The sequence below is a fragment of the Citrobacter sp. MGH106 genome (genome assembly GCF_001037495.1).
GTDB classification, from domain to species: domain Bacteria; phylum Pseudomonadota; class Gammaproteobacteria; order Enterobacterales; family Enterobacteriaceae; genus Citrobacter; species Citrobacter murliniae.
Genome location: NZ_KQ089822.1, coordinates 1,785,922 through 1,843,408, shown reverse-complemented (window position 1 = coordinate 1,843,408; position 57,487 = coordinate 1,785,922). Strand labels below are relative to the sequence as shown.

Annotated in this window: 58 protein-coding genes and 1 riboswitch (1 of these 59 cut by a window edge); of the genes, 35 read left to right on the top strand and 23 right to left on the bottom strand. The window is 51.4% G+C overall.

The genetic code is table 11. From position 1 onward, the window contains the following. The 9 genes from dhaL to SK36_RS08790 all read left to right on the top strand — a co-directional run. Window positions 1-208: the 3' portion of a dihydroxyacetone kinase subunit DhaL gene (gene dhaL / locus SK36_RS08830; RefSeq protein ID WP_048221336.1), read on the top strand. 425 nt of this gene lie to the left of the window's left edge; only the last 208 of its 633 coding nucleotides appear in the window; the start codon falls outside the window, past its left edge; it ends in the stop codon at window positions 206-208. 10 nt (window positions 209-218) lie between these two features. Beyond that, window positions 219-1,649: a dihydroxyacetone kinase phosphoryl donor subunit DhaM gene (gene dhaM / locus SK36_RS08825; protein ID WP_048221335.1), complete on the top strand. Its 1,431-nt coding sequence runs from the start codon at window positions 219-221 to the stop codon at window positions 1,647-1,649. Window positions 1,650-1,819: 170 nt separating this feature from the next. Continuing rightward, window positions 1,820-3,532: an alpha,alpha-trehalase gene (locus SK36_RS08820; RefSeq protein ID WP_048221334.1), complete on the top strand. Its 1,713-nt coding sequence runs from the start codon at window positions 1,820-1,822 to the stop codon at window positions 3,530-3,532. Between the two features lie 198 nt (window positions 3,533-3,730). Continuing rightward, window positions 3,731-4,753 carry an iron ABC transporter substrate-binding protein gene (locus SK36_RS08815; RefSeq protein ID WP_048221333.1) on the top strand — a complete coding sequence of 341 codons (1,023 nt, stop codon included), beginning with the start codon at window positions 3,731-3,733 and terminating at the stop codon, window positions 4,751-4,753. A 26-nt stretch (window positions 4,754-4,779) separates the two neighbouring features. Then, window positions 4,780-5,739 (top strand): FecCD family ABC transporter permease, encoded by a 960-nt coding sequence (locus tag SK36_RS08810; RefSeq protein WP_417642548.1) that lies wholly within the window; start codon window positions 4,780-4,782, stop codon window positions 5,737-5,739. Further along, complete coding sequence (locus SK36_RS08805) at window positions 5,736-6,497, top strand: ABC transporter ATP-binding protein (protein WP_048221331.1); 762 nt, start codon at window positions 5,736-5,738, stop codon at window positions 6,495-6,497. The genes SK36_RS08810 and SK36_RS08805 overlap by 4 nt, the downstream gene beginning before the upstream one ends. A 9-nt stretch (window positions 6,498-6,506) precedes the next feature. After that, window positions 6,507-7,319: a class I SAM-dependent methyltransferase gene (locus SK36_RS08800; RefSeq protein ID WP_048221330.1), complete on the top strand. Its 813-nt coding sequence runs from the start codon at window positions 6,507-6,509 to the stop codon at window positions 7,317-7,319. After that, window positions 7,316-8,173 carry a ModD protein gene (modD, locus tag SK36_RS08795; protein WP_048221329.1) on the top strand — a complete coding sequence of 286 codons (858 nt, stop codon included), beginning with the start codon at window positions 7,316-7,318 and terminating at the stop codon, window positions 8,171-8,173. The genes SK36_RS08800 and modD overlap by 4 nt, the downstream gene beginning before the upstream one ends. 23 nt (window positions 8,174-8,196) lie before the next feature. Further along, window positions 8,197-10,167, top strand: coding sequence for a TonB-dependent receptor plug domain-containing protein (locus tag SK36_RS08790; RefSeq protein ID WP_048221328.1), 1,971 nt, complete (start codon window positions 8,197-8,199; stop codon window positions 10,165-10,167). A gap of 41 nt (window positions 10,168-10,208) precedes the next feature. On the opposite strand, the gene SK36_RS08785 is transcribed toward SK36_RS08790, so the two are convergent. Then, window positions 10,209-10,463 (bottom strand): GlsB/YeaQ/YmgE family stress response membrane protein, encoded by a 255-nt coding sequence (locus tag SK36_RS08785; RefSeq protein ID WP_045449665.1) that lies wholly within the window; start codon window positions 10,461-10,463, stop codon window positions 10,209-10,211. A gap of 188 nt (window positions 10,464-10,651) precedes the next feature. On the opposite strand from SK36_RS08785, the gene ycgR reads away from it, so the two are divergent. Beyond that, window positions 10,652-11,386: a flagellar brake protein YcgR gene (ycgR, locus tag SK36_RS08780; protein WP_048221327.1), complete on the top strand. Its 735-nt coding sequence runs from the start codon at window positions 10,652-10,654 to the stop codon at window positions 11,384-11,386. A gap of 11 nt (window positions 11,387-11,397) precedes the next feature. On the opposite strand, the gene emtA is transcribed toward ycgR, so the two are convergent. After that, a complete protein-coding gene (emtA, locus tag SK36_RS08775) occupies window positions 11,398-12,009 on the bottom strand; it encodes a membrane-bound lytic murein transglycosylase EmtA (protein WP_048221326.1) in 612 nt (203 codons plus the stop codon). 98 nt (window positions 12,010-12,107) lie between these two features. Here emtA and ldcA point away from each other — a divergent pair, with 98 nt between their 5' ends. After that, window positions 12,108-13,022, top strand: coding sequence for a muramoyltetrapeptide carboxypeptidase (ldcA, locus tag SK36_RS08770; RefSeq protein WP_048221325.1), 915 nt, complete (start codon window positions 12,108-12,110; stop codon window positions 13,020-13,022). Between the two features lie 98 nt (window positions 13,023-13,120). Continuing rightward, entirely contained in the window at window positions 13,121-14,854 is a 1,734-nt protein-coding gene (locus SK36_RS08765) for a potassium/proton antiporter (RefSeq protein ID WP_045443861.1), read from the top strand. Between the two features lie 62 nt (window positions 14,855-14,916). Here SK36_RS08765 and dadX read toward each other — a convergent pair whose 3' ends face one another. Both dadX and SK36_RS08755 read right to left on the bottom strand, forming a co-directional pair. Further along, entirely contained in the window at window positions 14,917-15,987 is a 1,071-nt protein-coding gene (gene dadX, locus SK36_RS08760; protein WP_048221324.1) for a catabolic alanine racemase DadX, read from the bottom strand. Window positions 15,988-15,999: 12 nt separating this feature from the next. Then, complete coding sequence (locus SK36_RS08755; protein ID WP_045443866.1) at window positions 16,000-17,298, bottom strand: D-amino acid dehydrogenase; 1,299 nt, start codon at window positions 17,296-17,298, stop codon at window positions 16,000-16,002. Between the two features lie 322 nt (window positions 17,299-17,620). Between SK36_RS08755 and SK36_RS08750 the strand changes: the two genes are divergently transcribed. Then, the gene (locus SK36_RS08750; protein WP_045443867.1) at window positions 17,621-19,153 is read left to right on the top strand and encodes a SpoVR family protein; all 1,533 of its coding nucleotides are present in this window, start codon (window positions 17,621-17,623) and stop codon (window positions 19,151-19,153) included. A 40-nt stretch (window positions 19,154-19,193) separates the two neighbouring features. Here SK36_RS08750 and fadR read toward each other — a convergent pair whose 3' ends face one another. Then, window positions 19,194-19,913 (bottom strand): fatty acid metabolism transcriptional regulator FadR, encoded by a 720-nt coding sequence (fadR, locus tag SK36_RS08745; protein WP_048221323.1) that lies wholly within the window; start codon window positions 19,911-19,913, stop codon window positions 19,194-19,196. Between the two features lie 237 nt (window positions 19,914-20,150). On the opposite strand from fadR, the gene nhaB reads away from it, so the two are divergent. From nhaB to SK36_RS08730, 3 genes are all read left to right on the top strand, one after another. Further along, the gene (nhaB, locus tag SK36_RS08740) at window positions 20,151-21,695 is read left to right on the top strand and encodes a Na(+)/H(+) antiporter NhaB (RefSeq protein ID WP_048221322.1); all 1,545 of its coding nucleotides are present in this window, start codon (window positions 20,151-20,153) and stop codon (window positions 21,693-21,695) included. Between the two features lie 141 nt (window positions 21,696-21,836). Continuing rightward, complete coding sequence (dsbB, locus tag SK36_RS08735; RefSeq protein ID WP_045443875.1) at window positions 21,837-22,367, top strand: disulfide bond formation protein DsbB; 531 nt, start codon at window positions 21,837-21,839, stop codon at window positions 22,365-22,367. 109 nt (window positions 22,368-22,476) lie between these two features. Next, window positions 22,477-22,818: a TehB family protein gene (locus SK36_RS08730; protein ID WP_045443877.1), complete on the top strand. Its 342-nt coding sequence runs from the start codon at window positions 22,477-22,479 to the stop codon at window positions 22,816-22,818. 29 nt (window positions 22,819-22,847) lie between these two features. Here SK36_RS08730 and SK36_RS08725 read toward each other — a convergent pair whose 3' ends face one another. The 3 genes from SK36_RS08725 to SK36_RS08715 form a co-directional block, all read right to left on the bottom strand. After that, window positions 22,848-23,294 (bottom strand): YcgN family cysteine cluster protein, encoded by a 447-nt coding sequence (locus SK36_RS08725; protein WP_048221321.1) that lies wholly within the window; start codon window positions 23,292-23,294, stop codon window positions 22,848-22,850. A 92-nt stretch (window positions 23,295-23,386) separates the two neighbouring features. After that, on the bottom strand, window positions 23,387-24,046 hold the full coding sequence (locus tag SK36_RS08720; RefSeq protein ID WP_048221320.1) for a fumarylacetoacetate hydrolase family protein: 660 nt from the start codon (window positions 24,044-24,046) through the stop codon (window positions 23,387-23,389). Between the two features lie 69 nt (window positions 24,047-24,115). After that, window positions 24,116-24,409: a YcgL domain-containing protein gene (locus SK36_RS08715; protein ID WP_045443883.1), complete on the bottom strand. Its 294-nt coding sequence runs from the start codon at window positions 24,407-24,409 to the stop codon at window positions 24,116-24,118. Window positions 24,410-24,535: 126 nt separating this feature from the next. Between SK36_RS08715 and minC the strand changes: the two genes are divergently transcribed. From minC to minE, 3 genes are read left to right on the top strand one after another with little or no spacing between them, the layout of a single operon-like run. Beyond that, window positions 24,536-25,243 (top strand): septum site-determining protein MinC, encoded by a 708-nt coding sequence (gene minC / locus SK36_RS08710; protein WP_048221319.1) that lies wholly within the window; start codon window positions 24,536-24,538, stop codon window positions 25,241-25,243. 23 nt (window positions 25,244-25,266) lie between these two features. After that, window positions 25,267-26,079, top strand: a complete 813-nt coding sequence (gene minD, locus SK36_RS08705) for a septum site-determining protein MinD (RefSeq protein WP_045443887.1) — start codon at window positions 25,267-25,269, stop codon at window positions 26,077-26,079. 3 nt (window positions 26,080-26,082) lie between these two features. Then, window positions 26,083-26,349: a cell division topological specificity factor MinE gene (minE, locus tag SK36_RS08700; protein WP_003833739.1), complete on the top strand. Its 267-nt coding sequence runs from the start codon at window positions 26,083-26,085 to the stop codon at window positions 26,347-26,349. A gap of 81 nt (window positions 26,350-26,430) precedes the next feature. Here minE and SK36_RS08695 read toward each other — a convergent pair whose 3' ends face one another. Beyond that, entirely contained in the window at window positions 26,431-27,348 is a 918-nt protein-coding gene (locus SK36_RS08695) for a LysR substrate-binding domain-containing protein (RefSeq protein ID WP_045443897.1), read from the bottom strand. Window positions 27,349-27,451: 103 nt separating this feature from the next. Here SK36_RS08695 and SK36_RS08690 point away from each other — a divergent pair, with 103 nt between their 5' ends. From SK36_RS08690 to SK36_RS08670, 5 genes are all read left to right on the top strand, one after another. Continuing rightward, on the top strand, window positions 27,452-28,534 hold the full coding sequence (locus tag SK36_RS08690; protein WP_048221318.1) for a tartrate dehydrogenase: 1,083 nt from the start codon (window positions 27,452-27,454) through the stop codon (window positions 28,532-28,534). Between the two features lie 259 nt (window positions 28,535-28,793). Continuing rightward, window positions 28,794-30,395, top strand: coding sequence for a BCCT family transporter (locus tag SK36_RS08685; protein WP_045443903.1), 1,602 nt, complete (start codon window positions 28,794-28,796; stop codon window positions 30,393-30,395). 47 nt (window positions 30,396-30,442) lie between these two features. Continuing rightward, complete coding sequence (gene yeaW / locus SK36_RS08680) at window positions 30,443-31,567, top strand: carnitine monooxygenase, oxygenase subunit YeaW (RefSeq protein WP_048221317.1); 1,125 nt, start codon at window positions 30,443-30,445, stop codon at window positions 31,565-31,567. Window positions 31,568-31,585: 18 nt separating this feature from the next. Next, complete coding sequence (locus SK36_RS08675; protein WP_048221316.1) at window positions 31,586-33,034, top strand: NAD-dependent succinate-semialdehyde dehydrogenase; 1,449 nt, start codon at window positions 31,586-31,588, stop codon at window positions 33,032-33,034. Window positions 33,035-33,093: 59 nt separating this feature from the next. Beyond that, window positions 33,094-34,059, top strand: coding sequence for a PDR/VanB family oxidoreductase (locus SK36_RS08670; RefSeq protein WP_048221315.1), 966 nt, complete (start codon window positions 33,094-33,096; stop codon window positions 34,057-34,059). Window positions 34,060-34,109: 50 nt separating this feature from the next. Here the strand turns inward: SK36_RS08670 and rnd are convergent, their stop codons facing one another. The 5 genes from rnd to SK36_RS08645 all read right to left on the bottom strand — a co-directional run bounded on the left by rnd (window position 34,110) and on the right by SK36_RS08645 (window position 40,540). Next, window positions 34,110-35,225 (bottom strand): ribonuclease D, encoded by a 1,116-nt coding sequence (gene rnd, locus SK36_RS08665; protein WP_048221314.1) that lies wholly within the window; start codon window positions 35,223-35,225, stop codon window positions 34,110-34,112. An 84-nt stretch (window positions 35,226-35,309) separates the two neighbouring features. After that, on the bottom strand, window positions 35,310-36,995 hold the full coding sequence (gene fadD, locus SK36_RS08660; protein WP_136345473.1) for a long-chain-fatty-acid--CoA ligase FadD: 1,686 nt from the start codon (window positions 36,993-36,995) through the stop codon (window positions 35,310-35,312). A gap of 204 nt (window positions 36,996-37,199) precedes the next feature. Next, the gene (locus tag SK36_RS08655; RefSeq protein ID WP_045443922.1) at window positions 37,200-37,781 is read right to left on the bottom strand and encodes a Slp family lipoprotein; all 582 of its coding nucleotides are present in this window, start codon (window positions 37,779-37,781) and stop codon (window positions 37,200-37,202) included. Between the two features lie 94 nt (window positions 37,782-37,875). Further along, window positions 37,876-38,571: a tRNA (adenosine(37)-N6)-threonylcarbamoyltransferase complex dimerization subunit type 1 TsaB gene (tsaB, locus tag SK36_RS08650; RefSeq protein ID WP_048221313.1), complete on the bottom strand. Its 696-nt coding sequence runs from the start codon at window positions 38,569-38,571 to the stop codon at window positions 37,876-37,878. Between the two features lie 58 nt (window positions 38,572-38,629). Continuing rightward, a complete protein-coding gene (locus tag SK36_RS08645; protein WP_045443927.1) occupies window positions 38,630-40,540 on the bottom strand; it encodes a DNA repair helicase YoaA in 1,911 nt (636 codons plus the stop codon). Between the two features lie 130 nt (window positions 40,541-40,670). Between SK36_RS08645 and SK36_RS08640 the strand changes: the two genes are divergently transcribed. Next, window positions 40,671-41,015: a RidA family protein gene (locus SK36_RS08640; RefSeq protein ID WP_045443929.1), complete on the top strand. Its 345-nt coding sequence runs from the start codon at window positions 40,671-40,673 to the stop codon at window positions 41,013-41,015. Between the two features lie 6 nt (window positions 41,016-41,021). Here the strand turns inward: SK36_RS08640 and SK36_RS08635 are convergent, their stop codons facing one another. Continuing rightward, complete coding sequence (locus SK36_RS08635) at window positions 41,022-41,207, bottom strand: YoaH family protein (RefSeq protein ID WP_045443940.1); 186 nt, start codon at window positions 41,205-41,207, stop codon at window positions 41,022-41,024. Between the two features lie 83 nt (window positions 41,208-41,290). Here SK36_RS08635 and pabB point away from each other — a divergent pair, with 83 nt between their 5' ends. From pabB to SK36_RS08615, 4 genes are all read left to right on the top strand, one after another. After that, window positions 41,291-42,652 carry an aminodeoxychorismate synthase component 1 gene (gene pabB / locus SK36_RS08630; RefSeq protein WP_048221312.1) on the top strand — a complete coding sequence of 454 codons (1,362 nt, stop codon included), beginning with the start codon at window positions 41,291-41,293 and terminating at the stop codon, window positions 42,650-42,652. 3 nt (window positions 42,653-42,655) lie between these two features. Beyond that, entirely contained in the window at window positions 42,656-43,234 is a 579-nt protein-coding gene (locus SK36_RS08625) for a CoA pyrophosphatase (protein ID WP_045443946.1), read from the top strand. A 183-nt stretch (window positions 43,235-43,417) separates the two neighbouring features. Further along, complete coding sequence (sdaA, locus tag SK36_RS08620) at window positions 43,418-44,782, top strand: L-serine ammonia-lyase (RefSeq protein ID WP_045443949.1); 1,365 nt, start codon at window positions 43,418-43,420, stop codon at window positions 44,780-44,782. A 130-nt stretch (window positions 44,783-44,912) separates the two neighbouring features. Next, entirely contained in the window at window positions 44,913-46,511 is a 1,599-nt protein-coding gene (locus SK36_RS08615; protein ID WP_048221311.1) for an EAL domain-containing protein, read from the top strand. Between the two features lie 6 nt (window positions 46,512-46,517). On the opposite strand, the gene yoaE is transcribed toward SK36_RS08615, so the two are convergent. Then, on the bottom strand, window positions 46,518-48,077 hold the full coding sequence (yoaE, locus tag SK36_RS08610) for a CNNM family cation transport protein YoaE (RefSeq protein WP_048221310.1): 1,560 nt from the start codon (window positions 48,075-48,077) through the stop codon (window positions 46,518-46,520). Next, window positions 48,065-48,223, bottom strand: coding sequence for a protein YoaL (locus SK36_RS25225; protein ID WP_404979409.1), 159 nt, complete (start codon window positions 48,221-48,223; stop codon window positions 48,065-48,067). Before SK36_RS25225 ends, yoaE begins: the two co-directional genes overlap by 13 nt. A 313-nt stretch (window positions 48,224-48,536) precedes the next feature. Here SK36_RS25225 and manX point away from each other — a divergent pair, with 313 nt between their 5' ends. From manX to mntP, 5 genes are all read left to right on the top strand, one after another. Further along, window positions 48,537-49,502 (top strand): PTS mannose transporter subunit IIAB, encoded by a 966-nt coding sequence (gene manX, locus SK36_RS08605; protein WP_045443967.1) that lies wholly within the window; start codon window positions 48,537-48,539, stop codon window positions 49,500-49,502. A gap of 58 nt (window positions 49,503-49,560) precedes the next feature. Next, on the top strand, window positions 49,561-50,361 hold the full coding sequence (locus SK36_RS08600; protein ID WP_045443971.1) for a PTS mannose/fructose/sorbose transporter subunit IIC: 801 nt from the start codon (window positions 49,561-49,563) through the stop codon (window positions 50,359-50,361). 12 nt (window positions 50,362-50,373) lie between these two features. Further along, complete coding sequence (locus tag SK36_RS08595) at window positions 50,374-51,225, top strand: PTS mannose transporter subunit IID (protein WP_045443974.1); 852 nt, start codon at window positions 50,374-50,376, stop codon at window positions 51,223-51,225. Between the two features lie 60 nt (window positions 51,226-51,285). Continuing rightward, a complete protein-coding gene (locus tag SK36_RS08590) occupies window positions 51,286-51,744 on the top strand; it encodes a DUF986 family protein (protein ID WP_045443977.1) in 459 nt (152 codons plus the stop codon). A gap of 198 nt (window positions 51,745-51,942) precedes the next feature. Beyond that, a riboswitch (yybP-ykoY riboswitch) is annotated at window positions 51,943-52,043 on the top strand. A 116-nt stretch (window positions 52,044-52,159) separates the two neighbouring features. Beyond that, window positions 52,160-52,726 (top strand): manganese efflux pump MntP, encoded by a 567-nt coding sequence (gene mntP / locus SK36_RS08585; RefSeq protein ID WP_045449666.1) that lies wholly within the window; start codon window positions 52,160-52,162, stop codon window positions 52,724-52,726. Here mntP and rlmA read toward each other — a convergent pair. The 6 genes from rlmA to mgrB all read right to left on the bottom strand — a co-directional run bounded on the left by rlmA (window position 52,723) and on the right by mgrB (window position 57,065). Continuing rightward, window positions 52,723-53,532 (bottom strand): 23S rRNA (guanine(745)-N(1))-methyltransferase, encoded by an 810-nt coding sequence (gene rlmA, locus SK36_RS08580; RefSeq protein WP_045443980.1) that lies wholly within the window; start codon window positions 53,530-53,532, stop codon window positions 52,723-52,725. The genes mntP and rlmA overlap by 4 nt on opposite strands. A 63-nt stretch (window positions 53,533-53,595) precedes the next feature. Further along, window positions 53,596-55,341 (bottom strand): peptidoglycan glycosyltransferase FtsI, encoded by a 1,746-nt coding sequence (ftsI, locus tag SK36_RS08575; RefSeq protein WP_048221309.1) that lies wholly within the window; start codon window positions 55,339-55,341, stop codon window positions 53,596-53,598. A 219-nt stretch (window positions 55,342-55,560) separates the two neighbouring features. Further along, window positions 55,561-55,770 carry a transcription antiterminator/RNA stability regulator CspE gene (cspE, locus tag SK36_RS08570; RefSeq protein ID WP_001062678.1) on the bottom strand — a complete coding sequence of 70 codons (210 nt, stop codon included), beginning with the start codon at window positions 55,768-55,770 and terminating at the stop codon, window positions 55,561-55,563. A gap of 12 nt (window positions 55,771-55,782) precedes the next feature. Next, window positions 55,783-55,926, bottom strand: a complete 144-nt coding sequence (locus SK36_RS23525; RefSeq protein WP_003034983.1) for a DUF2627 domain-containing protein — start codon at window positions 55,924-55,926, stop codon at window positions 55,783-55,785. A gap of 639 nt (window positions 55,927-56,565) precedes the next feature. Further along, the gene (locus SK36_RS08565) at window positions 56,566-56,847 is read right to left on the bottom strand and encodes a YebO family protein (RefSeq protein WP_045443989.1); all 282 of its coding nucleotides are present in this window, start codon (window positions 56,845-56,847) and stop codon (window positions 56,566-56,568) included. Between the two features lie 74 nt (window positions 56,848-56,921). Beyond that, window positions 56,922-57,065, bottom strand: a complete 144-nt coding sequence (gene mgrB / locus SK36_RS08560; RefSeq protein ID WP_045443992.1) for a PhoP/PhoQ regulatory lipoprotein MgrB — start codon at window positions 57,063-57,065, stop codon at window positions 56,922-56,924. 164 nt (window positions 57,066-57,229) lie between these two features. Here mgrB and SK36_RS08555 point away from each other — a divergent pair, with 164 nt between their 5' ends. After that, a complete protein-coding gene (locus tag SK36_RS08555; RefSeq protein WP_045444005.1) occupies window positions 57,230-57,469 on the top strand; it encodes a YobH family protein in 240 nt (79 codons plus the stop codon). Window positions 57,470-57,487 lie beyond the last annotated feature (18 nt).

Here is a 57,487-nt window from a genome sequence, read left to right as displayed (position 1 = left end):
CCAGTCCTGTGAACAGAAGCTAACGGTACAGGCAGCGCTGGAAGCAGCAAGCCAGCAAGCGGAAGCGGCGGCGCAAAGCACTATTACGATGCAGGCACGCAAAGGCCGCGCCAGCTATCTGGGTGAGCGCAGCATTGGGCATCAGGACCCTGGAGCAACGTCCGTTATGTTTATGGTGCAGATGCTGGCTCAGGCATCCAGAGAGTAAGGATAAAGCGATGGTAAACCTGGTTATTGTGTCTCATAGCGCTCAGTTGGGCGAAGGCGTCGGTGCGTTAGCCCGGCAGATGTTAATGGGTGACGGCTGTAAACTGGCGATTGCCGCGGGCATTGACGATCCTGAGAACCCCATCGGCACCGATCCGATTAAGGTAATGGAAGCCATTGAGTCAGTGGCGGATACCGATCATGTTCTGGTAATGATGGATATTGGTAGCGCATTACTGAGTGCGGAAACGGCGCTGGAGTTACTCGATCCGGCGATTGCCGCAAAGGTACGTTTATGCGCCGCCCCTCTGGTTGAAGGCACGCTGGCAGCGACGGTCAGTGCTGCTGCGGGGGCCGATATCGAGCGGGTCATCAAGGATGCCATGAACGCCCTCGACGCTAAATATGAGCAACTGGGTTTACCTTCGTCATCTCCGGAGAAAACCGCACCGGCTGCACTGTCAGCCGACGCGGATGCACGTTCGGTTGCCGTAGTAGTGAAGAATCCCAACGGCATACACGTCCGCCCGGCGTCAAAGCTGGTCTCCACCCTGTCTGTTTTCAACGCTGACATGTTGCTGGAGAAAAACGGTAAGTGCGTAGTCCCTGACAGCCTTAACCAAATCGCCCTGCTTCAGGTGCGTTGTAACGATACGCTGCGACTCATTGCCAAAGGTGAACAGGCGGACGATGCGCTGGCAGCATTCCAGCAGCTTGCAGCAGAGAATTTTGGCGAGACCATAGAAAAACCACATGCTGACAAATTGGCACATTCAACGCCCTCGCAGGTAACCGGTATGGCCTTCTGTTACACACCGTTCTCGCCGGAAATCCCCTGTCATGCAACAGCAAATATGCAGGAAGAACAGCAGCAGTTAAAGGTAGCTATACGCAAGACACTGGACGACCTGAGCTTTCTGACAGCTCTCGCGGAAGAAAAATATTCCGCCGATATCGCCGCAATTTTTTCTGGTCACCACACTCTGTTGGATGATCCTGAGCTGTATGATATGGCCTGCGATCTGATGCGTGAAAAACAGTGTAGCGCCGGGTATGCCTGGCAAAACGTTCTGAACGATCTGCGCCAGCAGTATCTCCAGCTCGACGATCCGTATCTACAGGCACGATATATTGATATTGAAGATTTGCTGTCCCGTTCGCTGAGGCATCTGACTGGGGAACATGCGCAAATCCCCACATTTGTTCGCCCAACAATACTGGTCGCGGATGCCATTTACCCCTCTACCGTGTTGCAGCTCGATCCGCTGACTGTTAAAGGCATCTGCCTGCGAGACGGGAGCGAGACTTCTCATTCGGCGATTATTGCACGTGAAATGGGCATCTGCTGTATTTGCCAGCAAGGCGAAGCACTCGACGCGATTCAAACGGGTAACACCCTGACCCTTGACTGCGTGGCGAATAGACTGTTCTTTGTGAACTGATACTCACCGCACACCCTTACCGTCTGGGTGTGCGGCTTCCCCTGAGTACATCAGGAAATGTCTGTTTGTTCGCAAAATAGGCCCTCAATCACGCGCAACGGCCAATCCTGAACTAAGGTTTTCTCATGGTAAATGCCGCTACTTCGGCACGCCGCTAAGGAGATTAACCGATGATAACGCCAGCAATTCGCCATCCTGGCATGCTCTCTGTCGTAATAAAACTGACACTCGCAAGTACCCTTTTCGCCTTTAGCTCGTTTGCCGTTAATGCCGCGGAACAGCCAACCGACGCACCTCAGCCTCCTGATATCCTGCTCGGCCCCCTGTTTAATGATGTGCAAACAGCGAAACTATTCCCCGATCAGAAGACCTTTGCCGACGCCGTACCCAACAGCGATCCGTTAATGATCCTCGCTGATTACCGGATGCAGAAAAATCAATCCGGTTTCGATTTACGCCATTTTGTGAATGTAAACTTTACACTGCCCAAAGAGGGTGAAAAATACGTGCCGCCTGCAGGACAGTCACTCCGTGAGCATATCGATGGGCTGTGGCCGGTGTTAACGCGTTCAACAACAGATGCCGAGAAATGGGATTCGTTGCTACCACTGCCCGAACCTTATGTCGTACCCGGCGGTCGTTTTCGCGAAATTTATTACTGGGACAGCTATTTCACCATGCTGGGGCTTGCTGAAAGCAATCACTGGGACAAGGTTTCCGACATGGTGGCGAACTTTGCTTACGAAATCGACACATGGGGACACATACCTAACGGTAACCGTACCTACTATCTAAGTCGTTCTCAGCCTCCGTTCTTCGCCTTTATGGTCGAACTGCTGGCACAACATGACGGTGATGATGCTCTGAAAAAATATCTGCCGCAGATGCTCAAAGAGTACACGTACTGGATGGAAGGCGTCGAAACTCTCCAGCCTGGCCAGCAGAACAAGCGTGTCGTCAAACTGGCTGACGGAACCATTTTGAACCGCTACTGGGATGACCGCGATACACCAAGACCGGAGTCTTGGGTTGAGGACATCGCGACCGCCAAAAGCAACCCGAACCGCCCCGCCACAGAAATTTATCGCGACCTGCGATCTGCCGCGGCTTCGGGCTGGGATTTCAGTTCACGCTGGATGGATAATCCCAGCCAGTTGAGCTCCATTCGCACCACCAGCATCGTCCCGGTAGACCTCAATGCGTTGCTTTATAAAATGGAAAAAATGATCGCCCTCGCCAGTAAAGCCGCAGGCGACGACGCGAAGGCTGCGCAATACGAAGGCTTCTCCAACGCCCGGCAAAAAGGGATCGAAACCTGGTTATGGAATGATAAAGAAGGCTGGTACGCCGACTACGATCTGCAAAGTAAGAAAGTACGTAATCAGCTGACTGCCGCCACGCTGTTCCCGCTGTATGTCAATGCGGCAGCGAAGGATCGAGCCAGTAAAGTCGCTACTGCAACCCAGAAGCACCTGCTGCAACCCGGCGGTGTGGCTACCACGTCGGTGAAAAGTGGCCAACAGTGGGATGCCCCTAATGGCTGGGCTCCCCTGCAGTGGGTTGCCGCCTCCGGGCTACAAAACTATGGTCAGGATAACGTCGCCATGGACGTGACCTGGCGCTTCCTCACTAACGTTCAGCACACTTACGACCGTGAGAAAAAGCTGGTTGAAAAATATGACGTGAGCACCACTGGCACCGGCGGTGGTGGTGGCGAGTATCCGTTGCAGGACGGCTTTGGCTGGACCAACGGCGTGACATTAAAAATGCTCGATCTGATTTGTGCCAAAGAAAAACCCTGTGACAACGTTCCATCAACGCGCCCGACGCCTGCCAGCGTTACACAGACCGAAACCCAAAAGCAGACTCAAACAACCCCATAACGTGCATGTGTTGCCCGAAAATCCGCGCATCGTCGCGGATTTTTTATTTCAGTCTCCCTCTCTTTTCACTGTCCCCATTGCACATAACTCTTACGGGTTATCCGAGATTTTCATCAGTGTGAAATTGATTCTGAACATGTTTTTATTCGCTATATATGTAAATATATAGCGAATTTATCACCGTTCAGGATGAATATAATGCCACTGACAAGACGGATGTTTGCCCAGCTCGTGGCCTCTGCGCTGCTTTTACGCCACTTTCCGGCCAGCGCCCGTACGCCGCTCACCGTTGCTATCGGTTCCTCTCCCGGGACTAACGCTATTCAACGCGTGGTGAGCGCCGGAGCTCCCGCTGATGTACTGCTGTTAGCCGTCGCACCGGAAAAGCTGGTGGGATTTTCATCCTTTGATCTCTCCCACCAGGCTGCCATTCCTTTGTCAGATAACATCCGGGCATTACCCAAACTGGGCAGGCTGGCGGGTCGTGCCAGCACATTGTCTCTTGAAGCATTGCTGGCGCTGAAGCCCGATCTGGTCGTTGATTGCGGTAATGCGGACGAGACCTGGCTTTCACAGGCAAAGCAGGTCTACGCGCAAACGCAGATACCGTGGCTGCTGATTAACGGCGAACTTCGACAAACTCCGCAACAACTGCACGCCGCGGGTAAAGCACTGGGCACGGAAACGCGAACAGCAGCCCAGGCAGCACTTGCCCAGAAATTCATTGATGAAGCCGATATTTTTTCGCGCTCTCCAGCCGCCAAACTGCGTTTTTATGCCGCTCGCGGCGCCAGAGGACTTGAAACGGGGTTACAAGGCTCACTGCACACCGAAGCCGCAGAGCTACTGGGATTACACAATGTAGCGCAAATCCCAGGACGGCACGGACTGGCGCAGGTGTCGATGGAAAACCTGCTGAGCTGGCAGCCCGATATCATCCTGGTGCAGGATGCGGTTACAGCACAGTACCTGCGAGAAGATCCGGTCTGGCAAGGGGTAAAGGCCGTCGCCGATAAACGTATTCTTTTTCTCAGCGGTCTGCCGTTTGGTTGGCTCGATGCGCCTCCCGGCATCAACCGTTTACTGGGTTTACGCCGCCTGCACGCCTGGCTTGAGCCACTGGTAAATGCAAGTTTTCAGGATGACATGCAGCGCTATTCACAGCTGTTCTGGCATACCTCTTTAAGCGAATCGCAGTATCAACAACTGGTGGCGGTCTGATGAGAACAACGACACTCAGTCTCCTGATGATTGTGACCATTGCGCTTTGTGTGGTTGTCGCTGTGCTTTCCGGAGCCTATCGGCTGGATATTCAGCATGTGATGGCGCTCATTGTCAGCCAGGAGGGTGTGACGGCGCAGGATAAAATCGTCTTCTGGCAAATTCGTCTGCCGCGTATTGTGGCCGCGCTGCTACTGGGGGCGGCACTGGCCGGAGCAGGCACAACCTATCAGGGAATGTTCCGTAATCCGCTGGTCTCACCGGATATTCTTGGCGTCGCGGCTGGTGCCGGTTTAGGTGCCTGCTCGGCCATCCTGCTGGGTTTGCCGATATTGTTTATTCAGCTTTACGCATTCGTCGGAGGTTTGCTGGTAGTCGCGGGCGTCTGGCTCATTACCCGCCGTGTTTCCCGCCACGATCCGGTATTAACGCTGGTACTGGTTGGGATTGCGCTGGGAACAGTATGTGGCGCGGGAATTTCGCTTATCAAGACGCTGGCTGACCCATATACCCAGCTCCCTTCGATTACCTTCTGGCTACTCGGCGGTTTATCCACCATTACGCTACATGACCTTTGGTTTTCAGCGCCGCTGATCGTGGCAGGTTCGATTCCGCTTTTGCTGCTGCGATGGCGCATGAACCTGCTTACGCTCTCGGATGATGAAGCACGCTCACTGGGAATTAACGTTTCTCGGCTGCGGCTGGGGTTGATCGTCTGCGCCACGCTCATTACCGCCAGTACCGTTGCCATTGCGGGCATTATCGGCTGGATTGGGCTGGTTGTGCCGCATATTGGCAGACTCCTCACCGGTAACAATCACCAGCAGTTACTGCCTGTTTCAATGGGAATTGGTGCCATTTTACTGCTGTTGACCGACACCCTCGCGCGCACGCTTAGCAGCACGGAAATCCCTCTCGGGATCCTGACGGCCTTTATTGGTGCCCCCTTCTTTTTGTTACTGCTCCTGCGGGGTGGTCGCCCATGACGCTGCTAACCGTGTGCAACGCTTCGCTGGGATATTCTGCCCAACACCCGGTGTTACGCAATGTCTCGTTCAACGTCTGCGAGGGGGCAATTTGCTGTCTGCTTGGCGCAAACGGTAGCGGAAAAACCACGCTGATGCGCACGCTCCTTGGCGTTATCCGGCCACTCCACGGCGATATTTTACTGGATGGCGTAGCGGTGAATCTTCTCAGCGAACGTGAGCGCGCGGGTGCCATCGCCTGGGTCCCGCAAGCCCACGACGGCGCTTTTGCCTTCACCGTTCTGGATATGGTGATGATGGGACTGACCCCGCAGATGGCCGCCTTTGCAGTCCCTGGCGTAAAAGAGCGAGAAATTGCATACCAGCAACTGGAGCTGCTGGGGATCCCCCATCTGTCAGACAGACGCTGGAACACGCTGAGTGGCGGTGAACGCCAGTTAGTGCTGATTGCCCGCGCGCTGGCGCAGCACCCACGTTTACTGTTGCTGGATGAACCGGCCTCCAGCCTCGATTTTGGTCATCAGATCCGCCTGCTCGACACGCTGGTTACACTGAAGAAGAGCGGAATGGCCCTGTTGATGTCCACTCACCACCCATTGCATGCGCGAGCAATAGCCGACAGCGTAGTGCGCATCGAACCAGACGGGCTGGTATCGCAAGGTCTTCCCGAACAACAACTCGCCACAGATCGGCTGGCAACGCTGTACCGCGTCGCCCCTTCTCAAATCCACCACCACCTCTTTGGCACCCAACAATAAGGAATCACGATGCTCATTGACGACATTGATTTTGCTGACCTTTACCGTAAACAGTTACTTCTGGCGAACCGAACCGAGAAAAAGCCGGAGCACTGGGATAAACGTGCGGAAAAAATGGCAGAGAATTGCGCCTCATTAACCGACAGCTATCTGCAACAGCTGCTGGGAAAAATTAATCTTGAAGGTGTTGAATCACTGTTCGATATGGGCTGCGGTCCTGGTACGGTCTCACTGGCATTGGCAAAAAAGATCCCGACAATATACGGCGTGGATTATAGCCAGGGAATGCTGAGCGTGGCCGCCCGTCGCGCCGGGCAGATGGGAGGCAGCCATGTCCACTGGGTGCAACGTTCCTGGGAGGAACACTGGGACGATTTGCCCCCATGCGATATCGCCGTAGCGTCCCGCTCCACGCTGGTCGCCGATATGCACCAGGCGATGACAAAACTGAACAATCAGGCGCGACTGCGGGTTTACACCACCCATCTCGTGAGTTCTTCGTTTGTTTCTCCCACCATTCAGCGCGCGCTGGGCCGCGAGGTGATTGAGCTTCCTAACTATATCTACGCGTTAAACGTTTTATACCAGATGGGCATCCACGCCCACGTTGATTTTATCCGGGGGCCAAACTGTCAGCAGGACAACAGCACCTGGTCCCGCTTTCTGGAAAATGTGCGCTGGAGTATGGGCGATCTCAGTGAAGATGAGGTTGATCGTCTGGATACCTGGTATCAGCAACAGGATCCCCGCGCCATTGCTCCCGCCAGTCGCGACTGGGCGCTGATCTGGTGGGACAGCGTCGCCCCGGAGGCGCTGCGATGATTTACTTTTCTCAGGCGCAGACCGACGCCTTGTTACTGGAAGATATTCAGGGGGGCGACCTGACTACCCGGGCACTGGGTATCGGTGCACAACCAGGAGTTATGGAATTCTGCCATCGCCAGGGCGGGTGCGTCAGCGGCATTACCATCGCCAGACAAATGCTTCATTCACTGGGACTGACCGTCACCGAGCAACTGGCGGAGGGTGAACGGGCGACCGCCGGTCAGTTAGTTATTCGCGCACACGGGAATGCGGCCGCGCTACATCAGGGCTGGAAAGCCGTACAAAATGTTCTGGAATGGAGTTGCGGCGTTTCAGACTATCTCGACAATATGTTGACCATTGTTCGTAGCCGCTACCCTGACGCCCAGATAGCCTGTACCCGAAAAGCGATTCCTGGCACCCGAATGCTGGCCACACAAGCGATTCTCGCGGCGGGAGGGATTATCCACCGAGGCGGATGTGCCGAATCCGTACTGCTTTTTGCTAATCATCGCCGTTTTCTTGCTAACGAAAACAACTGGGCTGACGCTATCGCACAGTTGCGACGTCATGCGCCGGAAAAAAAGATTGTGGTCGAAGCGGACAATCCCACAGAGGCGCTGGACGCGCTACGCGCCGCGCCCGATGTTCTGCAGCTCGACAAGTTTAGCCCTGAACAGGCCGCTGAGATTGCACGCATAGCCCCTTCTCTGGCCCCCCATTGCACGCTGGCGCTGACTGGCGGCATTACTCTCGCCACCCTGGCGAGTTACCTCGATTGCGGCATCAGACTCTTTATCACTTCCGCACCTTACTACGCCCCACCAGCGGATATCAAAGTCACCCTGAGTCCGGAAGCTCGCGGTATTTAACATTCATAAATGGACTAAAAATAATGAATTTCAACAAGAGTTTTCTTTACACAGCGCTGTCGTTTGTTTTTGCACAGAATGCTTACGCCGGGCCAGAAAGCGAAACGATGACTGTCTGGTCAAGTCCAGCCTCTGCGGCCAGCACGACGGTACTTGGACAGGAAACAATGCAGGATCTGGACAAGCAAAACGTTGCCCAGGCGTTGAGTGTTATCCCCGGTGTAGTGCTACAAAAATCAGGCAACCGTAACGAACAGCAGGTGAAAGTACGCGGCTTTGATAGCCGTCAGGTGCCGGTATTTTTCGACGGTGTTCCTGTTTATATCCCCTATGATGGCAACCTGGATTTAGGACGTTTTCTCACCTCTGATATCGCCACGGTTGAAGTCTCTAAAGGTTACTCATCCTTGCTTCAGGGACCAAACCAGATGGGTGGCGCTATCAACATCACCACTAAAAAACCGACGAAACCCGTTGAGAGCAGTATCGGATATCGTCAGGGCTGGAGTCGCAGTAAAGACAATGCCCACGATATGCACGCCTCATTTGGTGCCAGTAACGACTTGGGATATATCCAGCTTAGCGGTAGCCAACTGAAGCAAGATTTTCTCGGCTTGCCGCATGGTACGGATAACCCGGTGGCGGGTCGCAATGGTAAAATGATTAACTCATCCGCTGATGATAAACGCGGGATCGTTAAACTGGGTTTCACCCCGCGTGACAATGATGAATATGTCCTCACCTACATCAATCAGGACGGCGAAAAAGATAACCCTCCCTACGCCGGTACCAGCAGCCAGAAATCACGCTACTGGCAGTGGCCACAATATGATAAAGAGAGTTATTACTACCAGGGCACTACACATCTGGGCGATCGCTTTACCCTGAAAAGTCGACTTTATCGCGACACCTTTGAAAATACGCTGATGATGTACAACTCTGTTGCTGATTTAAAAAATAAGAAAGGCAGCTACAGCCACTATTCTGACTATAGCGACGGGGCTGGCCTGCAGCTCGCCGCCGATATGCGTGAAAACGATCTGCTCTCTTTTGCTGTTAACTGGAAAGACGATGTTCACCGCGAAAAAGGCGCGCCGAACGCTGCTTACGATCGTTACGAAGACCGTACCTGGTCTGTCGCCAGTGAATACCAGTGGGCAGCAGCGGACAGTGTCGATGTCGTCGCGGGTATAAGCTACGACTGGCGCGACAGTCTGGAGGGGATGAAGCATGAGAAAAACGGTAGCGTCACCCATTATGATGACAACAATCAGTCGGCATTTAACTGGCAGGTGATGACCAAATATCACTTTGAAAATTCTGACACCCTGGCGCTTTCTTACTCTGACAGAACGCGCTTTCCGACGCTCAAAGAACGTTACACCACGTCGAAACCCGCTTATAACCAGGTGGCACTTGTTAATCCACAGCTAAAACCTGAACGTGCCCGCAGCGTCGACCTGACCTGGAATGGTTCGCTCACACAGGACTGGGGATTTGAAGTCAGCGTGTATTACAACCGCATTACCGATGCGATTCTTTCGCACAATATTGATGCAGACACTATCCAGAATCAGAACAGCGGTCGCGTGGATTACACTGGTCTGGATGCGGGTGTCAAAGGTAACGTCTTTGATATGCTGGACGTCGGGTTAAGCTATGGACTCATCCATGCAGACGCCAAACGCAGTGATATCGGCAAGATTACCGACCTGCCTACGCAAACGCTCACAGCCTGGATGACGCTAAAACCCTGGGATCCGCTCAGCATCACGCTGTCCGAAGAGGCACGTTCCTCGAGCTACAGTAATACGGATGGCTCACAAAAAGCAGCAGGTTTTGCCATCACCCATTTACGTGCCGACTACGCCATCGGTCACGGTTTTAGCGTTAACGCATCGGTCAATAACCTGTTTGATACGCAATATGTGTATAGCGAAGGGTTTATCGAAGAAGGTCGCAATTACTGGGCAGGCGTTGAGTATAAATTCTAGCTATTATTGTTTCAGAAAAACGGCCCCGAGGGGCCGTTCAATTAATTTCTGCGCACAAGGCGGAAAACACCCAGCACGACAATCGCACCAACGACAGCCACCAGGAAACTGTGGAGGTTAAATCCACTGATATCACCACCGAGACCAAACATTGTTGCCAGCCATCCACCAACCACGGCCCCGACGATACCGAGAATACAGGTCAGGATATACCCACCACCATCACGACCCGGCATGATCAGTTTGGCGATCACCCCCGCAATCAGACCAAAAATAATCCAGGCAATAATTCCCATTTTCAGGCCCTCTTTCCAGTGAATGCACGCGCAAGACATTCCTGCGCCACTAGGTTAAGTATAGGCAGTGCGTTTTCATTCAGACGTAATTCCGTGGATTTGATAAAAAATTTCATCCATTTGTATTAAGTTCCGTCACGTGATGCCGATAATCCAACGACAAACCAGGCATCCAGGAGTCATTAGGTGTGAGCAACTACAATGAGCAGTTCCTGAAGCAAAATCCATTAGCGGTGTTAGGCGTGCTCCGGGACTTATATATCAACCAGGTTCCACTGCGTATCTCCTGGTCAGGAGGTCAGTTCATCAGCAAGATCCTCGCTGTTAACCCTGACGAACTGATCATGGATTTTGGCAGTCAGGAATATGAAAACCACGCCGTACAACGCGCGAATCAAATTTCTATAATCGCCGAAACGCAGGGGGCCAAAGTTGAATTCACCCTGCCAGAGCTCAAAAAAGGCGAGTATCAGCGGCTGCCGGCATTTATCTCATCACTGCCGCCTGCACTATGGTTCATCCAGCGTCGGGAGTATTTTCGCATCTGTGCTCCACTGCATCCTCCCTATCACTGCACGGCAAAAATGCCGGACAACAGTATTCTGCGTTTCCGCTTATTCGATCTGTCTCTCGGCGGGATGGGCGCATTGTTAGAAGAGGCAAAACCCGAGGGGTTGACGGAAGGGATGCGCTTCTCGCAAGTTGAACTGAATATGGAACGATGGGGGGTATATCATGTTGACGCCCAGCTCATCTCCATTAGCGAACGCAAAGTTATTGACGGGAAAAATGAGACCATCACCACTCCCCGCCTGAGCTTCCGTTTTCTCAACGTTGGCCCGGCGGTGGAGCGGGAATTACAGCGGATTATTTTTTCACTTGAGCGCGAAGCCCGGGAAAAATCTAATAAGGTGCGCGAATAGCATCGCGCTAACTACATGGCATCCAGCGCTTGCTGAAGCTTCCAGATATAGCGTGGAGCCTGCGGCGCAGGATGGTTATCGGCAACGTGTTCGATAAACTCATCAGCACTAAGATCGTTGATTTTGCTGATAGCCTTTTTCCTGTCGGAGGAGAATGTCCGCAGAAGCGCGCCGGCACCGTTGGCATATGACACCACCAGGGCATATTGCATTACCTGTGGATCTTCGATCCCAGCCAATGGCCCGTTTTCCAGAATACTCAGGTATGCTGCACCCATAGAGATATTTCGCTCAGGGTTTTTCAGCTCACTGGTAGACGGCTCTCCACTCCATCCCATGCGACGATATACATCCCGTCCCGAAGTGGAGGCTTTTAATTGCATCAGTCCAATTGCATTGGATTTGCTGACGGCATTTGGGTTACCACCCGATTCAATCGCGATGATAGCCGTAATCAATTGTGGGCTAACCCCCCAGGCCGCGCCGGCTTTTTCACTAATAGGCATCCATTGCATTGCGCGTTTTACCGGAACTTCAGCATTCCATGGCGGATTTTTGTAATCCTGTTTTGAACTACAGCCCGCAAGTAATACAACCAAAAAAGCAAACCATCTCAATTTCACGTCATCTATCCTTATAGCCGGAACCTGTCGCTGAGGTGACAACGACATACCTACGCGGCATGATATACATTTGGTTTTAGTTGTAGCAAGGAAATGCCATGTCCCGGTTTCACTTAATTGCCCCTTCGGGCTACTGTCTCAACCAGCAAGCGGCGTTACGCGGGCTTCAGCGTCTTACTGAAGCAGGTCATCAGGTCGAAAACTCTGCAGTTATTGCCCGTCGCTACCAGCGTTTTGCCGGTACCGAAGCAGAACGACTGGCGGATGTAAATTCACTCGTTGACCTGAAAACGCCCAATACCATTGTGATGCCGGTACGCGGCGGCTACGGCGCCAGTCGTTTGCTGGAGGATATTGACTGGCAGGCGCTGGCCGCCAGACAGCAACACGATCCGTTGCTTATCTGCGGGCACAGCGACTTTACGGCAATCCAGTGTGGTCTGCTGGCGCAGGGCAATGTCATCACCTTCAGCGGTCCGATGCTGGCAGCAAACTTCGGTGCCGAGGAGATGGATCCGTTTACTGAACAGCATTTCTGGCTGGCGCTGCGCAATGCGCAATTTACAGTCGACTGGCAGGGTAATGGCCCTGAATGCGCGACTGAAGGAACGTTGTGGGGGGGAAATCTGGCGATGCTCATGTCGCTGATAGGTACGCCGTGGATGCCAGCTATCGATAACGGTATTTTGGTGCTGGAAGACATTAACGAGCACCCATTCCGCGTAGAACGTATGCTCCTGCAGTTGTATAACGCGGGTATTTTAGCTCGCCAGAACGCCATCATTCTGGGCAGTTTTAGCGGCAGTACGCCGAATGATTACGACGCCGGTTACGATCTGGATGCAGCCTGTACGTTTCTACGTTCCAGACTGTCTGTGCCATTGATTAGCGGCCTCGATTTTGGCCATGAGCAACGTACCGTCACGCTACCGCTGGGCGCTAATGCAGTGCTGAAAAATGATAAAAACGGCAGTCAGCTCACACTGACCGGACATCCGGTGCTTAAATCGTAAAAAAAGCTTCATCCAGGGCTAAGTAAAACGCTGTTTCTGTCGTTATTATGTTAGGGTGTTATTAATACGAAACAGCGTAATTCAGGAGTAAACGAACGTTGGATGCCGCAGCAATTATCAGCCTTTTTATTTTAGGTTCCGTCCTCGTCACTTGTAGTATTTTACTCAGTTCATTCTCATCACGCCTTGGTATCCCTATTCTGGTGATATTTCTCGCTATCGGTATGTTGGCGGGCGTGGACGGTATTGGCGGTATTCCTTTCGATAACTACCCTTTCGCTTACATGGTGAGTAACCTGGCGCTGGCGATAATCCTGCTCGATGGCGGGATGCGAACCCAGGCCAGCTCCTTTCGCGTTGCGCTAGGTCCGGCGTTATCGCTGGCAACCATCGGGGTGTTGGTTACCTCAGGGTTAACCGGCATGATGGCCGCATGGCTGTTTCATTTGGATCTTATCGAAGGGCTGTTGATTGGTGCGATTGTCGGGTCAACTGATGCCGCGGCAGTCTTCTCTCTGCTCGGTGGTAAGGGACTTAACGAACGTGTCGGTTCCACGCTGGAAATAGAATCAGGTAGCAACGATCCGATGGCGGTATTTCTGACCATCACACTTATCGAAATGATCCAAAACCATGAGACCGGCTTAAGCTGGATGTTCGCGGTGCATATTATCCAGCAATTTGGTCTGGGTATCGCACTCGGTCTCGGCGGTGGTTATCTGCTGTTGCAAATGATTAACCGAATTTCGCTGCCTGCCGGACTCTATCCGCTGCTGGCGTTGAGCGGTGGGATCCTCGTTTTTGCCGTCACTACCGCACTCGAAGGAAGTGGAATTCTGGCGGTCTATCTGTGCGGATTTTTGCTTGGCAATCGCCCTATTCGCAACCGGTTTGGTATTCTGCAAAACTTTGACGGCCTGGCCTGGCTGGCGCAAATCGCGATGTTTCTGGTGTTGGGACTGCTGGTTACGCCGTCCGACCTGCTGCCAATTGCAGTGCCGGCGCTGATTTTATCTGCCTGGATGATTTTCTTTGCCCGCCCGTTGTCAGTGTTCGCCGGGCTGTTGCCGTTTCGGGGCTTCAATCTGCGCGAGAGAATTTTTATCAGTTGGGTTGGCTTACGCGGCGCGGTACCGATTATTCTGGCCGTATTCCCCATGATGGCCGGGCTGGAAAATGCGCGGCTGTTCTTTAACGTCGCGTTCTTCGTGGTGTTGATCTCGCTACTGTTTCAGGGCACGTCACTTTCCTGGGCCGCGAAAAAAGCCAAAGTGGTGGTCCCCCCGGTCGGCTGGCCGGTATCCCGTATTGGCCTGGATATTCATCCTGATAACCCCTGGGAACAGTTCGTTTATCAGCTTAGCGCAGACAAATGGTGCGTTGGTGCAGCATTGCGTGACCTGCATATGCCAGAGGAAACACGAATTGCGGCACTGTTTCGCGACAACGTGCTGTTTCACCCGTCAGGCAGTACCCGTCTGCGTGAGGGCGATGTTTTGTGCGTGATTGGCCGCGAACGCGACCTCCCGGCATTAGGGAAGCTGTTCAGCCAGTCACCTCCGGTGGCATTAGACCAACGGTTTTTTGGTGATTTTATTCTCGAAGCCAGTGCCAAATATGCTGACGTCGCGCTGATTTATGGGCTGGAAGATGGCACCGAGTACCGCGAAAAACAACAAACGTTGGGTGAAATTGTCCAGCAACTGTTAGGTGCAGCACCGGTTGTGGGCGACCAGGTGGAGTTTGCCGGCATGATCTGGACCGTTGCTGAAAAAGAGGATAATGCGGTATTGAAGGTCGGTGTGAGGGTGGCCGAAGAAGAGAGTGAATAACTGAACTGACCGTAACTTTCGTGGGCCGGATTAGCATAAGTGCCATCCGGCCATGTGTAAAGTTACACCGTCACAACAGGCACACGCAGCGCCAGCGAACACATTAACTCATAGCCCACCGTACCTGCCGCTGCTGCCACATCATCGATTTTGATCTCTTTCCCCCACAGCTCTACAGGCGTACCTATTCCTGCTTGTGGACACGGTGTCAGATCAACGGCCAGCATATCCATGGATACCGTTCCTACCGTACTGGTTCGCACACCGTCCACCAGCACTGGCGTACCGCTTGCTGCATGACGCGGATAACCGTCGGCGTAGCCGGTAGCCACAATTCCTATTCGCTGCTCACCGCTGGCAGTGTAACGCCCGCCGTAACCGACCCGGTCCCCCGCTTTCAGCGTCTGCACACCAATGATTTCGCTGCTCAACGTCATGACGGGTTTAAGACCTGTGTTGGCAATATCACGCCATTGCCCGGATGGAGATGCGCCGTACAAAATAATACCAGGACGAACCCAGTCAAAATGCGCTTCCGGGTGCCACAGCGTCGCTGCCGAGTTAGACAGCGAACGTTTGCACTCCAGTCCTTCCGTCGCCAGCCCGATCCGCGTCATCGCCTCCTGAATGCCATCCGGGTGTTCAGCATCCGCAAAATGTGACATCAGCGTCATTTGACCGACGTTAGGCATCGCCCGCAGCTGTTGCCAGACGGTCGATATCCGTTCCGGTAAAAAACCCAGTCGGTTCATGCCACTGTTAACCTTCAGATAAACATCCAGCGGCGCGTTAAGGCGGGCATTCTGCAACGCCTTAAGTTGCCAGTTACTGTGTACACAGGTGGTCAGACGATACGTGTCATACACCGTCAGGTCTTCAGCATGGAAAAAGCCCTCCAGCATGAGGATCGGGCCTTTCCATCCACGCTCGCGCAAGGTTATCGCCTCTTCAAGATTGAGCATGGCGAAACCGTCGGTCGTTCCCAGCGCATTCCAGACACGTTCTATGCCGTGTCCGTACGCATTAGCTTTTACCACTGACCAGACGCGGGCGTCCGGCGCAGCCTGGCGCGCAATTGCCAGATTTTGTTTCAACGCCTGCAGGTCAATGCTGGCCAGTATCGGGCGGGTCATCTCGCGTCCTTATCAGTTATGTGCGCCGTGTAAATGCCGAGGACGTGACGGAGTAAATCCAGGGCTGTAACGTGCCACGCTCAGGTCGTCGTACGGTATCGCGGGAGTGCGCCCGGACAGAATATCGCTCAGGAGCTGGCCTGAGCCACAGGCCATTGTCCACCCCAGTGTGCCGTGACCGGTATTGAGCAACAGATTCTTAAAGCGGGTACGCCCCACGACTGGCGTACCGTCCGGCGTCATCGGGCGCAGTCCGGTCCAGAAGGTCGCCTGTTCCACATGACCACCGCGCGGGAAGAGATCGCGCACCACCATCTCCAGCGTTTCACGACGCGGCTGTAATAACTCCGTATTGAAGCCCACAATCTCTGCCATACCGCCAACGCGAATACGGTTATCAAAACGGGTAATGGCGATTTTGTAGGTTTCATCAAGAATAGTGGAAACCGGTGCACCATTTTCCTCGGCAATTGGGATAGTCAACGAATAGCCCTTAAGCGGATACACAGGGATATCAACAATCCCTTTCAGCATTGCCGTGGAGTAAGAGCCAAACGCCATCACATAGGCATCGGCTTTGATGATTTCATCTCCGCACTGCACGCCGTATATCTGCTCGCCTTCGCTCAGCAGCTTATCAACCGGCGTGTTGTAGCGAAACTTAACGCCCGCCAGCTCCGCCATTTGCGCCAGCCGCTGGGTAAACAACTGGCAGTCTCCGGTTTCGTCATTAGGTAAGCGCAATCCGCCGGTCAGCTTATGCGCGACTTCAGCCAGCGCCGGTTCGACTTCCGCCAGGCGGTTAGCTTCCAGCAACTGATAAGGTACTCCAGCATCTTCCAGGACTGCGATGTCACGCGTGGCGTTCTCATACTGTTGCGCGGTGCGGAAGAGTTGTAACGTCCCACCCTGACGACCTTCATACTCAATGCCCGTCGTCGCGCGCAGTGCCTTCAGGCAATCGCGGCTGTACTCCGCGAGGCGTACCATACGACCCTTGTTTTCCATGTAATGGCTGGTGTCACAGTTACGCAGCATTTGCCACATCCATTTCAGCTGGAACTGCGTACCGTCAAGGCGAACGGCTAACGGAGCATGGCGCTGAAACATCCACTTAATTGCTTTTAGCGGTACACCCGGCGCCGCCCAGGGTGCGGCATAACCTGGAGAGATTTGCCCCGCATTCGCCGCGCTGGTTTCCAGTGCCGGGCCGGGCTCACGATCAATGACGGTGACATCGTGTCCAGCCTGACTTAAATACCAGGCGCTGGTCACGCCAACGACACCACTTCCCAGTATGACAACTCGCATAGCCACTCCGTTAACAGTAAAAGAACAATCTTCTAATTACATCTTGATAACTCAGTTGAAAATATTATTCAACATATGGCTTTTTTATGGTGACCTATCTCACACATAGCGGTGATTGCAGGGAACTCTCTGGTTTGGGATCTCCTGCTACGCGTTATTTTTATCCAGCATAAAATTTTGTGATTATTGCGTTTTTCGACTCCACGCTGATGAGATATCGCAAAGAAAAATTTTCTGCTTGAGCACGCTTTTTAACACCGTGTTCTATGCTTGAAATGAGGTACTCCAGACAGAGAGTGCCGCCAACAATGAGGGTGCGCGAATGGCTACGATTGATTCCATGAACAAGGACACCACGCGGTTGAGCGATGGACCCGACTGGACGTTTGATCTGCTGGATGTCTATCTGGCGGAAATAGACCGCGTGGCGAAACTCTATAAGCTGGATACCTACCCGCACCAAATCGAGGTGATCACCTCCGAGCAGATGATGGACGCCTACTCCAGCGTCGGGATGCCGATCAACTATCCTCACTGGTCGTTTGGTAAAAAGTTTATTGAAACCGAACGTTTGTATAAGCATGGGCAGCAAGGACTGGCCTATGAGATTGTCATTAACTCTAACCCATGTATCGCTTATTTGATGGAGGAGAACACCATTACCATGCAGGCGCTGGTGATGGCGCATGCCTGCTACGGGCACAACTCCTTTTTCAAAAATAATTACCTTTTCCGCAGCTGGACCGACGCCAGCTCGATTGTCGATTATCTGATTTTCGCGCGGAACTACATTACCCAGTGCGAAGAGCGCTACGGGGTTGATGAAGTTGAAAAACTGCTCGACTCCTGTCACGCGCTGATGAATTACGGCGTTGATCGCTATAAACGCCCACAAAAAATTTCATTACAGGAAGAGAAAGCCCGGCAAAAAAGCCGTGAAGAATATCTGCAAAGTCAGGTGAATATGCTGTGGCGTACCTTGCCGAAAAAAGAGGAAGAGAAAACCGTGTTTGAAGCGCGGCGTTATCCCTCTGAGCCACAGGAGAACCTGCTGTACTTCATGGAGAAAAACGCCCCGCTGCTGGAGTCCTGGCAGCGAGAAGTCCTGCGCATCGTGCGTAAGGTGAGTCAGTATTTTTATCCGCAGAAACAGACCCAAGTGATGAACGAAGGCTGGGCGACATTCTGGCATTACACCATCCTTAACCACCTTTATGATGAAGGTAAAGTCACCGAGCGGTTTATGCTGGAGTTTCTTCACAGCCATACCAATGTGGTATTCCAGCCACCGTACAACAGCCCATGGTATAGCGGAATCAACCCCTATGCCCTCGGTTTTGCGATGTTCCAGGATATCAAGCGTATATGTCAGTCGCCTACCGAGGAGGATAAATACTGGTTCCCGGATATTGCCGGTTCCGACTGGCTGGAAACTCTGCATTTCGCGATGCGCGATTTTAAAGACGAGAGCTTTATCAGTCAGTTCCTGTCACCGAAAGTGATGCGTGATTTCCGTCTGTTCACCGTGCTGGATGATGACAGGCATAACTATCTGGAGATTTCAGCAATTCACAACGAAGAGGGTTATCGTGAAATCCGCAACAGATTGTCGTCGCAATATAACCTGAGCAACCTGGAGCCAAATATTCAAATCTGGAATGTTGATCTGCGCGGCGATCGTTCCCTCACCTTACGCTATATCCCGCATAACCGCGCGCCGTTGGATAAAGGACGTAAAGAGGTGCTGAAACATGTACATCGTCTGTGGGGATTTGATGTGACGCTGGAACAACAGAATGAGGATGGGAGCGTTGAACTACTGGAGCGTTGCCCGCCAAGAATGAACGGTCTGTAAAATCTAATGCCGGATGACGCTGTCATCCGGCATTTAGCGATTAGCGGCCCTGAATAGCTAAATCACCCGGCAGATTCTTCTGCATACGATGCCAAATTTCACCACTATCGTGACCATAGCGGCGCACCGTTTCATATACCTGGTCATGAGAACCCTGCTCACACAGCTCTGACAGTTTACGGTAGAAATTCAGCGCCAGACCACGGGCTTCCGGGTTGGCAAAGTAATGCCGGCCAATACGCGTATACAGCCCTTTCATTCCGTTTAGGATCAGACCATAAATCGGGTTACCGGACGCAAATGCCAGGCCGCGGAAAATGTTGTAGTCCAGATCGGCGAATGCGTCAGCATGATCGGCAACCTGATTCGCCGTCGCCAGAACGTCCTGCGCTTTGTCCGGATGCTGGCGGAACGCAGTACGAATAAAGATCGTCGAGATATTGGTTCGCACCGACAGCAAATTATCAATCAACTGCGGGACACTCTCATGATCGAGGCGCGCCAGCGTTTCCAGGATGTTCAGCCCGGACGTTTCCCAGAAATTATTCACTTTTGTCGGTTTACCGTGTTGAATGGTCAACCAGCCGTCCCGCGCCAGGCGTTGCAATACTTCACGCAACGTGGTTCGTGTGACTCCGATGAGTTCAGAGAGTTCACGTTCTGCGGGCAAAATAGAGCCAGGGGGGAAGCGGTTATTCCAGATACTTTCAATGATGTACTCTTCCGCGAACCCCGCCGGGCTTTGCGCCTTAATGACCATAGTAATAATTCCATTACACAGCAAAACATAGTTACAGTTATCATACCAGACGGGTTACATAGCTGATAGCTGACACCATGAAGAAAAAGTGGATCAAGGCTTCATTTTCCGGATAACGCTGAAGTACATCTGCCGCGAGGCGTCACGTGAAGAGCTTGCCTGCAATCCTTCGTCCCGCTAAGCTTTGCGGTCAAACATAAAAACATGATTTCATTTTTATAGGTAAGGGAAACTGCCATGGAGCTCTCCTGGAGTCGCGCGTTGTGGCGCAACTTTTTGGGCCAGTCGCCAGACTGGTACAAACTCGCATTACTTGTCTTCTTAATCATTAATCCGATCATATTTTTCATCAACCCGTTTATCGCTGGCTGGTTACTGGTTGCCGAATTCATTTTTACGCTGGCAATGGCGCTAAAATGCTATCCGCTGCTACCGGGTGGGCTGTTGGCCATTGAAGCCGTGATCATCGGCATGACCAGCGCCGCACATGTTCGCGAAGAGGTTGCCGCCAATCTGGAAGTGTTATTGCTGCTGATGTTTATGGTGGCAGGCATCTACTTTATGAAGCAGTTGCTGCTGTTTATTTTTACCCGACTGCTGCTCAGCATCCGTTCCAAAATGATGCTGTCGCTGGCTTTTTGTGTTGCCGCAGCCTTCCTTTCCGCGTTCCTTGATGCATTGACTGTGGTTGCAGTGGTGATAAGCGTGGCGGTAGGTTTTTATGGCATCTACCATCGCATCGCCTCTTCCCGTGGTGAAGATAATAATATGCTCGATGACAGCCATATCGATCAGCATAATAAAGCCGTGCTTGAGCAGTTCCGCGGTTTTCTGCGCAGCCTGATGATGCACGCGGGGGTCGGTACAGCGCTGGGTGGCGTGATGACCATGGTGGGAGAACCGCAAAACCTGATTATCGCTAAAGCAGCGGGCTGGCATTTCGGTGACTTCTTCCTGCGCATGTCGCCAGTAACCGTTCCGGTATTGATTTGTGGACTGTTAACCTGCGTACTGGTCGAGAAATTACGCTGGTTCGGTTACGGTGAAACGCTGCCAGAGACGGTACGTGAAGTCCTGCAGCAGTTTGACGATCAAAGCCGCCTGCAGCGCACCCGCCAGGATAAAATTAAACTGATCATTCAGGCGATTATCGGCGTCTGGCTGGTGGTCGCCCTGGCTCTGCATCTGGCAGAAGTCGGGTTGATTGGTCTGTCTGTTATCATCCTGGCAACCTCTTTAACCGGTGTAACCGACGAGCATGCCATTGGGAAAGCATTCACCGAATCGCTGCCGTTCACCGCACTGCTCACCGTATTTTTCTCTATTGTTGCCGTGATTATCGATCAGCAACTCTTCGCGCCGATTATTCAGTTTGTTTTACAGTCATCAGAGCACGCACAGCTCACCCTGTTCTATCTCTTCAACGGCCTGCTCTCTTCTATCTCCGATAACGTTTTTGTTGGGACAATTTATATCAACGAAGCGAAAGCGGCGATGGAACACGGAACAATCAGCCTTAATCAGTTTGAGCTGTTAGCCGTAGCGATCAATACCGGCACCAACCTGCCTTCCGTCGCCACGCCTAATGGTCAGGCGGCTTTTCTGTTCCTGCTGACCTCCGCACTGGCACCGTTGATTCGACTTTCCTATGGCCGCATGGTGTGGATGGCTCTGCCTTATACGCTCGTTCTGACACTGGTTGGGCTTCTCTGCGTGGAGTTTACGCTCGTCCCGGTGACCGAGTGGATGACACAAACAGGCTGGTTAGCCACACTTTCATAGCAATTCACCGGGCAAATCACTGCCCGGTTTGACTTTTTGCATGATAATTATCCAATTACACAATATTTCAATTGCCGCTAGTGGCGCTTAAATTGAATTGGTTTAAACTGCGGTCTCTACGCATGTTGCAGGGAAATTATTATGTTGCGATTTTTAAACCAGTGTTCCCGTGGTCGTGGGGCATGGTTATTGTTGGCGCTCACCGCTTTGGCTCTGGAACTGGTCGCGCTGTGGTTCCAGCACGTTATGCTGCTTAAACCTTGCGTGTTGTGTATTTATGAACGTAGTGCATTATTCGGCGTGATGGGTGCTGGAGTGGTGGGGGCAATCGCGCCGAAAACACCGCTGCGCTACGTAGCAATCATTATCTGGATTTACAGTGCATGGCGCGGCCTGCAGTTGGCGTATGAACATACGATGATTCAGCTTCACCCGTCACCCTTTATGACCTGTGATTTTGCCGCGCGTTTCCCGAGCTGGTTACCACTGGATAAATGGCTGCCGCAGGTATTCCTCGCATCCGGTGATTGTGCTGAACGTCAATGGTCCTTTTTAACCCTGGAAATGCCGCAGTGGCTATTGGGGATTTTTGCTGCTTATCTCATTGTCGCCGTGCTGGTGTTGATTGCTCAGCCGTTTAAACCGAAAAAACGCGACCTCTTCGGCCGCTAACAGAACGCTCCTCCGGGAGCGTTTTTTTTACCATAATGTCGTTGCCTGGTAGCATTTATAAGATGTATATTAAATACATCTTATAAATGCCACACCAAGGAGATGTCTTATGTCCCACTTACGCATCCCGGCAAACTGGAAAGTTAAACGCTCTACCCCCTTCTTTACTAAAGACAATGTCCCTGCAGCATTGCTTTCTCACCACAACACGGCAGCAGGTGTCTTTGGACAACTCTGCGTGATGGAAGGAACGGTAACCTATTACGGTTTCGCCAATGAAGAAGCGACAGAACCTGAGGTGAAGGTAGTTATCAATGCCGGTCAGTTCGCAACCAGCCCACCGCAGTACTGGCATCGTGTTGAATTAAGTGACGATGCACAATTCAATATTAATTTCTGGGTTGAAGATGACAACCACGGAGATGAGATGTATCAGGCGAAAAAGTCTTAATCTTCAACGCCTGCTGATCAATGGGCGGTTCATTCCGCCCATGAAGGTTTATTCAAAATATGGTCCTGCCAGTCATACACTTCCGATTCTTTCACTGCAATATGTCGTACCGAAATGCGTTCACCATGCATTGCCGCTTTAGAACCGGTCAGCAACGGGTGCCAGTCTGGCAACTCCTTACCTTCCGCTAACAGACGATAGGCACAGGTCATCGGTAGCCATTCAAAAGTCGGGAGATTATCACGCGTTAACTTAATACAATCAGGCTCATATTCGAATCGGCGTTCATAATTACGGCACTGGCAGGTTTTAATGTTGAGCTGACGACAGGCGACGTTGGTAAAGTAAATTTCGTCGGTGTCCTCATCCATCAGCTTATGCAGACAGCATTGACCACACCCATCACATAATGACTCCCACTCGGCATCGGTCATTTCATCCAGGGTTTTGCTTTGCCAGAAAGGTTTGTCGCTCATCAGGGTATCCGCTATTGCAATAAAGCTGCACCTTATAACCAGTCTGGCACGCTGATGCAAGTTTTGCCGCCCGAAAAGGCGGCAAGAAGAGATTACAGCACTCGGGTCGTGAGAGTCTGACCATGGAAACTAATAGCCAGCTCATCGCCACTGTGCAATGGCCCAACACCTTCCGGCGTCCCCGTCAGCACAACATCACCCGCTTTAAGCGTGAAGAAACGGCTCATATAGGCAATCAACGGGACAATTTGATGGATCATATCCGCTGTGGAACCGTGTTGACGTTTTTCACCGTTTACTGTCAGACCGAGCTGCGTATTTTGCGGATCGCCGTTAAATTCCGAAACAGGAATAAAGCCAGACAACGGACAGGAGTTATCAAATCCCTTCGCTTTCTCCCACGGCTGACCCGCCTTCTTCATTTTGCCCTGAATATCACGCAGGGTCAGATCCAGAGCCACACCATAGCCAGCGATGGCTTTGCGCACGTGCTCTTCCGTCGCCTGGCGCAGAGTCGAACCAATCAGCACCGCCAGCTCAACTTCGTGGTGAACAGATCCCATATCCGCCGGGATCACCAGCGGCTGACGCAGATCGCACAGTGCGGTTTCAGGTTTTATGAACAGGACCGGTTCATCGGGCGTTGCACTACCCATCTCTTTAATATGGTTTGCATAATTGCTGCCTACACAAACCACTTTACTTACCGGGTAATCCAGCAGAGCACCATGCCAGTTGTGATGTTGATACATTACTTTCCCCTAACGTAGTCATTGATTTCATAAACTGCATCGATGGGACACGCTACTGCCGGATACAGTTTAAGGTTTAACGTCTGGTGTATTTTGTTTAACCACAGACAGATGCTGTTTGAGTAAATCTTCTGGCGGTGGCGGTAATTGTAAATAATAGCCCTGCTCAGTTAACGCCTGTTTTACTTTTTCAAGATCGGCGTTGACGAGTTTTTTACGGCCATCAAGCGGTAAAATCATTGCCAGCTTCGGTTGACCAAATCCTTTCATCAGTTCTTCAGGAACGCGTGAGAAATCGTCTTTTTTTTCGACATATAAATAGGTCTGGTCACGTTTGCTGCTTCGGTAGATCACACAAAACATATCTTTTACTCTGAATTCAGGGAATGGTGGCTTGCCTCAATATAATACTGACTATAACATGCCTTATAGTCTTCGGAATATCACCCCGCGCTGGGGATGATAAATAGCAAATTGAGTAAGGCCAGGATGTCAAACACGCCAATCGAGCTTAAAGGCAGTAGCTTCACCTTATCAGTGGTTCACTTGCACGAAGCAGAACCCGAGGTTATTCGTCAGGCGTTGGAAGACAAAATCGCGCAGGCACCTGCTTTTTTAAAACATGCTCCCGTGGTGATCAACGTCAGTGGCCTTGAAAGCCCGGTAAACTGGCCGGCGCTGCAAAAAGTGGTCGCATCTACCGGCCTGCGTATTATTGGCGTCAGCGGCTGTAAAGACGCCAAACTTAAGGCAGAAATAGACGAATTGGGTCTTCCTTTACTCACTGAAGGTAAAGAAAAAACCATCCGTTCCGCGCCAGTTAATACCCCGGCCCCTACCGCGCCACCACAAAACGTTACTCCCATCACAAAAACGCGATTAATAAATGTACCGGTTCGTTCCGGTCAGCGTATTTATGCACCACAATGTGATCTGATTGTTACAAGCCACGTCAGCGCAGGCGCTGAGCTTATCGCTGATGGTAACATTCACGTGTATGGTGTGATGAGAGGCCGTGCACTGGCGGGCGCCAGCGGTGACCGGGAAGCACAAATTTTTTGTACCCATCTGACGGCAGAACTGGTGTCTATCGCAGGTGTATATTGGCTGAGTGATAATATCCCAGCAGAATTTTATGGCAAAGCGGCTCGTCTGCAATTAGCAGAGAACGCTTTGACAGTTCAACCGTTGAATTGATCCCTTTTTAACAAGGAATTTCTATGGCACGCATTATTGTTGTTACTTCGGGTAAAGGGGGCGTTGGCAAAACAACCTCCAGCGCGGCCATCGCTACAGGTTTGGCCCAGAAGGGAAAGAAAACTGTCGTTATTGATTTTGATATCGGCCTGCGTAATCTTGATTTGATTATGGGTTGTGAACGCCGCGTCGTTTACGACTTCGTCAACGTGATCCAGGGCGATGCGTCGTTAAATCAGGCGTTAATCAAAGATAAGCGTACCGAAAATCTCTTTATTCTTCCGGCCTCACAGACTCGCGATAAAGACGCGCTGACGCGCGAAGGCGTCGCAAAAGTTCTGGATGATCTGAAAACGATGGGCTTCGATTTCATCGTCTGCGACTCCCCGGCAGGTATTGAAACCGGCGCGTTGATGGCCCTGTATTTTGCTGATGAAGCTATCATCACCACCAACCCGGAAGTTTCATCCGTACGTGACTCTGACCGTATTCTGGGTATTCTGGCGTCGAAATCTCGTCGCGCTGAAAATGGTGAAGATCCGATTAAAGAGCACCTGTTACTTACGCGCTACAATCCAGGCCGCGTAAACAAAGGCGACATGCTCAGCATGGAAGATGTACTGGAGATTCTGCGAATCAAGCTGGTCGGCGTGATTCCTGAAGATCAGTCAGTCCTGCGCGCGTCTAACCAGGGTGAGCCGGTTATTCTCGACATCAATGCTGATGCCGGCAAAGCCTACGCAGATACCGTAGATCGTCTGTTGGGAGAAGAACGTCCTTTCCGCTTCATTGAAGAAGAGAAGAAAGGTTTCCTCAAACGCCTGTTCGGAGGATAAGTTATGGCATTACTGGATTTTTTTCTCTCGCGGAAAAAGAGCACAGCAAACATCGCTAAAGAGCGACTGCAGATTATTGTTGCGGAACGTCGTCGCAGTGACGCCGAGCCGCATTATTTACCGCAGTTGAGGAAAGATATTCTCGACGTTATCTGTAAGTATGTACAAATTGACCCCGAAATGGTCACCGTACAACTTGAACAAAAAGACGGCGATATTTCTATCCTCGAACTTAACGTGACATTACCTGAAGCAGAAGAGTCTAAATAACGTCTTTTGTAACAGAGTATGGTCAGCAGCAAAAAGGCAGATTATTCTGCCTTTTTTATTTTTCCCCCAGCCAACTCGCATTTATTCCAGAGAAAACCTGGGGTAATTCTCCTCAAAATAGCGGCGCAAAAACTCAACCGTAATACGAATTTTGGCCGATGTCGCCAGGCGAGAAACATATACAGCCCAGATATTAGCTGGCTGATAATACTCTGGTAATATCTGAACCAGATGTCCGCTGGTAATGTTGTCGCATACATCCCACCACGAACGCAGCGCAATACCCTGCCCATCCAGACACCACTGATGAACAACCTCACCGTGATTAGATGATAATGGACCCGTCACTTTAATCGAGTGCTCACCTTCTTTATTACGCAATTGCCAGATGCCAAACGGATGATCACGTTCTTTAATTACCAGGCAGGGAAAGCTTGCCAGTTCATTCAGTTGCTTAGGCGCACCGTATTGCGTCACAAATTCTGGTGAAGCGCACAGGATGCGATAATTAGTCGCCAGCTTTCGTGCTATCAAATTAGGAGCAATATCATCACCAATACGAATATCAAGATCGACACCTTCATTAACCAGATCCACCAACCGATCCTCAACATCGAATCTTAGCTCAAGCTGCGGATACTGTTTCGCCAGTGCAGACAGTGCAGGCGCCACCACCTGGCGACCAAAGCCAAAGCTACTGATAATGCGCAACATACCCTGAGGGATCTGCCGGACATCAGACAACTCATCCATCATCTGATCCACATCCTGCAGGATCCGCTGCGCCCATTCGTAGATCCGCTCTCCCTCTTCCGTGATGGTCACTCGCCGCGTGGTGCGGTGTAACAACACGACATTCAGCGTCTGTTCAAGCAGCGCAACGCGCTTGCTGATAAACGCGGGAGAAACGCCCAACTCCTCAGCAACAGCGGCAAATCCTGCACGACGGGCAACCAGCATAAAGACGCGTAAATCATTTAGCAGCGGCAGATTATTCATGATCTGTGTTTTATGTTTCACCAGTTAGGGGGATTAACTCTTAATCAGTCAATTATAGGATAAGGGGAAAGTCAATTTTGATGGCGTACAAGTGAGAGCTGCTATGAAGAAAACCTGTCGTATTGCCGCTATTCCCGGAGATGGTATTGGTAAAGAAGTCCTGCCTGAAGGCATTAATGTGTTACAGGCGGCTGCGGAGCGTTGGGATTTGTCGCTCAGCTTTAAGCAAATGGAATGGGCCAGCTGCGAATACTATACGCATCACGGAAAAATGATGCCGGATGACTGGCATGAGCAGCTAAAATCATTCGATGCTATCTATTTTGGAGCTGTCGGTTGGCCAGATACCGTGCCGGATCACATCTCATTATGGGGATCATTACTCAAGTTTCGGCGCGAATTCGATCAGTACGTCAACCTGCGTCCGGTTCGCCTGTTCCCCGGCGTTCCCTGTCCACTGGCAGGAAAAAAACCAGGCGACATTGATTTTTATGTCGTGCGCGAGAATACCGAGGGGGAATACTCTTCACTGGGCGGGCGAGTAAACGCAGGAACCGAGCATGAAGTGGTCATTCAGGAATCCGTCTTCACCCGTCGTGGAGTCGACCGTATTTTGCGTTACGCGTTCGAACTGGCCCAGAGCCGTCCACGCAAAACGTTAACCTCTGCAACCAAATCAAACGGTCTTGCCATCAGTATGCCCTACTGGGATGAACGCGTTGAAGCCATGGCAGCTCAATATCCTGAGATTCGCTGGGATAAGCAGCATATCGATATTCTGTGCGCCCGTTTTGTTATGCAGCCTGAACGCTTTGACGTGGTGGTCGCCTCGAACCTGTTTGGCGATATCCTTTCCGATTTAGGCCCTGCTTGCACAGGGACAATTGGTATTGCCCCTTCTGCAAACTTAAACCCGGAACGCACCTTTCCATCGTTGTTCGAACCGGTACACGGTTCGGCACCAGATATCTACGGCAAGAATATCGCCAACCCGATTGCCACAATCTGGGCGGGAGCCATGATGCTGGATTTCCTCGGCAACGGTGATGCAAATTATCAGGCTGCTCACGATGGGATCGTGGCGGCGATTGAACAGGTCATTGCCAGTGGTCCTAAAACACCGGATATGAAAGGGACCGCCACCACATCACAGGTTGGCCAGGCCATCTGTCAGGCCCTTCGTTAAAGGTCAAACCACTTAATTTGAGCCGCGTCACTGACGCGGCTTTTTTATGCGTTCAATTGCTGAAATAACCTGCGCGAATTCACCTTTTATTATTTCCGTTCCGTGTTTTATTGCTTCACGCATCGGGCAATTGTTTAATTCATGTAAAGAACAAATAATTAAAATGTTAAATAACGAAGCGACACATTGTACCCCTACAGCATGATAACAACGACAGGCTAATGCCAAACGCGGGCAACTTATGCCCAGGAGATCACCCATGTTGAGCAACGTAAAGAAAAAAGATGTGCCACTCATAGCCATCAGCCTGGTGGCCATTCTTTTTATCGCAGCCACACTGAGTTTCTTCCCTCAGCAATCCGCACAAGCGGCAAACACCATTTTTAATGGTGTCACCCGCATGCTGGGTTCAGCAGTCCAGATACTGGTCCTCATGGCTATGGGACTGGTCATCTATCTTGCCACCAGCAAGTACGGCAACATTCGTCTGGGAGAAGGCAAAGCGGAATACAGCACTCTTTCCTGGCTGTTTATGTTTATCTGCGCCGGGTTAGGTTCTTCCACGCTCTACTGGGGCGTTGCAGAATGGGCCTATTATTACCAGACACCGGGCCTGAATATCGCCCCCCACTCGCAAAAAGCACTGGAATTCAGCCTGCCCTACTCTTTTTTCCATTGGGGGATCAGCGCGTGGGCAACCTATACGCTGGCCTCATTAACCATGGCTTATCACTTCCATGTGCGTAAAAACAAAGGGTTGAGCCTGTCCGGTATTATTGCTGCAATTACTGGCGTTCATCCGCAAGGCGTCTGGGGGCGCTTAGTCGACCTGATGTTCCTGATTGCCACCGTCGGCGCGTTAACCATCTCCCTGGTCGTCACCGCAGCCACCTTTACTCGTGGCTTATCGGCTCTCACTGGTCTGCCGGATAACTTTACGGTGCAGGCATTTGTGATCCTGTTTTCGGGGGGCATCTTCTGTCTCAGCTCCTGGATTGGCATCAATAACGGCTTACAACGTCTGAGCAAAATGGTTGGCTGGGGCGCATTTTTGCTGCCGCTGCTGGTATTGATCGTCGGCCCAACCGAGTTCATCACTAACAACATCATCAATGCCATCGGCCTGACAACACAAAACTTTTTGCAAATGAGCCTGTTTACCGACCCTCTCGGTAATGGTGAGTTTACCCGCAACTGGACGGTATTTTACTGGCTGTGGTGGATCTCCTATACCCCTGGCGTGGCGATGTTTGTTACCCGCGTTTCCCGTGGACGCAAGATTAAGGAAGTGATCTGGGCATTGATCCTTGGTAGCACCGTCGGTTGCTGGTTCTTCTTCGGGGTGATGGAAAGTTACTCTATCCATCAGTTTGTTAACGGTGTAATTGATGTTCCGCAAATAATGGCAACGCTTGGCGGCGAAACGGCCGTCCAGCAGGTACTGATGTCACTACCCGCCGGGAAACTGTTCCTGGTGGCCTATCTGGCTATCATGATTATTTTCCTCGCCTCACATATGGATGCTGTGGCCTATACCATGGCGGCCACCAGCACGCGCAATCTTCAGGAAGGTGAAGATCCCGAGCGCGGCTTACGCCTGTTCTGGTGCGTGGTCATTACCTTGATTCCATTATCGATTCTGTTTACCGGTGCTTCACTGGAAACCATGAAGACTACCGTGGTACTGACCGCACTCCCCTTCCTCGCCATTTTGCTGGTGAAGGTCGGCGGTTTTCTTCGCTGGGTTAAACAGGACTATGCCCATATTCCTGCTCACCAAATTGAAAGTCATCTTCCCGACGCACAGGGCGGCGAGCCAGTCACGCCACCCGCCGGGGCATTACTCAAAGGCGACAGTTGAGCGCCAGTACAAAAACATCCTCTTACTCACAAATTAAAGGTAATCCAATGAGCAATCTGAGCCCTGAGTTTATTCTGCCGCAAAATTTTTGTGCCAACCCGCAGGACGCATGGACCATCCCGGCACGGTTTTATACCGATCAACAGGCGTTTGAGCACGAGCAAGAGAACGTGTTTGCCAAAAGTTGGATTTGCGTAGCCCACAGCAGCGAACTGGCAAAACCAAATGACTATGTCACTCGTGAAGTGATTGGCGAAAATATCGTGCTGGTACGGGGTCGCGATAATGTGCTGCGCGCTTTCTACAACGTCTGCCCACATCGGGGTCATCAGTTGCTAAGCGGCGAAGGGAAAGCGAAGAATGTCATTACCTGTCCCTATCACGCCTGGGCTTTTAAGCTCGATGGCAACCTGGCACACGCCCGTAACTGTGAAAACGTGGCCAATTTCGATAGTGAGAAAGCCCATCTCACACCGGTACGTCTTGAAGAATATGCCGGATTCGTATTTATCAATATGGATCCGAATGCCGGCAGCGTTGAAGATCAACTCCCGGGACTGGCAGCGAAAGTTGTCGAAGCCTGCCCTGATGTACACGATCTGAAACTGGCTGCGCGCTTTACGACTCGCACACCTGCCAACTGGAAAAATATCGTTGATAACTATCTGGAGTGCTACCACTGCGGTCCGGCACACCCTGGTTTTTCCGACTCGGTACAGGTTGACCGCTACTGGCACACCATGCATGGCAACTGGACTCTGCAATACGGTTTTGCCAAACCATCAGAGCAGTCATTTAAGTTCGAAGAAGGCGTTGATACCGCCTTCCACGGTTTCTGGTTGTGGCCATGCACCATGCTCAACGTCACGCCAATTAAAGGCATGATGACCGTTATCTATGAGTTCCCGGTGGATGCAGAAACCACACTGCAAAACTACGACATCTACTTCACCAATGAAGAACTCACCGAAGAGCAGAAAGAGCTGATTGAATGGTATCGCAATGTCTTCCGCCCTGAAGATTTACGTCTGGTCGAAAGCGTACAAAAAGGGCTGAAATCACGCGGCTATCGCGGTCAGGGACGCATTATGGCAGATACCAGCGGCAGCGGGATTTCTGAACACGGTATTGCCCATTTCCATAACCTGGTAGCCCAGGTGTTTCAGGATTAATCCTTGAAGGAGTTCGTCATGACCGTCTTTCAGACTTCACTTTTCCGCCAGCAGGCGTTTATCGCCGGGAACTGGTGCGACGCCGATGACAACAATACGTTATCGGTCAGCAATCCGGCGACAGGCGCTATTCTGGGGAAAATACCCAATATGGGAATGTCAGAGACTCAGCGGGCTATTGATGCCGCCTCTCAGGCGTTACCCAACTGGCGTGCAATGACCGCAGCCCAGCGTTCCACTCTGCTCAAAGCCTGGCATCACTTAATTCTCGACAACAAAACGGCGCTGGCGCAAATCATGACTGCCGAACAGGGAAAACCGCAGACAGAAGCGGAAGGCGAAATTGTCTATGCCGCTTCGTTTATTGAGTGGTTTGCCGAACAGGCAAAACGCACCAACGGTGAAATCATTCCCTCTCCTACAACGGACAAGCGGTTGATGGTGATCCGCCAGGGCGTCGGCGTCTGCGCCGCGATTACGCCGTGGAACTTCCCCGCCGCCATGATCACCCGCAAAGCCGGTCCGGCACTGGCTGCAGGCTGTACGATGGTGATAAAACCGGCCAACGAGACGCCGTTCACAGCACTGGCACTTGCCGAGCTCGCACGTCAGGCCGGCATTCCCTCAGGCGTCATCAACGTCGTAACAGGAAAATCACGCGAAATTGGCGCTCAGTTCACCGCTGATGATCGTATACGTAAGCTCTCGTTCACGGGTTCAACAGAAGTCGGACGCGTCCTGATGCGCCAGTGTTCTGACTCCATCAAAAAGGTGTCACTGGAGCTGGGGGGTAATGCGCCGTTTATTGTGTTTGATGACGCAGATATTGATAAAGCCGTCGAAGGGGCGTTGGTTGCCAAGTTTCGCAACGCCGGACAGACCTGTGTCTGTGTGAATCGTTTTTATATTCATCAGGCCATTTACGACACGTTTTGCGAGAAGTTTGTCGCCCGTGTCGCCGCGCTGAAGGTAGGCAATGGTGAGCAACCAGGCGTACAGACCGGACCACTGATCAACAGCGCCGCCGTAGACAAAGTACAATCACTTCTTGATGACGCCCTGACGCGTGGTGCCACGCTGTTAACCGGCGGCCAACGCCATGCGCTGGGCGGAAACTATTTTACCCCTACTGTCATCGGCAACGTGCAGCCAGGCACGCAGCTGTTACAGGAAGAAATCTTCGGACCGGTCGCCGCGCTGGTGAAATTTGACGATGAACAGGACGTGATCCACCAGGCAAACGATACGATCTACGGTCTGGCATCTTACTTCTATAGTAATGACGCTGCGCGTATCTGGCGGGTTTCTGAGCAGCTTGAATACGGCATGGTGGGGATCAATACCGGGCTTATCTCTAATGAAGTTGCCCCGTTTGGCGGCGTCAAACAGTCCGGCCTTGGGCGTGAAGGCTCTGAACACGGTATCGAAGATTACCTGGAGATGAAATATCTCTGCCAGGGGCTGTGACACAGATTCCGGCGCGCAGGGTTAACCCGCGCCGGACAGATTTTTAAGGGAGTGCCGCGATGTCTGAATATCAAATGCATGAAGTGCGGGTCAGCCGGATTGAGACCATTACTCCACATGTAAAACGTTTCACCTTAGTTGCCTCTGCAGGCGGCTCGTTACCCGCGTTCAGTGGAGGCAGCCATATAATCGTGCAGATGCGCGATGGCGAAAATCTCTACAGCAATGCCTATTCGCTGATGAGTTCACCGCTTGATACCACCGCTTATCAAATAGCTGTACGACTGGAGGAGGAGTCCAAAGGCGGCTCACGTTTCTTACACCAGAACGTGAACGCTGGCGACACGCTGACGATATCCACACCAAATAATCTCTTTGCCCTCGAACCTCAGGCACGAAAACATATACTGATTGCAGGAGGCATTGGCATAACGCCCTTTTTATCGCAGATCCCGGAGCTGGAACAATCACACGCTGAGTGGCAACTGCATTACTGCTCCCACAGCCCGGAAAGCTGCGCATTTCATCATGAACTCACTCAGCACATCAACGCCGAGCGCATTCATCTGCACCTTTCTACCGAAGGCACCCGCCTTGACCTGGCGCGTCTGCTGGCCGATGTAGAACCCGGCACGCATATTTACACCTGCGGCCCTGCTGTACTTAACGATGCCGTAAGACGCGAAGCCGCCCGCCACGCTCTGGACAACGATACGCTACATTTCGAACAATTTGCCGTGGAAGATAAGAGCGGTGATGCGTTCACCCTTGTGCTGGCACGTTCTGGACGTGAATTTGTCGTTCCGGAAGAGATGACTATTTTACAGGTTATCGAAAATAACAAAGCGGCCAGGGTGGAATGTCTATGTCGCGAAGGCGTGTGCGGTACCTGTGAAACAACAATTATTGAAGGGGAAGCGGATCATCGCGATCAGTATTTCAGCGACGATGAGAAGGCCAGCCAGCAAAGTATGCTCATCTGTTGCTCGCGCGCCAAAGGCAAACGTCTGGTCCTTGATTTGTAATCACGTCAGGCCGGGTAAGCGATAGCGCTACCCGGCTTAGTCTGGTCAACTTACTGCGGATATTCCAGCAACAGTGCGTTAAGACGCTCGGCCATCAGTTCACCACGCCAACCGGAAATCAGTTCCGGCAGGGAAGCCTGCGGCTTTAGTTTCCAGTGCCAGTTGAGAAGCTGATTTATCTGACGGCGCGAAGCCAGTAACTCAACGCTGAGATTATGTTCCGCACTCACCTCTGCAACCAGTGCCTTAATGGCCTTGAATGCCTTGCGATATCCCGGCATATCCATCAGGTTCAGCAACGGTTCCGGCAATGATTCTTCCGGCAGAGCCTGAGCCTTCTCCACCAGCGAAACCAGCGTCTTGCCGTGAAAACGAATCTCGCTACCGGAAAGACCCAGACTGTCCAGTTCACCCAGACTACCTGGCATATAGCGAGCGACAGACCACAGGTGTTCTTCACGTACCACAAAGTTCACCGCCAGATCGCGCTCACGCGCCTTACGTAATCGCCAGTCAGCCAGCAGTTGCAGGCAGGCAAGCTGGCGGGTTCGTAGTTGCCAGGCATTGGTTATCTCACGCCACGCATCTTCAGGCGCCAGAATTTCCTGACGACGCTGCTGCATCAAACGGCACTCATCCAGCGCGGCGGGCAGCCAGCCAGAGGCATCAGTCTCTGTCATCAGCTTTTGGGTGATCGGTAATAAATACCAGACATCCGCTGCCGCATACTCACACTGACGCTCAGTTAACGGACGCGCCAGCCAGTCAGTGCGGGATTCGCTTTTATCCAGCGCCACTCCCGTATACTCTTCCACCATCGCGGCAAATCCCCACGATAATGGACGTCCGCAGAACGCAGCCAGAATTTGTGTATCAATCAGCGGCTGTGGAAGTTCGCCAAAGGCGTTGAGAAACACTTCCAGGTCTTCACTTCCTGCATGCAGGAATTTGGTAATGGCAGTGTCCTGCAAAATGGTCTTCAGCGGTGACCAGTCGGTGATCCCAAGCGGATCAATCAGAGCAACGTGTTTGCCATCAAACAACTGGATCAGACCCAGTTGCGGGTAATAGGTACGTGTGCGAACAAATTCAGTATCCAGGGCAATAGCCGGAAACTCACGAACGGCTTCGCACAGCCTGGCCAACGCGTCGTTCGTGGTGATCATTTGGTAATTCAAATCGTGCTCTCTCAGGTTTGCACCAAAAAAAACGCCGGTTTAACCGGCGCTTTCTGATGGCTGTCTTAACGCTTAGCTTTTATTGTCCACTTTGCCACGTGCTTCGTCACGTAATTCTCGTCTCAAAATTTTGCCAACGTTTGATTTTGGCAGCTCATCACGGAATTCCACCAGCTTCGGCACTTTATAGCCCGTCAGCTGACGTCGACAAAAGGTAATCAAGGCTTCATCGGTTAACGAGGCGTCTTTCTTCACCACAAAAATTTTCACAGCCTCACCGCTGCTGCCCGACGGCACACCAACTGCGGCCACTTCCTGGACACCTGGGTGTTGCATCACCACATCTTCAATCTCGTTCGGATAGACGTTGAAACCTGAAACCAGGATCATATCTTTTTTGCGATCGACAATCCGCAGGAAACCTTCATCATCCATCACCGCAATATCACCGGTGTGCAACCAACCGTCTTTGACAATTTCATCTGTTGCATCTGGTCGCTGCCAGTACCCCAGCATTACCTGCGGACCTTTAACGCACAGCTCGCCAGGTTCCCCTGGTGGCACTTCGTTATCGTCGTCATCCACCAGTTTAACGTCAGTGGAAGGAACCGGCAGGCCGATACTGCCACTGTGATAATCGATATCGTGAGGGTTGACACTCACCAGCGGCGCACACTCGGTCAGGCCGTAACCTTCCAGCAGATACTGTCCGGTCAGCTTCACCCAGCGTTCTGCTACCGCCTGCTGTACCGGCATACCACCACCCGCGGAGAGATGCAGTGATGAAAAGTCCAGTTGCTGAAATTCTTTGTTATTCAACAAAGCGTTAAACAGCGTATTGACGCCGGTCATCGCGGTAAACGGGTATTTTGCCAGCTCTTTCACCAGACCCGGAATATCTCGCGGGTTAGTGATCAACAGGTTTTGACCACCCAGTTCGATAAACAACAGGCAGTTCATGGTCAACGCGAAAATGTGATACAACGGCAGCGCAGTCACCACCAGCTCTTTACCCGGATGCAGCAATGGACCGTAGGTAGCATTGACCTGTTCCAGGTTAGCCAGCATATTACGGTGCGTTAGCATTGCGCCTTTCGCCACGCCGGTGGTGCCACCGGTATACTGCAGGAAAGCCAGATCTTCAGAGACCACTTCAGGCTTCACATACTGCATGCGATAGCCGTTTTGTAACGCGCTGCGAAACGAGATGGCATCAGGCAGGTGGTATTTCGGCACCAGACGCTTGATGTACTTGACGACAAAGTTAACCAGCGTCCCTTTAGCGGTAGAAAGCTGATCGCCCATACGCGTCAGGATCACATGTTGAACCGACGTTTTATCGACCACTTTCTCCAGCGTATGAGCAAAGTTGGAGACAATAACGATCGCCGCCGCACCGCTGTCATTAAGCTGATGCTCCAGTTCCCGCGGCGTATACAACGGGTTAACGTTCACGACGATCATTCCGGCACGCAGGATGCCGAACAATGCCACAGGATACTGCAGCAGGTTAGGCATCATTAGCGCGACACGATCGCCCTTTTTCAGCCCAAGCCCCTGTTGCAAGTAGGCCGCAAATGCCCGACTACGCTCCTCCAGTTTGCGGAAGGTCATCACCTCCCCCATATTTACAAACGCGGGCTGGTCAGCATAGCGCCTTACTGAGTGTTCAAAGAGCTCCACCAGGGATTGATAACGGTCAGGATTGATCTCCGCGGGAACGCCCTCGGGATAACGGTTAAGCCAAACCTTTTTCAATACATCACCTCTAAAATGCGTATTCGTCGTCATCACAACCCCAGACAATAAACAAACTGTTAACATAATATTAACTCAGCGTACCAGTTTGTTTATTACACAACGACAAGGTTGCGAAGCGCGTCACTATTTATTTTTTTTATATCCACGTTAATGCAGAAACAGCGGACGAGCCGCTGTTTCTTTTACCAATAAAACAAAGAGTTACTCTGTTACTATCGTCTGAACCTGTGCGGGACCGGGATTGTACCATCCCCAACCGCCATAGCCGTATGGCCAGCCACGCGCACCATAGAACCAGGGGTCAATCGGTTGCGGTGGCATCACGATCTGCTGAGTAATATGCCAGCGTTTATAACCTGTTACCTGCATCAGCATAAACTTATACGGCGTACTACCGATTTTACCGTCTACCGTGCCGCTAATCGGTCCCACGACGGTAACCAGTTGTCCACGAAAATCAACCGGATCGAGGAAGCCGTTTACATCAGCATAAATCCTTCCGCGTGAGGCTTCTCCCAGTATTGGTCGCGCGCCACTGTCGAGCGGAACGGTAGCAATTTCCAGACGGGATTTCCCCTGCTGATTCTGAATGTCCACCACTTTACCGCCGAAACGCGCTTCCTGTCCGACGTACAACTGCGGTGCATTCATCACCCGCACCAGATCCTGCTGCGGTGTAGGGCTTGAACCTTTAATCGCATCCGGAATGGTGACGCAACCGCTTAGCATTAATGCTAATACACCAGCCAGTACACCTTTCATTACCTGTTTTTGAACCGCCATGTGCGACTCCCTTTTCTCAGCGCCTGCCCTGTCTCTGTCAAACTGCCGCGTATGAACTGCAATTCAAATTAATCAGGGTATTTACTACTAAGATTCATTCTTTCCCGGGAAGTTTCTTCCACGCTACGGTGTTACGTAAATAAACCGGTTCAGCATGTTCCACCGCAACCGTCTTTCCTGCTGCCAGCATTTGAGTGGCGACAGGCAACATGTCTTCAGCAGCCGGAAGCAAAACGCCGCCATCAATCAGCATCAGACCACTGTCTTTGCCGAGTTCAGGCCATGCCGACCAGCCTGTGCCAACCGTCGCCCAATCGCCGGAAAGTTGCAGCAAACGCTCATGAACTTGTTCTGGTGTTAATACCGCTTCCGTCTCTTCGCCGTGCCAGACGCCGTCTTCATCACGCTGGTATTCGGCCCAGTAAACTTCACCCATACGTGCGTCAATCGCCGCCAGCACGCGCATTGCCCCAGTTTTACGCCAGGCTCCCTGCGCCATTGTTGCCAGAGTTGAAACGCCGATCATGGGTAATTCCGCACCTAATGCCAGCCCCTGAGCAATACCGATACCAATACGTACACCGGTAAAACTTCCGGGACCGCGACCAAACGCCAGCGCGTCGATCTCCGTTAAGGTAGTACCGTCATCAGTCAGGATGTCCTGAACCATCGGCAGGATTCGTTGGGTATGTTCTCGTGGGCAAAGCTCGAAATGAGCCTTGATATTACCGTCATTCCACAGGGCAACAGAGCACGCTTCTGTGGCGGTATCGATAGCCAGAATTCGCATGGGTCTTCGTGATCAGATCAATAAATTTGGCGCGCATCTTACCATACTCCGTAACAAATTACTCAGCCGTTGGTATAGCAAGAAATCGAACAGCGCGGGCAATGTCACGCGTACGCGGTGCCGGCGGCAGACTCGCCAGGAAGGTGGCGCCATAGGGTCGCATCACCAGCCGGTTGTCACAAATCACCAGCACACCGCGATCGTCAGCATCACGTATCAAACGCCCCACCCCCTGTTTCAGGGTGATAACCGCATCCGGGAGCTGGACTTCGTCAAAAGGATCGCCGCCGCGCAGGCGGCAATCTTCCATTCGCGCTTTCAACAATGGATCGTCCGGTGAGGTAAACGGCAGCTTGTCGATAATAACCAGCGAAAGCGTATCACCACGCACGTCCACCCCTTCCCAGAAACTACTGGTAGCCACCAGTAAAGCATTCCCCGCGCTAACAAACTGTTGCAGCAGTTGCCCTTTGCTGGTCTCTCCCTGCAACAACACGGGAAGCGTCATGGTGGCGCGAAACTGTTCCGCCAGGTCGCGCATCATCGCGTGCGAGGTACACAGCATAAAACAACGACCGTTGTTCGCCTCGATGATTGGCCGCAACATAGATGCCAACTGGCGCGCCGCCCCTGGCTGATTGGTTTGCGGTAGATTACGTGGTACGCACAGCAGCGCCTGACGCGTGTAATCAAAGGGGCTAGGCAGCAGCATCGACTCCGCCTGTTCAATACCCAGCCGCGCCGTAAAGTGGTGGAGATCATCGTTTACCGACAACGTCGCTGAGGTGAAAATCCAGCAGCCCGGTTTTTGTTCCATCACTTCTTTGAATTTATCCGCCACCGTGAGTGGCGTCAGCGCCAGGGTGAAATGGCGCGAGGTGCATTCATACCAGTAGCTGAACCCTGGCTGGTTAATCTCTTTTAGCCGTTTCAAACGGGTGCGATACAACGTGGCTCGCTCAAACGCCGCATCCAGCAGTGCCGAACGTCCCAGAGAGAGTTTTGCCACGTCGTAACACAGCTCCAGGGTATCATCGAGCAGTAAAAATGCTCGCTGCACGCGCTGATCCGCCAGCAGCTCCCGCAGGTTGCCGCGATAGCCCGGCTCACCCAGTTGCAGGCGGAAATCCTGTGCGCTTTGAGCAAGACGGTCAGCACACTTTTGTAGCTGTTGAGTATCTTTCAGCTCGGTGCGATACGCGATGGTAATGTCCTTTGCAAGGTCGAGAAGTTGGCGGCTGGAGAGTGACTGACCAAAATACTGGCTGGCGATATCCGGTAGCTGATGGGCTTCATCGAAGATCATCACGTCAGCCTCAGGGATCAGTTCACCGAACCCACTCTCTTTCACCACCATATCGGCAAGAAACAGATGGTGGTTTACCACTATAACGTCTGCGTCCATCGCTTTTTTACGCGCTTTGACAACAAAGCACTCTTTATACAGCGGGCAGTCGCTGCCCAAACAGTTGTCGTTGGTGCTGGTCACCAGCGGCCAGGCCTGTGAATCTTCGGCCACACTGACACAGGTGCTGATGTCTCCATCGAGGGTTTGATTTGACCACGATCGCAACAGAATAACGTCGCTTAATATCTGGACCGGCAGGTCACCGCCCGCCAGTGCCTGTTGTTCGAGTCGCTCCAGGCAAAGGTAGTTGGAGCGCCCTTTCAATAGCGCCAGTTTGCCGGTGAATTTCAACGCTTTTGCCACAGTAGGCAGATCGCGGCTGTAAAGCTGATCCTGCAGTGCTTTCGATCCGGTAGAGATGATGACTTTCTTTCCAGCGCGCAGCGCGGGGGCAAGATAGGCGTAGGTTTTCCCTGTTCCGGTCCCGGCCTCTACGACAAGCGGCTGTGATTTTTCAATGGCATGCGCGACGGCCAGGGCCATCTGTCGTTGTGGTTCACGTGGTTTAAAACCCGGTATCGCTTTAGCCAACTGACCGTCTGCTGCAAAATCGTCCGTCACACTACCCCCTGTTCATTTGAACAGGGATTATGTCAGGCCATCGGGTCTTTCGCCAGTTGAAGAGGTGACGTCAGACTGACATTATGGCAGTCTTGCGGCGTAAAAATGGAAATTTAACGAGGAAAAATGTATGACTATCGTGCGTATTGATGCCGAGGATCGTTGGTCTGACGTGGTGATTCACAACAACACGTTGTATTACACCGGTGTGCCGGAAAATCTGGATGCAGACGCATTCGAACAAACGGCAAACACGCTGGCGCAAATTGATGCTGTGCTGGAAAAACAGGGCAGCAACAAGTCACGTATTCTTGATGCTACCCTGTTTCTGGCTGACAAGAACGATTTTGCCGCTATGAATAAGGCCTGGGATGCCTGGGTTGTTGCCGGTCACGCCCCGGTACGCTGCACCGTACAAGCCGGGTTAATGAACCCAAAATACAAAGTTGAGATAAAGATTATCGCTGCGGTGTAACCGACGTTACTCGTCTTCGTCTTCATCTTCAAAACGCGCCACGATCCGTTCGCCGGTATGGCTGGCGCGTAATTCAGCAGCCACTTTCGTAATCGCCTCGCCACTGCTCATCCCCTGGGATATCAGTTCATGAATGCGTTCAACCGCCTGTTGCTGCTGATCGTGCGTGAGTGAAGGTAAACCTGCAATCATGGTGAACTCCTGCTAAATTATTAGCGCTAATTATTTCATGCTACCCGGCACATAGCCAGTGAAGTAGCAACGAGTCAGGACTGATGAAGACGTTATCTCCCGCTGTAATCACACTACCCTGGCGTCTGGACGCCGCTGAGCACTATTTTGCCACATTAAGCCACCAGCCCTGGGCAATGCTTTTGCATTCAGGCCATGCCGACCATCCGCATAGTCGCTTTGATATTCTGGTCGCCGACCCCATCACAACGCTGGTCACACGTGCTGAAGAGACCGTTGTGCATGACCGGCACGGTACTAAGCAAACGGTTGATGATCCGATGACGGTCTTACACTCGGCGCTGACATCGCTGGCTATTCAGCCCGATTATAATCCCGATCTTCCGTTTCAGGGAGGCGCGCTGGGTCTGTTTGGCTATGATTTAGGCCGCCGTTTTGAATCTCTGCCAACGGAAGCCGAACAGGATATCACGCTACCGGACATGGCGGTTGGCATTTACGATTGGGCGCTGATTGTCGATCATCAGTTGCAAAAGGTGTCACTACTTAGCCACTCCGATGTGCAGGCACGACGCCGTTGGCTGGAAAATCAACAGATATCCGTGCGCGAACCGTTTTCGTTAACATCCTCGTGGCGGTCCAATATGACCCGTGCGCAGTACGGTGAAAAATTCCGTCAGGTGCAGCGTTATCTGCACAGCGGCGATTGCTATCAGGTCAATCTTGCCCAGCGCTTTCAGGCGCATTATCAAGGCGATGAGTGGCTGGCGTTTGTACGTCTAAACCATGCGAACCGCGCCCCGTTCAGTGCATTTTTACGTTTTGAGGAAGGGGCGATTCTCAGCCTTTCGCCTGAACGTTTTATTCAGTTAGAAAACCAGCACATCCAGACGCGTCCCATTAAAGGCACATTACCCAGACTGGACTCCCCTGATGCCGATCGCCTGCAGGCTCAAACACTGGCGAACTCTCCAAAGGATCGGGCGGAAAATCTGATGATCGTCGACTTGATGCGCAACGATATAGGCCGCGTTGCCGTGCCAGGCTCGGTAAACGTACCAGAGCTCTTTGTGGTTGAGCCGTTCCCAGCCGTGCATCATCTGGTCAGTACCATCACCGCGCATTTGCCAGAGACGTTGCATGCAACAGATTTGCTACGCGCAGCCTTCCCAGGAGGGTCAATTACCGGCGCGCCGAAAGTTCGGGCAATGGAAATTATTGATGAACTGGAGCCACAAAGACGTAACGCCTGGTGCGGCAGTATTGGTTATCTGAGTTTTTGCGGCAATATGGATACCAGTATCACCATCCGTACTCTGACAGCTGTAGACGGACAGATCTACTGCTCTGCGGGCGGCGGCATTGTTGCAGACAGTCAGGAAGACGCGGAATATCAGGAAACGTTTGATAAAGTGAATCGTATTTTGCACCAACTGGAGAACTAAACAGTGGAATACAGCAACCTGACGCTTGATGATTTTTTATCGCGCTTCCAGCTTTTGCGTCCGCAAATAAACCGGGAAGCGTTAAACCAGCGCCAGGCAGCTGTACTTATTCCTGTAGTCCGGCGCGCGCAACCAGGACTCCTGTTGACCCAACGTTCCGTTCATCTACGCAAGCACGCCGGACAGGTCGCTTTTCCCGGCGGTGCCGTGGACAGCAGCGACGCTTCACTGATTGCCGCCGCGTTGCGCGAAGCACAGGAAGAAGTCGCGATTCCGCCCGAATCAGTGGAAGTGATCGGCGTTTTGCCTCCGGTCGACAGCGTGACGGGCTTCCAGGTCACTCCTGTAGTGGGGATAATTCCACCTAATTTGCCCTATCGGGCCAGCGAAGATGAAGTTTCCGCCGTTTTTGAAATGCCGTTGGCACAGGCCCTGCATTTGGGACGCTACCATCCACTGGATGTTTATCGTCGTGGCGATTCTCATCGGGTCTGGCTCTCCTGGTATGAGCATTATTTCGTCTGGGGAATGACCGCTGGGATAATTCGTGAGCTGGCGCTGCAAATTGGCGTGAAACCCTGACTATACTTATCTTTACGCGCAGAAGACACAACCTGAAACTCCCGTCACAACATTAGTAAAATCGCGGTTATCTATTAGTTTAATTCATGTGAATAGTTAAGCCGATCGCCGCGTTCCCTCTTACACTATGCGCAGTTATAACATCGTTACTGGAAAGCCCAGTCGCCCTGTAGGAGTATTATCGTGATTAGTCTATTCGACATGTTTAAGGTGGGGATTGGTCCCTCATCTTCCCATACCGTAGGGCCTATGAAGGCAGGTAAACAGTTCGTCGATGACCTGGTCGAAAAAGGATTACTGGACAGCATTACTCGTGTTGCCGTCGACGTGTATGGTTCACTGTCGCTCACGGGTAAAGGTCACCACACCGATATCGCCATTATTATGGGTCTGGCAGGTAATGAACCTGCGACCGTAGACATTGACAGCATTCCCGGATTTATCCGCGACGTAGAAGCGCGTGGTCGCCTGCTGCTTGCGCAAGGCCAGCACGAAGTTGATTTCCCGCAGAATGACGGAATGCGTTTTCACAACGGTAACCTGCCGTTGCATGAAAACGGTATGCAGATCCATGCGTACAACGGCGAAACCGTCGTTTACAGCAAAACATACTATTCGATCGGCGGTGGATTCATCGTTGATGAAGAACATTTTGGCCAGGATGCAGCGAATGAGGTCAGCGTGCCTTATCCGTTCAAGTCCGCAACCGAAATGCTGGAGTACTGTAACAGCACTGGCTTGTCGCTCTCTGGCATGGTGATGCAGAACGAACTTGCGCTGCACAGCAAGAAAGAGATTGAAGAGTACTTTGGCAACGTCTGGCAAACCATGCAGGCCTGTATTGACCGTGGGATGAATACCGAAGGGATTCTGCCGGGTCCGTTGCGCGTTCCTCGCCGAGCTTCTGCCCTGCGCCGTATGCTGGTCTCCAGCGATAAACTCTCCAGCGATCCGATGAATGTGATCGACTGGGTGAACATGTTTGCGCTGGCCGTTAACGAAGAGAACGCCGCCGGTGGCCGCGTGGTGACTGCACCAACCAACGGTGCCTGCGGCATCGTGCCTGCGGTACTGGCTTATTATGACCATTTCATTGAGTCCGTCAGCCCGGATATTTATACCCGCTATTTCCTGGCGGCCGGTGCAATTGGCGCATTATACAAAATGAACGCCTCTATCTCTGGCGCGGAAGTGGGCTGTCAGGGCGAGGTTGGCGTGGCATGCTCGATGGCTGCGGCAGGTCTGGCGGAACTGCTGGGTGCAAGTCCTGAGCAGGTTTGTGTTGCTGCCGAAATCGGTATGGAGCACAACCTGGGGCTGACCTGTGATCCGGTTGCCGGACAGGTTCAGGTGCCTTGTATTGAACGTAACGCGATTGCCTCCGTTAAGGCTATCAACGCTGCACGAATGGCAATGCGTCGTACCAGCGCCCCGCGCGTCTCGCTGGATAAAGTCATTGAAACAATGTACGAAACCGGCAAGGACATGAACGCCAAATACCGTGAAACATCACGCGGTGGCCTGGCGATTAAAGTCCAGTGTGACTAATACTTATTTTTCGCCCATCTGCGACGGATGGGCGAATTTACTTCCTCATCCTCGTCTAGCGTAATTTTCCCCACTACACTTGCTCTGTTGCTGTTGGCTAATGTGACCAACGGCTTATCGGGCGGCCCGCATGCAAACAGCACAACGGATCATCAAAACTTATCGTCGTAACCGCTTAATCGTCTGCACAATTTGTGCACTGCTGACGCTCATACTCACATTGTCTGCCCGATTTATTTCGGAGCGTAATTTAAATCACCATTACACTGTCACTTTTGCCAATCATGCCGTAGAAGCGCTGGATAACGTGCTCCTTCCCCTACAGGCCGGACGCGATGTGCTACTGCCGTTGATAGGTTTGCCCTGTTCCGTGGCGCGTTTACCCCTGAGCAAACATGCCGCCAGACTACAGACAGTGCGCTCTATAAGCCTGATCCAGCGCGGCATTCTCTATTGCTCAAGCATTTTTGGTTATCGCAATACCCCAATTCGCCAGCTACAACCTGAGTTGCCCAGCCGGGAGCCGCAGCTTCTGTTGTCTACCGACCATTCGCTTATCAAAGGCAGCCCTATTCTTACGCAATGGTATCCGTCGTCTGTTGATGGTGAAGATGGCGTTCTGGAGATCGTCAATATTGATTTGTTATCAACGATGCTGCTTGAGCCTCAGCCGCCGCAGATCACCAAAGCAAGTCTAACTGTCGGCAACCGTCACCTGCTTTACGGTCAAGGTGTTGTAGATACGCTACCTGCACTTGATGATGAAAAAAGTTACCAGTTGTCGTCACAACATTTTCCTTTCGCAATCAGCGTTACAGGCCCTGGGGCCAGCGAGCTGGCGTTAAAAAATCTGCCTACTCAATTACCCTTAGCGGTGATGCTCAGCCTGTTAGTGGGTTACCTTGCATGGCTGGCTACGGCCAACAGAATGAGTTTTTCCTGGGAAATCAATCTGGCCCTCGCTGCACGCGAGTTTGAGTTATTTTGCCAGCCTCTGCTAAATGCCAGCACCCAACAGTGCACCGGTGTTGAAATCCTCTTGCGCTGGAATAACCCCCGCCAGGGCTGGATTTCGCCTGAAGTTTTCATTCCTATTGCTGAAGAGCACAACCTGATCGTACCGCTGACCCGCCATGTCATTGCAGAAACCATTCAGCAACGACACGTTTTCCCGATGAGCAGCCAGTTTCATATCGGTATCAACGTTGCCGCCAGCCATTTTCGCCATGGAACGCTGTTAAAAGATCTCAACCAATACTGGTTCAGCCAGCACCCTATTCAGCAGTTAGTCATTGAGTTGACTGAGCGTGATGCCTTGCTTGATGTGGATTATCGGGTAGTGCGCGAATTACATCGTATGGGGATTAAACTGGCCATTGACGATTTTGGTACCGGAAACAGCTCACTCTCCTGGCTGGAAAAGTTACGTCCGGATATTCTGAAGATTGATAAATCATTCACCTCCGCGATCGGCACTGACGCCGTGAACTCGACGGTTACCGACATCATCATCGCGCTGGGGAAAAAACTAAATATTGAACTGGTGGCTGAAGGGGTAGAAACGCAGGCGCAGGCACAACATTTGCGGCGTCATGGCGTGCATGTATTGCAGGGATTTCTCTATGCCCAGCCGATGCCGCTGCGTGATTTTCCTAAATGGTTGGCGGGCAGTACGCCACCACCCGCCCGGCATAAGGGCCATATCATGCCCCTTATGCCGTTTCGCTGAACCTAATTATACGTCTTCGTCGTGAACCGATTGTTCTTTAACAATGCGAACTAAATCCACACGGTAATCGTTGGCTTCGACAATCGTAATGCTCAGCGGAGCGACCTCAATAACATCCCCAACACGCGGAATGTGGCCGTTAACCGCAATCACCAATCCAGCCACCGTGGCGATATCCTGGTCTTCATCCACCAGCGTATCAACGTCCAGCGCCTGCTGCAGAGCATGCAGATCGGTTCCACCTTTCACCAGCCAGCTACCCGCTTCGGCAACTATCTCGGGCGTTTCATCGGCATCCGGGAACTCACCGGCGATGGCTTCTAATACATCCAGCGGTGTCACCAGCCCCTGGACGACGCCGAACTCGTTAGTGACGATAACAAAGCTACCGCGGGCGCGACGCAATACACCTAACAAATTAATCGGATCCAGCGTTTCCGGTACAACGATAGCCGGAGAGGCTGAAGCAATTGCAGCCACGTCTACGCCATCCTCAAGCGCCACCAACAGCTCTTTTGCCCGAACGATACCGATAATTTCGTCAAGCTCACCACGACACACCGGGAACAGGCTGTGCGGAGAAGAGAGCAACTGTTCTCGGATTTCCGCCACGCTCAGGTCAGCATCAACCCAACTGATTTCACCACGCGGCGTCATAATGCCACGTAATGAACGCGATGCCAGGGACAGAACGCCGTTGATCATGTAACGCTCTTCTTCAACGAACTCCCCTTCTGGTACAGGTACCGGCACCGGATTGTCAGATTCAAGCTGCACACCGGTCTGACGCTTACCGCCCATCAGACGCAGAATGGCATCGGCCGTACGTGCACGCAGCGGCAATGTCGACTGGTGGCGAATAAAGTTACGGCGGGCAATCTGGTTAAACAGTTCGATAATGATCGAGAAGCCAATGGCCGCGTACAGATAACCTTTCGGAATGTGGAAGCCAAACCCTTCGGCGACCAGACTCAAACCGATCATCAGCAGGAAGCTCAGACACAGCACCACGACCGTTGGATGTTGATTCACAAATCGTGTCAGCGGCTTTGATGCCAGCAGCATTACCGCCATCGCTATCACGACAGCAGCCATCATGACCGGCAGATGGTTCACCATACCCACCGCGGTAATTACTGCGTCCAGGGAGAAGACCGCATCCAGGATGACAATCTGCGTCACTACGACCCAGAAGCTCGCATAGCCTTTTGACTGGCCGGTATCGTGTTCTCGGTTTTCCAGTCGTTCATGTAGCTCGGTCGTGGCCTTGAACAAGAGGAAGATACCCCCCAGCAGCATAATCAGGTCTCGCCCGGAGAACGCGTACTCCATCACCGTGAAAAGCGGTTTTGTCAGCGTCACCATCCAGGAAATAACGGACAGCAAGCCTAAACGCATAACCAGTGCCAGTGACAACCCGATCAAACGTGCTTTATCCCGCTGTTTAGGCGGCAGTTTATCAGCCAGAATCGCAATAAAGACCAGGTTATCAATACCCAGAACAATTTCGAGAACAACAAGCGTGAGCAAACCCACCCAAATCGAGGGGTCCATTAAGAATTCCATGACAAGCTCCTGCTTAAAGAATGACCAAACTGCGCCCTGAACATCTCAGGCGTTAAAGCAATATGCAGAAAAATTTTGTGGCAAAAAGTGCCAAACTGACAGGCGTGATACGGCCTAAAGGTGAAATGACGTCGGTGACGATCCATACGGTGGGCTACTACCCTATACTCCTGAGTTATTAAACATATGCTAAACATAACAGAGACAACCGTTTTTTAGCAAAGATTTACCTTCCTTTGCAATAAGTTGTTTCGGAGATATTTTACTCTTCGAAATTTCTTTTCATCGGAAGTTAATTTACGGATCTTCATCACACAAAATAATTTTTTCGATATCTAAAATAATTCACGAAATCATATGTTTTTCTTTGTAACCCTTATCTGAATCGATTCGATTGCGGACGACGATTCAAAATACATCTTCATGTTGATGTGTTAACGATAATAAAGGAGGTAGCAAGTGACCATTGCTATTGTAATAGGCACACATGGTTGGGCTGCAGAGCAGTTACTTAAAACAGCAGAAATGCTGTTAGGCGAGCAGGAAAATGTCGGCTGGATCGATTTCGTTCCAGGCGAAAATGCCGAAACGCTGATTGAAAAGTACAACGCTCAGTTGGCAAAACTCGACACCAGTAAAGGCGTGCTGTTTCTCGTTGACACATGGGGAGGCAGTCCGTTCAACGCTGCGAGCCGCATTGTCGTCGATAAAGAGCATTACGAAGTGATCGCCGGCGTGAACATTCCGATGTTGGTAGAAACGTTCATGGCGCGCGATGACAACCCAAGCTTCGACGAATTAGTCGCTCTGGCGGTTGAAACCGGTAGCGAAGGCGTGAAAGCGCTGAAAGCAAAACCAGTTGAAAAAGCCACGCCAGCCCCGGTTGTAGCACCAAAAGCTGCAACGCCCGCAAAACCAATGGGACCGAACGATTATATGCACATCGGCCTGGCGCGTATTGATGACCGTTTAATCCACGGTCAGGTGGCAACTCGCTGGACCAAAGAAACTAACGTAACCCGTATTATCGTCGTCAGTGATGAAGTCGCAGCAGATACCGTACGTAAAACGCTGCTAACTCAGGTTGCTCCCCCAGGTGTTACGGCGCACGTGGTTGATGTCGCAAAAATGATTCGCGTCTACAACAACCCAAAATACGCTGGCGAACGTGTGATGCTGCTGTTCACTAATCCGACCGACGTAGAACGTATCGTTGAAGGTGGCGTGAAAATTACCTCCGTGAACATTGGCGGCATGGCTTTCCGTCAGGGTAAAACTCAGGTAAATAACGCAATTTCCGTTGATGAAAAAGACATCGAAGCCTTCAAGAAACTCAACGCGCGCGGTATTGAGCTCGAAGCCCGTAAAGTTTCTACCGATCAGAAATTGAAAATGATGGATTTGATTGCCAAAGCGGCGAAATAACCACCTGGCATTTACTTAGTTTTCACACTTAAGTCTGTATAGCAATAGGAGAAGTACAATGGAGATTACCACTCTTCAGATTGTGCTGGTGTTCATCGTCGCATGTATCGCGGGTATGGAGTCGGTGCTCGATGAATTTCAGTTCCACCGTCCGCTGGTGGCCTGTACGCTGATTGGCGCCGTTCTCGGGGATATGAAAACCGGTATTATCATCGGTGGTACCCTGGAAATGATCGCCCTCGGCTGGATGAACATCGGTGCAGCTGTTGCGCCGGATGCCGCACTGGCCTCAATTATTTCTACTGTTCTGGTTATCGCGGGCCATCAAAGCATTGGTGCCGGTATCGCGCTGGCTATCCCACTGGCAGCAGCAGGCCAGGTTCTGACCATCATTGTTCGTACCATCACCGTTGCATTCCAGCACGCCGCGGATAAGGCAGCCGAAAGTGGCAACCTGACGGCGCTATCCTGGCTGCATGTGTCCTCTCTGTTCCTGCAGGCAATGCGTATCGCTATCCCGGCGGTTATCGTGGCGATTTCTGTTGGGACCAGTGAAGTCCAGAGCATGCTGAATGCCATTCCTGAAGTGGTTACCGGTGGCCTGAACATTGCTGGTGGTATGATCGTCGTAGTCGGTTATGCAATGGTCATCAACATGATGCGTGCAGGCTATCTGATGCCATTCTTCTACCTCGGCTTCGTCACTGCGGCGTTTACTAACTTCAACCTGGTTGCTCTGGGTGTGATTGGCGCAGTTATGGCCATCCTCTACATTCAGCTGAGCCCGAAATATAACCGCGTAGCCGGTGCGCCAGCGCAGGCTGCTGGTAATAACGATCTTGATAACGAACTGGACTAGCAGGTGAGCGAAATGGTTGATATGACTAAAACTACCACCGAGAAAAAACTCACTCCGAGTGACATTCGTGGCGTGTTCATTCGTTCTAACCTGTTTCAGGGGTCATGGAACTTCGAACGTATGCAGGCGCTGGGTTTTTGCTTCTCCATGGTACCGGCTATCCGCCGTCTGTATCCGGAGAACAACGACGCACGTAAACAGGCTATTAAGCGTCACCTAGAATTCTTCAACACCCACCCGTACGTAGCGGCACCAGTACTCGGCGTAACGCTGGCGATGGAAGAGCAGCGTGCTAACGGCGCAGATATCGACGATGGTGCTATTAACGGTATCAAAGTTGGTCTGATGGGACCGCTGGCAGGCGTGGGCGACCCTATTTTCTGGGGAACCGTTCGTCCAGTATTTGCCGCACTCGGCGCCGGTATCGCAATGAGTGGCAGCTTGCTGGGTCCGTTGCTGTTCTTTATCCTGTTTAACCTGGTTCGTCTGGCTACGCGTTACTACGGCGTGGCTTACGGTTACCGCAAAGGTGTCGATATCGTTAAAGATATGGGCGGCGGCTTCCTGCAGAAACTGACTGAGGGGGCGTCAATCCTCGGCCTGTTTGTCATGGGAGCATTGGTTAACAAGTGGACGCATGTAAACATTCCGCTGGTGGTTTCCACTATCACCGGTCAGGATGGTCAGACTCGCGTTACCACCGTGCAGACTATCCTTGACCAGCTGATGCCGGGCCTGGTGCCTCTGCTGCTGACCTTCGCCTGTATGTGGCTGCTACGTAAGAAAGTTAACGCCCTGTGGATCATCGTTGGCTTCTTCGTCATCGGTATCGCGGGTTACTCTGTCGGCCTGCTCGGCCTGTAAGAGTGCTGTACATCACCGGGGGCATGCCCCCGGTTTTTCTATTTAGAGGGTTGAGGATTCATGACTATCACGGACCTGGTGCTGGTTCTTTTTATCTTATCGCTACTGGCGTTTGCTATTTACGATCAGTTCATCATGCCCCGCCGTAATGGCCCTACTCTGCTCGCAGTTCCCCTGCTTCCTCGTAGCCGTGTTGATAGCGTCATCTTCATTGGGCTGATCGTTATTCTTATCTACAACAACATCACCAGCCACGGGGCGCAATTCACCACATGGTTATTATGTGCACTGGTACTAATGGGGATATATCTGTTCTGGATCCGCACCCCAAAAATCATCTTTAAACAAAAAGGATTCTTCTTCGCCAATGTCTGGATTGAATATAACCGGATAAAAGAAATGAATTTATCTGAAGATGGCGTACTGGTAATGCAATTAGAACAGAGACGATTGCTCATTCGCGTACGAAATATAGACGATCTCGAAAAAATATATAAACTTTTAATTTCAAATCAATAAGTTAAAAAGATAGCCTAAACTATGTTTTTTTGTATTTCACCGAAAACACAACATAGCTAAGGCTATATTCTGGCGCTATGAATGTTATTTATTTTAACGTTTTATCCACACTTAAATCTAAATGAAAATCGTTTTCAATTAGAAGTAAAATAATATTTCCCCCTTTCTTGTTTTATATTCTCAAAATATGTTAAGGTTGCGCCCGTCGTTGGGGAGTAGCCGATTTCCAGAATCCGGAAATGTACGTGTCAACATACTCGTCGCAAGACGTGGCACGTACGGACTAATCATAATTAGTCAGGCGAGACCATAGACACATCAACTGCAATGCATGCTTTATGAACCGCGTGTTCTGACATGTATGGTTACTGGGGGCAGTGATGTGTTATATGGATACCCCGGTCAGGACGCTGTTATGAATATCACCGCTACTGTTCTTCTCGCTTTCGGCATGTCGATGGATGCCTTCGCAGCATCGATTGGCAAAGGTGCCACCCTACATAAACCCAAATTCTCAGAAGCCCTGCGTACTGGCCTTATTTTTGGCGCAGTTGAAACACTCACGCCGCTGATCGGCTGGGGTATGGGCATGCTGGCAAGTAAATTTGTACTCGAATGGAACCACTGGATTGCGTTCATCCTGCTGATTTTTCTGGGCGGACGAATGATCATTGAAGGCTTCCGCGACAACGATGATGAAGATGAAGAGCCGCAGCGTCGACATGGTTTCTGGCTGCTGGTCACTACCGCGATTGCCACCAGTCTAGATGCGATGGCTGTCGGTGTGGGTTTGGCTTTCCTGCAGGTAAACATCATCGCAACTGCCCTGGCCATAGGCTGTGCCACGCTAATAATGTCTACACTGGGAATGATGATTGGTCGCTTTATCGGCCCGATGTTGGGCAAACGGGCTGAAATTCTGGGTGGGCTGGTACTGATTGGCATCGGTGCCCAGATCCTCTGGGCACATTTCCACGGTTAATTTTCACGCTGCCAGATATGAATGCTAAAGTCTGTCTGGCAGTCAAATGTCGTTTTCCCCGCCAGCGTCTCCCAGACCTCCGGTTTTGCCCGCCAGGCGAACGGTGTCATTTGCAGTAATGCCACTGCCTCACTGCCGCTCAGTTGCATCTGATATCCCAGCGCAATGCTCTGTTGCAGGTCAAAGCCTTCCAGTTGCTCGGTATGGGGCGCATGCAGACGCACGTCGTCATAGATCAGCCCTTTCAGCTCCATTAAATGACGCGGTCCCGGCGTGGCCGTAATCACCCATCCGCCAGGTTTAACAACCCTGGCAAGCTCTTGCGCCTTGCAGGGGGCATAAATCCTGACAATGGCGTCCATTGATGCATCAGCAAATGGCAAACGATGACTTGATGCTACGCAAAATGTCACCTGCGGATACCGCCTGGCTGCGGCCTTAATCGCCACTTTTGAAACATCCAGACCGAATGTTGAGTTGCCCGTTATCGCGTCGGCAAAAGCATGCGTGTAATACCCTTCCCCACAGCCGATATCAAGAATCGCCGCCTGCTCTGACACGAGTCTTTCTTTCAGTACATTCACAATCGCATCGCGCAGCGGCTGATAATGTCCGGCATCGAGAAATGCCCGGCGTGCTTGCATCATTTCTGCGCTGTCACCGGGATCGCGCGACCGCTTATGCTGAACAGGAAGTAAGTTGACATACCCTTCTTTAGCCACGTCAAACTGATGCCGTTGAGGGCATATAAAGCTGTTTTTATCTTGAGTAAGAGATTGATGGCAAAGGGGACAGGAAAACGACATGACAACTCCGGCTGATGACTTCGGGGCGCAAGTGTAACGCGAATTACGCCCCGGGAAAATAACTTACAACGATGGTGCAGAGAGCTTATCGTCGTGCATAACCAGCAAATGGCTCGAGTCGGCGGGCATTCCATCCGGTTTAACGTTCTCCAGACGCAGAACGTCCCCCATTATCTGGCTAAATACAGGAGCCGATACTGCGCCACCATAGTAAGCCCCATTTTGTGGGTTGTTGATAACGACCACCAGTGCAAATTTAGGGTCGCTTGCCGGAGCGACACCTGCGGTATAGGCCACATATTTATCGACATATTTACCGTCATCGCCAATTTTTTTCGCCGTACCGGTTTTAACCGCAACCCGATAATCTCTCACCGCAGCCTTTGTTCCCCCGCCACCGGGTAAAGCGACACTTTCCATCATATGTTCAACTTGATGAACTAACGCTTCCGGCATGACGCGTCTGCCAATGACCGGCGGGTCGATACGGGTGATGGAAAGCGGTCGGTAAATGCCAAAGCTGCCAATCGTGGCATAAACATGCGCCAGCTGTAGCGGCGTCACCATCAAACCGTAACCAAACGCGAAAGTTGCACGGTCCAGATCGCTCCAGTAACGCCTCTGAGGCATTAGACCGTTGCTTTCACCGGTTAATCCCAACCCGGTAGGATCGCCAAAACCAAAGCTTTTGTAGGTATCAAGCAAGCGCTGTACGGGCATTGCAAGCGAGAGATGGGAGACACCAGTATCGCTCGACTTTTGCAAAATACCGGTCAAAGATAGTTCAGGATAAAATCCTACGTCACGAATGCGATGCCCATCGACATAAAAAGGATGAGTATCAATCACGCTGTCTGGCTGCACAATTCCCTGTTGAAGAGCCGTCATAATTACCAGCGGCTTGACGGTAGAGCCAGGCTCAAAAGTATCGCTAATCGCACGATTGCGAAAATCATCCAGCACCGCACCGTCGCGGTTGTTGGGGTTGAAGTCAGGGAAACTTGCCATAGAGAGAATTTCACCCGTGGCAATACTGACCAGCACTGCAGCACCGGACTCTGCCCTGTTCCACGTAACGGCATTGTCCAGCGCGTCCTCGGTTACTGTCTGCAAACGTTCATCAATACTAAGCTGCAATTCATGCGCAGGTACCGGCATTACTTCGGTGATATTTTCTATTACATGCCCAAATTTGTCTTTACGTACCAGCCGGGAACCCGGTTTACCCATCAACTGGGCATTGAAGCTTTTCTCAATCCCTTCGATACCCTGACCATCAATGTTAGTAAAGCCAATCAGGTTGGCAGCGACATGCCCTGCGGGATAGAAGCGACGGGTCTCTTCGCGCAGATTGATACCCGGAAGATTGAGCTTATCGATCCATTCAGCTTGCTGAGGTGAAATCTGTCGAGCCAGGTAGATAAAACGTCCGGCAGGATTGCTGTTAACCCGTGCAGCCAGTGTACTAAGCGACAGATGCAGCGTCTTTGCCAGCGCTTGCCAGCGTTCGCTATATCCAACGCCACCCTTGCTAATAATGATCTTAGGATCGGCCCAGACAGCATTAACCGGTACGCTTACTGCCAGCGGACGCCCTTCTCTGTCAGTAATCATTCCGCGTGGCGAGGCCGTTGTCACCTCACGTAAAGAACGCATATCTTCCTGTTTTACCAGACTCGTTGGCGTAACAATTTGCAGCCATGCCACCCGACCAAGTAACAACCCCAGACTCAACAATATTGCCACGCAGAGCAGGGCAAAACGTACGGGAGTAAAATTGCGTGTATCGCCGTCGTTTCTCTTTTTCACCCGACCTCCAGCAAGATAGTTTTTCAGGTGACTGATTTAACGGGAATTGACGAGAGAAAGCGGGAAAAACAATGCTACGAACATCGTGCCTTTGCAACAAAGCGCTAATGGGAGGGCATTCAGAAATGTTTTGACGTAATTTTAATTAAAAAGCCCCGCATATGCGAGGCTTTATATCTGAGGTTGATGCGCCTGGGCGCTTCAAATCAGTGGTATCGATCAGATAGCTGTTACGTTAACAGCAGCCGGACCTTTCTGGCCGTCCTGAATTTCGAACTCAACGTTCTGGCCTTCAGCCAGAGTTTTGAAGCCGTTACCCTGGATTGCAGAGAAGTGTACAAACACGTCTTTGCTGCCGTCAGCAGGAGTAATGAAACCAAAACCTTTAGACTCGTTGAACCACTTAACTTGACCTTTAATCTTTGCCATTTGCAAAATTCCTTAGAGTATTTTCTTCGCCCGCAGGCATAACATAGATAAAACTGAGACATTACTGCTTGAGGCACTAATATAAGGTTCGGCAGAGAAGCGGTATTCAACGTCAACGTGTTTACTCAGGACTTCTTTACTGAAAATGCCACACATAAACAGAACTGTACCTCGTTTAACCCAAAACGTGTTATCACATACAACGATAATAATGGCAAGCCATTTTTAAACGTGTCTCGATCGGTCGCACAAATCCAGAAGTTCATCAAACAGCGACTGCACAGTTATGCGCCAAATCGAGTAAGGATATATCCATACCGCCCTCGCCCTGCCCCAACTGGCTTGCGCCATTGCCGGGACATTTCTACCATAGCTCAATAGGTTCGGTTGTTCCAGATTCTCTGATGCGTCGTGTGCTGAATATCATTTTTTATGCTTAGTAATGCATAAATTATCACAACGGTAAAAATGGGATCCGCATTCTGATTTTGCAGAAAAATAATGAAAGAATGATGACAATGCACAAAAAAGTTAGAGAAACGTTTCGCTGATAATAAAAACGATCGCTATCACAAAAATGCAATAATCATATTATTAACGTATGGATAATTATATTTAAGCCATTTCAGGAATAAGGAATTAATTGGTCAGGGGGGTCTGGAGAAGTGACGTTGTGTGCATGATCACACGTGTATTGCACAACCGAGACAGCGGAAAATGATCTTGATATTGTTGTCGACAGGATGAAGCATCTGAGAACAATGTCAGCAGACTCTCACCCTGTCTTTCTGGTTACTACCGTTCTGCTACCAGGCGGATGATGTCGTCATCTTCATCCTGTTTTTGCACCGCAGGCTCTGCTGCCTTCTCGGGCTCGTTAGCTTCACAAAGACGACGGAGCAAAGCGTTCTGTCGTTTTTGCTGCTCCAACAATGCTTCGAGCAACTCAATCTGCTCATTAGTACGTGAACTTGCACGATTGATGAAAAACCACAGCACAAGCCCGATTACCAGAACCACCACCGATACAACTAAAGACGCAAAATTCAACACGCCAGAGTTCAAAACTTCGTTCATTTCACCACCTCAATGTAGACAGCGTAGTTTACCACTGCCGCACAAGAAGGTAATCAACTGTTGCAAAAATGCGCTTACCAGGGAATAAATTTATTGATGGCGCAAATGCCGCTGAAAAATTGTACGTCCTGATCGCACATGATGTTGAACACCTGCGCCCACATCAGTATGCCCACCAGCACGACAACAATCAGAACCACCCATCGAATTTTTTTCACTCCAACTCCACTCTCCGAATCCAGATTTTATGCTGCTAAATTATCACGCGTTACCTAAACCCAGCGTTAACTGTAGCGGCATTAAATATTTTTAGGAATGATTCACTTGTTTCATCCAGTGTACAAGCTAATCTTATAATAACGAGAAAAGATAAGAGGTTGTAATGCGTCTGATTATTCGCGCTATTGTATTGTTGGCTCTGGTTTGGATTGGTTTATTACTCAGTGGCTACGGAGTTTTGATAGGAAGCAAGGAGAACGCGGCAGGTCTCGGTCTGCAATGCCAGTATCTGACCGCACGTGGCACCAGTACCGCACAGTACGTTCACAGCAACAGCGGTATCATCGGTCTGTCTGATTGCCCCGTGTTACGCAAAAGCACAGTGGTTGTCGATAACGGTTAATATAAGAGCAATATAGCC

What these genes read in the sequence shown, in the direction of transcription:
- SK36_RS08810 (WP_417642548.1), top strand. Translation starts at nt 4,780, where the DNA reads ATGATTGTGACCATTGCGCTTTGTGTGGTTGTCGCTGTGCTTTCCGGA.
- SK36_RS08725 (WP_048221321.1), bottom strand. Translation starts at nt 23,294, where the DNA reads ATGAGCGACAAACCTTTCTGGCAAAGCAAAACCCTGGATGAAATGACC.
- pabB (WP_048221312.1), top strand. Translation starts at nt 41,291, where the DNA reads ATGAAGACGTTATCTCCCGCTGTAATCACACTACCCTGGCGTCTGGAC.
- SK36_RS08785 (WP_045449665.1), bottom strand. Translation starts at nt 10,463, where the DNA reads ATGGGAATTATTGCCTGGATTATTTTTGGTCTGATTGCGGGGGTGATC.
- SK36_RS08640 (WP_045443929.1), top strand. Translation starts at nt 40,671, where the DNA reads ATGACTATCGTGCGTATTGATGCCGAGGATCGTTGGTCTGACGTGGTG.
- SK36_RS08670 (WP_048221315.1), top strand. Translation starts at nt 33,094, where the DNA reads ATGTCTGAATATCAAATGCATGAAGTGCGGGTCAGCCGGATTGAGACC.
- SK36_RS08820 (WP_048221334.1), top strand. Translation starts at nt 1,820, where the DNA reads ATGATAACGCCAGCAATTCGCCATCCTGGCATGCTCTCTGTCGTAATA.
- minE (WP_003833739.1), top strand. Translation starts at nt 26,083, where the DNA reads ATGGCATTACTGGATTTTTTTCTCTCGCGGAAAAAGAGCACAGCAAAC.
- fadR (WP_048221323.1), bottom strand. Translation starts at nt 19,913, where the DNA reads ATGGTCATTAAGGCGCAAAGCCCGGCGGGGTTCGCGGAAGAGTACATC.
- rlmA (WP_045443980.1), bottom strand. Translation starts at nt 53,532, where the DNA reads ATGTCGTTTTCCTGTCCCCTTTGCCATCAATCTCTTACTCAAGATAAA.
- yoaE (WP_048221310.1), bottom strand. Translation starts at nt 48,077, where the DNA reads ATGGAATTCTTAATGGACCCCTCGATTTGGGTGGGTTTGCTCACGCTT.
- SK36_RS08595 (WP_045443974.1), top strand. Translation starts at nt 50,374, where the DNA reads ATGGTTGATATGACTAAAACTACCACCGAGAAAAAACTCACTCCGAGT.
- SK36_RS08590 (WP_045443977.1), top strand. Translation starts at nt 51,286, where the DNA reads ATGACTATCACGGACCTGGTGCTGGTTCTTTTTATCTTATCGCTACTG.
- rnd (WP_048221314.1), bottom strand. Translation starts at nt 35,225, where the DNA reads ATGATCACCACGAACGACGCGTTGGCCAGGCTGTGCGAAGCCGTTCGT.
- mntP (WP_045449666.1), top strand. Translation starts at nt 52,160, where the DNA reads ATGAATATCACCGCTACTGTTCTTCTCGCTTTCGGCATGTCGATGGAT.
- SK36_RS08555 (WP_045444005.1), top strand. Translation starts at nt 57,230, where the DNA reads ATGCGTCTGATTATTCGCGCTATTGTATTGTTGGCTCTGGTTTGGATT.
- SK36_RS08790 (WP_048221328.1), top strand. Translation starts at nt 8,197, where the DNA reads ATGAATTTCAACAAGAGTTTTCTTTACACAGCGCTGTCGTTTGTTTTT.
- SK36_RS08815 (WP_048221333.1), top strand. Translation starts at nt 3,731, where the DNA reads ATGCCACTGACAAGACGGATGTTTGCCCAGCTCGTGGCCTCTGCGCTG.
- SK36_RS08695 (WP_045443897.1), bottom strand. Translation starts at nt 27,348, where the DNA reads ATGAATAATCTGCCGCTGCTAAATGATTTACGCGTCTTTATGCTGGTT.
- minC (WP_048221319.1), top strand. Translation starts at nt 24,536, where the DNA reads ATGTCAAACACGCCAATCGAGCTTAAAGGCAGTAGCTTCACCTTATCA.
- dhaM (WP_048221335.1), top strand. Translation starts at nt 219, where the DNA reads ATGGTAAACCTGGTTATTGTGTCTCATAGCGCTCAGTTGGGCGAAGGC.
- tsaB (WP_048221313.1), bottom strand. Translation starts at nt 38,571, where the DNA reads ATGCGAATTCTGGCTATCGATACCGCCACAGAAGCGTGCTCTGTTGCC.
- modD (WP_048221329.1), top strand. Translation starts at nt 7,316, where the DNA reads ATGATTTACTTTTCTCAGGCGCAGACCGACGCCTTGTTACTGGAAGAT.
- SK36_RS08635 (WP_045443940.1), bottom strand. Translation starts at nt 41,207, where the DNA reads ATGATTGCAGGTTTACCTTCACTCACGCACGATCAGCAGCAACAGGCG.
- SK36_RS23525 (WP_003034983.1), bottom strand. Translation starts at nt 55,926, where the DNA reads ATGTGTGGCATTTTCAGTAAAGAAGTCCTGAGTAAACACGTTGACGTT.
- nhaB (WP_048221322.1), top strand. Translation starts at nt 20,151, where the DNA reads ATGGAGCTCTCCTGGAGTCGCGCGTTGTGGCGCAACTTTTTGGGCCAG.
- SK36_RS08720 (WP_048221320.1), bottom strand. Translation starts at nt 24,046, where the DNA reads ATGTATCAACATCACAACTGGCATGGTGCTCTGCTGGATTACCCGGTA.
- SK36_RS08600 (WP_045443971.1), top strand. Translation starts at nt 49,561, where the DNA reads ATGGAGATTACCACTCTTCAGATTGTGCTGGTGTTCATCGTCGCATGT.
- SK36_RS08715 (WP_045443883.1), bottom strand. Translation starts at nt 24,409, where the DNA reads ATGTTTTGTGTGATCTACCGAAGCAGCAAACGTGACCAGACCTATTTA.
- SK36_RS08690 (WP_048221318.1), top strand. Translation starts at nt 27,452, where the DNA reads ATGAAGAAAACCTGTCGTATTGCCGCTATTCCCGGAGATGGTATTGGT.
- SK36_RS25225 (WP_404979409.1), bottom strand. Translation starts at nt 48,223, where the DNA reads ATGGATCGTCACCGACGTCATTTCACCTTTAGGCCGTATCACGCCTGT.
- SK36_RS08675 (WP_048221316.1), top strand. Translation starts at nt 31,586, where the DNA reads ATGACCGTCTTTCAGACTTCACTTTTCCGCCAGCAGGCGTTTATCGCC.
- dsbB (WP_045443875.1), top strand. Translation starts at nt 21,837, where the DNA reads ATGTTGCGATTTTTAAACCAGTGTTCCCGTGGTCGTGGGGCATGGTTA.
- SK36_RS08805 (WP_048221331.1), top strand. Translation starts at nt 5,736, where the DNA reads ATGACGCTGCTAACCGTGTGCAACGCTTCGCTGGGATATTCTGCCCAA.
- yeaW (WP_048221317.1), top strand. Translation starts at nt 30,443, where the DNA reads ATGAGCAATCTGAGCCCTGAGTTTATTCTGCCGCAAAATTTTTGTGCC.
- SK36_RS08685 (WP_045443903.1), top strand. Translation starts at nt 28,794, where the DNA reads ATGTTGAGCAACGTAAAGAAAAAAGATGTGCCACTCATAGCCATCAGC.
- dadX (WP_048221324.1), bottom strand. Translation starts at nt 15,987, where the DNA reads ATGACCCGCCCGATACTGGCCAGCATTGACCTGCAGGCGTTGAAACAA.
- SK36_RS08615 (WP_048221311.1), top strand. Translation starts at nt 44,913, where the DNA reads ATGCAAACAGCACAACGGATCATCAAAACTTATCGTCGTAACCGCTTA.
- SK36_RS08565 (WP_045443989.1), bottom strand. Translation starts at nt 56,847, where the DNA reads ATGAACGAAGTTTTGAACTCTGGCGTGTTGAATTTTGCGTCTTTAGTT.
- ldcA (WP_048221325.1), top strand. Translation starts at nt 12,108, where the DNA reads ATGTCCCGGTTTCACTTAATTGCCCCTTCGGGCTACTGTCTCAACCAG.
- SK36_RS08755 (WP_045443866.1), bottom strand. Translation starts at nt 17,298, where the DNA reads ATGCGAGTTGTCATACTGGGAAGTGGTGTCGTTGGCGTGACCAGCGCC.
- minD (WP_045443887.1), top strand. Translation starts at nt 25,267, where the DNA reads ATGGCACGCATTATTGTTGTTACTTCGGGTAAAGGGGGCGTTGGCAAA.
- SK36_RS08655 (WP_045443922.1), bottom strand. Translation starts at nt 37,781, where the DNA reads ATGGCGGTTCAAAAACAGGTAATGAAAGGTGTACTGGCTGGTGTATTA.
- cspE (WP_001062678.1), bottom strand. Translation starts at nt 55,770, where the DNA reads ATGGCAAAGATTAAAGGTCAAGTTAAGTGGTTCAACGAGTCTAAAGGT.
- SK36_RS08750 (WP_045443867.1), top strand. Translation starts at nt 17,621, where the DNA reads ATGGCTACGATTGATTCCATGAACAAGGACACCACGCGGTTGAGCGAT.
- SK36_RS08730 (WP_045443877.1), top strand. Translation starts at nt 22,477, where the DNA reads ATGTCCCACTTACGCATCCCGGCAAACTGGAAAGTTAAACGCTCTACC.
- SK36_RS08800 (WP_048221330.1), top strand. Translation starts at nt 6,507, where the DNA reads ATGCTCATTGACGACATTGATTTTGCTGACCTTTACCGTAAACAGTTA.